The organism is Paenibacillus sp. LC231 (assembly GCF_001860525.1).
GTDB lineage: Bacteria > Bacillota > Bacilli > Paenibacillales > Paenibacillaceae > Paenibacillus_AQ.
Genome location: NZ_JFOM01000058.1, coordinates 230,686 through 288,356, shown reverse-complemented (window position 1 = coordinate 288,356; position 57,671 = coordinate 230,686). Strand labels below are relative to the sequence as shown.

Below are 57,671 nucleotides of genomic sequence, written 5' to 3'. Positions count from 1 at the left end.
TTTTGTATGGCCGATTTAGACCAGGGCTGGACGTAACCGGCCTGGAATTGCGTTTAAATGGAACTACAGGGAAACAGAAGTACACCGTCAATGGCTAAAAAGGAGGAATAAACAATGACCATATTAGTTACAGGTGCGACAGGAAAAGTTGGTCGACAGGTTGTGAATGAGCTGCTTAAGACTGGACATCGCGTCAAAGCGCTCAGCCGCTATCCGGCATCAGCCACATTACCTGCTGGCGTGGAAGTGGTTGCCGGTGATCTGAGTAAGCCCGACACGCTGGTTCCAGCATTACGGGGTGTAACCGGCCTCCATTTAATCACGACAGGAGCAGGCTACGTCCCGCTTACGACAGGGGAGGAGATTATCCGAATCGCGGAGGCTGCCGGAGTAAAGCGCGTCAGCGTATTGTGGGACGGAAAGAAAGGGACGGTGGAGGAAGCACTAGAATCGAGTAATCTGGAATGGACACAGCTGCAGCCGGTCGATTACATGTCCAATGTTATGAACTGGAGAGAATCGATACGAACAGAGGGTGTAGTACGCGATATGTTTGGCGATTCGTTAAATGCTTCGATTCATGAGCAGGATATCGGACGAGTGGCTGCAGCGGTCCTGTCGGAGGACGTTCATGTGGGCAAAATTTATCCCCTAACCGGTCCCGAGGCGCTAACGGTTCCTGACAAGGTGCAGATTCTTAGTCACTATATCGGTAAAGCTGTAAAGTTTATTCAGTTAACCGAAGAGCAGGAGCGTAAACGAATGGCCGAACTTGGAGTCGATGAGGGTGTCATCGATTATGTCATCAACTGGTACAAGAATCCACCGATCGAAGCATATACCGTCAATCAAACGGTTGAACAAATCACAGGACGTCCTGCAAGAACGTTTGCCGAGTGGGCGGAAGAGCACGCAAGATACTTCAAATGATAAGAAAAGAATGAAGGAGGAATGATCATGAATGACGAACGAACTTCACGTGCGGGACCGCGGGAGTGGAACGGACTGATGGTGCTTAGTTTGCCCACATTGCTATTAGCCCTTGATTTCACGATGCTGCATTTGGCTCTTCCGCATTTGGCTGCGGATCTTAAGCCGAGCAGCGCGCAGCAGCTGTGGATTCTTGACATATACGGCTTCATGATTGCCGGGTTTCTGATTACAATGGGGACGCTCGGTGATCGGATCGGAAGGAGAAAACTACTTCTAATTGGCGCCTTTGCATTTGGCGCTGCCTCGATCGTGGCCGCGTTCTCCACCAGTGCTGGCATGCTGATTGTCACCCGTGCACTGCTCGGTGTATCCGGCGCTACCTTGATGCCATCTACGCTTGCACTGATCAGTAATATGTTTAAGGATTCAAAGCAAAGGGCGACAGCTATTAGTGTATGGATGGTTTGCTTCTCAAGCGGGGCTGTGATCGGCCCGGCCGTAGGAGGAATACTGCTTGAATATTTTTGGTGGGGCTCAGTATTTCTCCTTAGCGTTCCCGTCATGCTTCTCCTGCTTGTGACGGGGCCGTGGCTCCTGCCTGAATACCGCAATTCTGAATCCAAGAAGCTGGACCCCATTAGCGTTATATTGTCGTTTGGCTCGCTTCTCCCCTTGATTTACGGTCTTAAGGACATGGCCAAGGAAGGCATCAGTTTCCTAGCAGCGCTATTATCGATCATTGGTCTCAGTATCGGCTATTGGTTTGTCAGACGGCAAAAAAGGCTGAAAGATCCGCTGCTCGACTTGGGATTGTTCGCATACCGTGGGTTTAGCTGGTCGCTAATAATGATGCTGATGGGTTCGTTGATCGGTGGGGGATTTGTCTTTCTGTTTACTCAGTATTTGCAGATGGTGGAAGGACTTCCTCCGGTGGAAGCAGGTCTGTGGATGATGCCTTATGCCGCCGGCAGCATTATTGGTATATTGGCAGCGCCGATGTTAGCACGAAGGTTTCCCTCATCACATCTCATCGCCTCCGGTTTATTGATTTCATCAGTCGGTTATCTCATGGTCATATGGACAGATACGTCATGGGGAATGTTAATCCCCATCCTCGGCAGCGTTCTTCTGCTGATGGGAGTGGGTCCTCTTCAAGTCTTAAGCATGGACCTTATTATCGGATCAGCACCGCCAGAGAAAGCGGGAGCAGCATCTTCCTTGTCGGAAACAAGCGGCGAGCTTGGGATGGCGCTTGGTATCGCTGTGATGGGGAGTATAGGTACAGTCATTTATCGCAATCGGATGAATGTTCCTGACGGTATTCCGAATGAAGCGGCAGAATCGGCCAGTGATACATTGGCTGCTGCTATGAATGCAGCGCAACAGCTACCTGCAGCGCTTGCCGATGAGATCCGAATGTTAGCTCAAGCGGCATTTGCATCCGGATTTCAAGTCGTTGGTATTCTGAGCTCCGTTCTATTGATAGGAATCGCAGTAATTTCAATGGCTTCCCTCCGTGATAAAAGCCCTATCAAGGGAAATGAATAACGTTCAAAATCATCAAAGTATATTCAAAAAGCATGATGATCGAGTATTCAGGATCATCATGCTTTCATTATTTGCCGGAGAGTCCCATCGTTTATGAATGCTGAACATCGCTCCGGTATTGACCAGGTGTGAGTCCTGTATTTCGTTTAAACACGGAGTGAAAAGAATGCATGTCCTTATAACCGACCTTCTCGGCAATCGTACTGATTTTGTCCGAGGTGGTGCGCAGCAGCTCGCGGCTCATTCGAATCCGAACGGTTTGCAAATAATGATGCCAGCTCTGGCCTGTATATCGGCGGAACAGCCGCTGCAAGTGGCGCTCGCTGAATCCGCTGATATGTGCAAGCTGCGTCAAAGTGAGCTCATGCATGTACTGCACTTCCACGTATTGAAGGACATCCTGAAAGGAATGGTGCTGCGGCACCGAAGGCATCGTATGTGGATGTTCAATGACACGGCTGAACTCAATGATCAGCTGCAGCAGCAGCGTGTGCAGATAAACGGCAGAACCGCTGCCGTGCATGGCATTTTGTTCATAGAGGGAGCTAAAGAGCCTCTCGAAGCGATCATGTCGGTCCATAATCGCATGGTACCCTAGGGAGCCATCTTCCATGCCTTTCAAAAAGGCAGCCGTATCCGAACCTGTTGTAAAAGCAATCAGTTTGGGCAGCAGCTGTACAGAGAAAATGCAATTATTCACGATGAGCGGCTTCCCGTTTGCAGAAGTGGGCCGGAAAACATGAGATATTCCGAGTGGGATATAGAACATTTGACCTTTGCGTACGCGCTGTACCGAGTTCTCCAGGTGATGAAAACCTTCACCCTCCGCAATATAAGCAATCTCCAGAAAATCATGGTTATGGTATGAGCCTGTAAAATTCTCCGCGTTTCGATTCACATACATCAAGGTGTCATCCTGGAAAAAGGTATCTCCATAATAGGTTTCCATGGGTCGCTTCATCATTATTCTCCTTGTCGTTAATAGGGAAAGAATGTCCGTTATGCCTCATATTGTTGTCCGATATCCCCATAATTCCACGTTCAGGTTCACTTATAATAATAGTGAAACAGGCACGGTTAGGGAAGTGCACATCCCGAGTTGCGGCCTACAATACTTGATTGTGGTAATTACCTTTAATGAAGGTGAACGGAGGAATAGCCTATGTTCAGCGTTACGGATTTACGATGTGAGTATCAGCATAATCCGATAGGAATCGGCGAGAAGCATCCGCGTTTAAGTTGGAAGCTGGTCTCGGACGAAAGGGCATTCAGGCAAACGGCCTATGAGATTGAGGTTTCGAATGATGATCGTTTTGCTGTGCCCTTTTGGACTTCAGGGATAGTAGCTTCTTCGCAATCGGTTCATGTGGAATTATGCGAATGGAGCGTATCGTCTTGTAAGCGCTATATCTATCGAGTCCGCGTCTGGAATCAAGCCGGGGAGGTATCGGAATGGTCGGATGCAGCCTATTGGGAGACGGGTAAACTGCTGGGAGAGAAATGGATAGGGGAATGGATAACGGCACCTAGATCTTTGCTGCCAGCCGAGTCTGCTCATCTACCGCTCCTTCGCAAGAGCTTCAGCTTGAAGTCGCCCATTGCGAAGGCGAGAATATACGCCTCGGCCTTAGGCCTTTATGAACTGGAACTGAACGGGCAGCGGGTGGGAGATTGTTATTTCACACCCGGATGGACGAGTTATGAACATGCGATACAGACGCAAAGTTATGACGTGACGGATATGCTGAACGCTGGCCTAAACGGAATCGGCGCTTGGCTCGGAAATGGATGGTACAGGGGCCAATTGGGATGGGAAGAACGGAGCGCAATCTATGGGGATCGATTAGCCCTTTTGCTGGAGCTGCATATTACGTATGCAGACGGGAGCGAAGAAGTCATTGCAACCGATTCAAGCTGGCGGTCGGCCAAAGGCCCGATCACGATGTCAGAACTCTATCATGGTGAAACCTACGATGCCCGGTTGGAGATGGAAGGCTTCAGCTCAGGAGATTTTAACTCAAATGATTGGCATGGTGTCGAAACGATCGATCACGGGTTTGACATGCTGAAGCCTCAGATTAACGAGCCCGTAAGAGCCATCCAAAAGGTGCAGCCCGTTGAATGTCTGATTACACCCAAAGGTGAAACCGTCATCGATTTCGGACAGAACCTGGTGGGCTGGGTCCGGTTTAGCGTTTCCGGCGCGAAGGGTGCTATCGTGACGCTGCAGCATGCGGAGATACTGGATGCCGAGGGGAACTTTTATACGGAGAACCTCCGGACCGCTAAACAAACCATTCAGTATACGTTAAAAGGTGGAGGACAAGAAACCTATGAGCCACGGTTTACGTTCCAAGGCTTCCGGTATGTCCGCTTAGACGGTTTCACGGTGGAGCAGCTGAACCGTGGGGTTTTCGAAGCAGTTGTGCTCCATTCGGACTTTGAAGAAACCGGAACTTTTCAATGCTCAGATCCCATGGTTAATCAATTGCAGAGCAATATTCGATGGGGGCTCAAGGGGAATTTCCTGGATGTGCCCACGGATTGTCCCCAGCGTGACGAGCGGCTTGGCTGGACGGGAGATGCACAGATGTTTATTGGGACGGCGGCCTATCTAGCGAACGTGGCTCCTTTCTTCACCAAGTGGTTATCCGATCTGGCTGCAGAGCAGCGTGGCGACGGGGCAGTGCCTTTCGTTGTCCCTCATGTGCTTGGCGATGAAGCCTATGCTTCGGCTGCATGGGGAGATGCAGCGGTCATATGCCCGTGGACGGTATATGTCAGTTATGGCGACAAGCGGATATTGGAACGTCAATATGAGAGCATGAAGAGCTGGGTCTCCTATATTCAGGCTCAGGGAGAGAATGAGTATTTGTGGAATACCGGCTTTCATTTTGGGGACTGGCTGGGACTTGATGCGAAATCCGGCGACTATGTGGGTGCTACAGAGCGGGATATCATAGCGTCGGCATTTTATTGTTATTCGGTAGATCTGCTTAGGAAAACGGCGATCGTATTGGGGCAGGAAAAAGATGCCGCCCTGTATACGGAGCTTAAAGAAAAGGTGGTCGCTGCATTTCGCAACGAATTCGTGACCCCGTCAGGAAGGCTAGCGGCTTCGACTCAGACCGCGCATGTGCTTGCGCTCATGTTTGGGCTGCTGGATGAAGAAGCGGAAAAACGAGCAGCGAAACGTCTCTATTCGCTGCTGGAGGAGAGTAGATTTCATCTAACGACAGGCTTTGTGGGAACACCCTATATTAACCATGTATTGAGTCAGCATGGCATGCATGACGCGGCCTATAAGCTGTTGCTGCAGCGGGATTATCCTTCTTGGCTGTACCCGGTTACGAAAGGCGCCACCACGATATGGGAGCATTGGGACGGTATTAAGGAAGATGGCAGCTTCTGGAGCCGGGATATGAATTCATTTAATCATTATGCTTACGGAGCCATTGGCGAGTGGCTGTATCGTACGGTTGCCGGCATACAAACCGTGGAGGAAGCGCCGGGTTATAAGCATATCGTGATTGCGCCCGTGCCGGGCGAAGGATTGACATGGGCTGAAGGCGTGATCGATACGCTGTACGGATCCGTCCGGTCAAGTTGGAGATTGGAAAGTCGTGGAGAGTTTCAATTAGAGGTAACCATCCCGCCTAATACAACAGCGGAGATCCGACTGCCAGGCGTTTTTAATGCTTCAAGCGTTACAGAAGGAGAGGCGATACCTCTAGACGAAGCGAGAGGGATTCAATCTGCACGTGATGGTGAAGCGGGTGTTGTGATTCAAGCGGGCTCAGGAGAGTATACGTTCAGATATGTTTATTCCGATCATGCTGTGCAGTCATGAATAGAAACAGGAAGCGTAAAGTTCCTTACCGCGATGGATCGCGGTAAGGAACTTTTTTTCTCTTCACATAGTCACATTTATGGGCGAATGCACATACAAATACAAAGTGATCTTAAGGAAGCGAGGGGAACTCTGTGGCAGTCATCAAAGCGAATTCGAATGATGTGGATCTTCTGGCAAGATTGATCCGCGCAGAGGCAGAAGGCGAAGGTGAGCAGGGCATGCTCATGGTCGGGAATGTCGGGGTGAACCGGATATTGGGCAACTGCCTGGATTTTCGAAACATCCGCAACATGAACGATATGGTTTTTCAGAGCCCGGGTGGTTTTGAAGCAACACAGAAAGGCTATTTTTATCAACGAGCCAGGGATCGGGACCGTCAGCTTGCCCGAAGATTGATTAATGGGGAACGCATATGGCCGGCTAGCAACGCGCTGTGGTTTTTCCGCCCGGCAGGAGATTGCCCGGCAACCTGGTACAATCAGCAGAACACAGGCCGATTCAAAGCACACTGTTTCTTCACCCCGACATATGCCGATTGCCCGTCCGTTTTTTGATTCATGTTATACAACCGCTTAGGCGGGAGTTATAAATTAAAGGAGGAAATTACTTATGTACAATCAAGGTGTGCCACCTGTGAACTTCATGAATGGAGTCCGTTATCCGGGAGTGCCGAACCGCGGGACGGCTGGTTATACGGCGAACGTTCCACCGCAGGTGCCTAGCGGAAGCCCAATGACTCCAGGAGGCACCGTTGTTCCCGCCCCGCAATTCGAACAATCCTATGTAGAGAATATTCTACGACTGAATCTGGGCAAACAGGGAACCTTCTACATGACATATGAAAACAATTCGCAATGGAATGCCAAGGTGTTCACAGGTGTGGTCGAAGCTGCTGGACGCGATCATATCATTATCAGCGAACGGTCGACAGGCCGCCGTATCATCCTGCTGATGGTAAACCTGGATTATGTCGTGTTCGACGAGCCGCTTCATTATCAATATCCAGGTGTTATCGGCAATCCGCCACCAACGGCTAGATAATCGATCCGATTGCATAAAAAACCCTCGTTTACTCAGGCGTAAACGAGGGTTATTTCTTTATGTTATACTTTGAAATATTCAATGTCATGCGATTTATTCCATCCAACGCGTGCGGATTCATCGTATTCTATTAACATTTTGAATGTTTATTCATAGAATATATCAATTCATTGAAAAACGAGTGCTAACGGCTGAGAATCAAATTAAAGCTTATAACAACGCTGATTAATGTCATAAGACAACGTTTGACTGTGTATCGTAGTACTATATAATTAATTATATAGCTTGATTAAGTCGGAATAAGACAAGGAGATGAGACCATTGGGAAGTTGATGCGTAGTCCGAACACGCTGTTATGCTTGATGGCACCACACATTTTTAATAACCGAAGGAGGTGTTCCTATTCGTCATAGCATGCTGTATGGCGGATAGGAGATCGATTGAGTGACCCCTTACCGAGCTTGATAAGTTTAACCTTGGTATTGATTCTCGTCCTGTTAAATGGATTTTTTGTATCGGCAGAATTAGCTTTCGTTAAAGTGAAAAGCAGCCGTATTGACGCTCTGGTCGAAGAAGGACATAGACGTGCAAAATTTGCGCAGAACATACTGAAGAACCTGGACGGATATATATCCGCATGCCAGTTTGGTATTACCATCGTGTCCATTGGACTCGGATGGATTGGCGAAAGAACGATATCCGCCATGATTACGCCTTGGTTTCATGGCATAGGCTGGAGCAATACAGCCGTTCATGTCGTGTCCTTGGTAATTGCCTTCATCCTGATTGCACTTATGCACATTGTATTTGGTGCATTGGCGCCCAAGACGGTGGCTGTTCGTAAGGCGGAACAAATTGCGCTGCTATCAGCAGGCCCACTGCGGGTGTTTTACACGATGATGTTCCCGTTTATCTGGTTTGCCAATGGGCTCTCCAATAATGTTCTCCGTCTATTCCAGATGCAACCGGTGGTTGAACGGAATGTTCATACCGAGGAAGAACTGCGGGATATGATGAAAGAGAGCAGTGAGAGTGGCCTGATGGATAGCACGGATATGGTGTTGGTAGATAACATTTTTGAATTTGCTGATACGACAGCAAGGGAGATCATGATCCCAAGAACAGAAATGATCTGCTTATACAACAATCTTTCATTGGAAGAAAATCTAAAGATCGCAAGCGAGGGGATGCGAACCCGTTATCCGATTTGTGACGAAGACAAGGATCATATCATTGGCTTTATTCACATTAAAGATCTGATGCGCGGCTTCGTTCGCGACCAGCTTTCCTTGATTCGCCCGATCATTGCTGTTCCTGAGTCGATCAAGATCAGCGATCTGCTGCGAAGAATGCAGCGGAGCAAGACGCAAATTGCCATTCTAATTGATGAATACGGCGGGACTTCAGGACTCGTAACCCTGGAGGACATCATGGAAGAAATCGTCGGTGAAATTCAAGATGAGTTTGACGAAGAGCGTCCGGGCATTGAAAAGGTGGGGGAGGATGAATACTCCATTGATGGATTGATGCTGATCGATGAAATTAATGACCAATTTGGTCTGAACGTGGATACAGAAGACTATGATACGATCGGTGGATGGCTGTCCTCGCGTCTTGAGGTGCTGCTCCCACACAAAGGTCAATCTGTCATGTATGAGGATTATCGCTTTGTGATTGAGGAGACCGAGAATAAACGGATCTCGCGGATTCGTCTGATCAGGCAGCAGCAGCAGCTGATTCAGGAAGAAGCAGGTGCGTAAACTGGAAATTAGAAGAAGCCTCGACATAATATGTCGAGGCTTCTTTTTATTTGCAGAAAAGTTTCAAAAAATATATCAATCCATGAAGAATTAGATACTTTTGTTCTGTCACTGCGTGTTAAAATATGGATGTTCCTATTACATTGAAAGAAAGGTGATATGATGTCAAAAGTACGCAGTCCTAAACGTATAGCTTCAGCGGTTGCAGTCAGTGTTCTATTAAGCTTATCTCTGGCAGGAGGGGCTTACGCGGATTCGGCTACAGACATTGCACCCGGTGCGTTAACGACTCCGCCTCCGGTGGAAATGAACCTGAATTCTTCTCTCAACACGTTAGCCAATAAATATTTGATGGATTATTTTTCTTCGATAGGGAAAGTAAGCAGTACTCAAGTAGGGATTAGCGCCACTACCAGTGCTTCTCAAGCTGTAGATTCTCTGGGAATCAATTATGTTCTTCAACGCTGGACGGGCTCCGCTTGGGTTGATTCGGGAGCTTCATACGATAACGGAACAAGTAGGGCCTCTCTGAGCGGAAGCAAAACTTTTAGTGTGCAGACGGGTTATTATTATCGGGCCAAGACGATTCACTGGGTCAAAGAAAGCGGTACATATGAAGAAGGAACTTATCACACGAGCTCGATATTGGTGGCACAATAATACGAATATGGATTTATGAAGGGAGTGCCTCGCAAGATCCTAGATCTTGCAGGGCACCCTCTTTTTTTGCGTAGAAAGACGCTCCGTACAGGAATCGTTTCACCCATTGCTGGCCCGTCATCTGCTGATCTGTGTGGCAGCCATGGAACAAAAAGGTCGAAGACCAGCCCTTAAGCCTGTCTTCAACCATTTTATTGGGAACAACCTGTTCTTTTTTAGATCATCTAAAAAATCATTGTATGCTGTTTGCAATTTTTATGAATTCTTCTTCTGTGAAGAAGCCGCTAATGGATACAATCACTTGATCATTATCGTATAAGAAGCGAAGGTTAGTCTCGGTTAAATAGGCTTTTGCTCCGGATTCAAGAATAATCGTCTTCTTAATATCCCCATTGAGATTGATCATTTTACCAAGTGTCATCCCGATAAGATCAATATGGAAAAACTTTTCTTCCGAATTTTTATAATGAAGATGAAGCTCTTCAAAAGCCGGATTTTCATCCGTTATTAATGCTGTAGCCTCATAGAATTTGTAATCTTCCGGAAGATAATTGATTTTTGGTATTTTAAATGGTGCGCGTTTTTGCGATTCTGTCAGAGATTCATCCTTATCTGTGAAAGTAATATATTCGGTTTCCACTAATTGAGCTGGCGGTACATACCCTTCGGGCTCTATTCCCTGCTCCGGTGGGGGAGCCGTTAATGCCTTGCTCTTATCAACAGGCTCTCGCATACCGAAAATTTGGGTCACCACACCATTTCCCCAATCCTTGATCTCCTGATAAACCGGTGTTACCGCTTGAGTTACAGTGGAAGGAGAGAATATCAATGCACCAAAGGCCATCGATGCTGCGATGACTCCGGCTAACTGAAAATTGCGTCGACGCTGTTTCTTTTTGTGTACCTGTTTGATTTGCTGCTGAACCTGCTGCCAGGATTGTCGTTTGGATTCAATGTCAGTAGGGAGTGAGGAACGTGAAGCTGCACGATCAAAGGCTTCGTCAAACGCCTCATCAAACCAATCATCGTATTTTTCGTTGCTCATCCAATTCACCCCACTCTCTATACAGCATTTTCTTTACGGATTCTCTGGCTCGGAACAAGCGCTGCTTCACGATCTCTTCGCGAGTATTCAGCAGCTCCGCGATTTCCTTGTACGTCAGACTATGCTTCCAACGGTACTCAATCAATAGCTTGTATTCAGGCTTCAATTGGTCGAGATAATGCTCGATGGATTCCTCCAGCATATTTGACTCCACCTGATGTTCGACGTTCGTGGAAGAAACTACCACGTCGTCTTCATTAATAAAAACACTCTCGACATCCACTTGGTTACGGTATTTTTTATTTTTTCTTAAATAATTCATGGTTGAGTTTTTGGCGACGACACGGAGCCATCCCCGCATCTTGCTTTCGGTTTCAAAATTCGGCTTACTTGTAATCACTTTTATAAAGGACTCCTGAATGATATCCTCAACAGCAGCATGATCCCGTACGACATACAGTATCTGTCCATAAACGAGGTCATAAAATTCATAATAGACTTCTTCCTGAATAGGTTCGCTCAGATCAGCGAAATCTGCTGCAAGGAGGAGCTGTAATCGGTTGGACACGCGATAATCCCCTCTCTGGTGTAACCATCCTATTTCTCTCATCATTTTACAACATATCGGGTGAAAAAGCCCTATTAATTCTAATAACAGCCGACTCTAAAGACTGTTCCCGGGAACGGGTAGATTCTTATGAAGTCATGTGGTTGAAGCACATTAGCGTATGAGTTTACATGGCAATCTTAGATACGCGTCCATCTCTTCATCATATGCTCGGGATTCTATCGGTATTAATCGAAATAGGGTTGAAGTTGCATCGGGAAGGGAAGGGGCTAGAAGGTCCATTATGAAAAAAACAGAGCAGCCTCTGATTAAAAGACTGCTCTGTTGCATATTTTCGATCTTATTATCGGATGTGCTTATCCAGCAGATAACGAAATTGTAGCGGTTTAGGCCCAATTGCCATCGATGAATACAGGCTCCTCCGTGCCATCATGAGTGATTCCGGTAATATTAAGCTCTTTGGAGCCCATCATGAAGTCAACGTGGGTAATGCTGGTGTTCAGACCGCTAGCTTGAAGCTGTTCGGACGTCATGGTCTTGCCGCCCTCAAGGTTAAAGGCATACGCGCTGCCGATGGCCAGGTGACAGGAGGCATTTTCGTCAAACAGTGTGTTGTAATACAAAATACCGCTTTCCGAGATCGGGGAGCGATAAGGAACAAGGGCAACCTCGCCAAGATAATGCGAGCCTTCATCCATGGAGATCAGGCGGGTTAAGGTATCTTCGCCTTGTTCCGCGGAGAAATCGACGATGCGGCCATTTTCGAACGTGATCGAGAAATTGTCGATGATGTTGCCGCCGTAGCTCAAAGGCTTCGTGCTGCGTACGGTGCCGTTCACACCGGTTTTGAGCGGAGCGGTGAACACTTCCTCCGTCGGAATGTTGGCAACGAAACGCTCGCCCTTCTCGTTGTGACTGCCCGCTTGGGCCCAGATATGTCCCTCCGGAAGCTCGATCGTAAGATCCGTCCCTGGTGAAGTGAAGCGGAGCTTATGATATTTCTTGGCATTGAGCTCATCCGATTTGTGCTGGAGGGTCGTGATATGCTCTTCCCATGCACCAATGGGATCATCGAGATCCGCGCGGACCGCGTGGAATATCGCATCCCACATTTTATCCACCTGCTGCTCGGCCGGAACGTCAGGGAACACCTTGGCAGCCCAATCAGGGGAAGCATAGGCAATTCCGGTCCAGCTCATTTTATCGGCTTGCTGATATTGCCGGTATTTCGCCATAGCGGCGCCATATGTACGCTGATAATTGGAAATACGCTCCGGATCAACGCCTTTAAGCAGATCAGGGTTCGAGGAGAGAATGGTCAAGAAAGCAGCCCCTTGCTCGGCAAGCTCGGTTACTTCCTCCGCATAATGTGTCGGCGGCTCCAGAAAAGCTTCGTCTGGTGCCAGATCGTACCTTATCCGGTTCACAACCTCATCACTATAGTTCACCTTTACTTGCTTGGCACCCGTTTCATAAGCTTTCTTCACGATAAGACGCACCAACGGTGCAGCATCGATCATCGCGTTAACGACGAGCGTTTGTCCCGGCTGCACATTAGCACCCACCTTGACTGCAAGCTCCGCGTAGCGTTCCATTTTTTGTTCAAAGCTGGACATGAGAGCCCCTCCAATTCCTTTATGCTATCAATAAGTAATTTGATGCGCTTTCTTGATTATGACACAATTTTTCCGTTTGTAAATCAACCTCGGGTCAATTAAAGGCCGGAAAAGTTCAAGAAAGCAGCTACTTCATATGAAATAGCTGCTTTATGCTGTCCCGTTTCTTAAAATGCCCAGTTTCCTTTCAGGAATACCGGTTCTTCCTTGCCATCCGCCGTCACTCCGTAAATATCCATGTCGCCGGAGCCGATCATGAAATCAACATGGGTTACACTCGTATTGAGACCGCTTTGAATCAATTGCTCCTGATTCATATCTTTTCCGCCTTCCAAGCAGAAAGCATAAGCGCTGCCGAGTGCAAGGTGGTTGGAGGCATTCTCATCAAACAACGTATTGTAATACAGGATGTTGGACTCCGAGATCGGGGATTGATGCGGCACCAGCGCCACTTCTCCAAGATAACGGGCACCTTCATCCATGTTCAGGAGACGCTCAAGGGTTTCATAACCTTGCTCTGCCGTGAAGCTGACCACTTTACCTTCTTCAAAAGTAAGGGAGAAATTGTTCACGATGTTTCCGGCATAACTCAAAGGCTTCGTACTGTGTACGGTTCCGTTGACGCCTGTTTTGAGCGGAGCGGTAAATACCTCTTCTGTTGGCATGTTAGCCACAAAGGAATGTCCGCGTTCGTTGATGCTGTCGCCTTGCGCCCAAATATGCCCTTCCGGCAGCTCGATGGTAAGATCGGTTCCCGGTGCGATATAGTGGAGTTTCTTGTATTTCTTAGCGTTCAATACGGTGGATTTCGCTTCAAGCACTTCGAGGTGCTTGTTCCAGGCTTCAACCGGGTTATCCTGATCCACACGCACGGTGTGGAAGATGGCATCCCACAATTTGCCGACTTGTTCGGATTCCGGCACATCCGGGAACACCTTGGCTGCCCAAGCTGCTGAAGGCACAGCGATCAGACACCAGCTAAACTTGTCGGACTGCTGATAAGCGCGATAGGTCTTCAATGCTTCACCGCGCGCTTTATAGAAGTTTCCGATACGCTCGGAATCAATGCCGCTGAGCAGGTCGGGATTTTCGGCAAGCACGTGCAGAATGGCTGCGCCGTTCTCCACCAATTCCGTCATTTCGCCGGCATACCATTTCGGCGCCTCGGTAAAGACGTCATCCGCAGCTTTTTCGAATTGAAGTCTTGTTATCGTTTCGTCGGTCCACAGGATCTTAACCAGGCGGGCACCCGCTTCGTATGCCTTTTTGGCAATCAAGCGAGTAAATTCGGCGGAATCCACAGGAGCATGAACCACTAAGGTTTGTCCTTCTTGTATGTTAACTCCAACCTTTACAGCCAACTCGGCATATTTGTCCAAGTATGTATTGAAATCGGACATTTGGTACCCTCCAATGCAATTTAATTTACCAACCCATATTATACTAGATCAAGGCGTATAAGAAAAACAATAATCAGCTGCCACGAAAAGTGATATACTGAGTCTTGTGAGTGCTTTACAACGTAAAGAAGGAGCGTGAAAACGTGTCAGAAGTCCGAATCGAGCGTGCGGATATGAAGCGGGATGATAGCGATCAGTTCGTAGGATATACCGTATTTTCTATAGATGGACATGCATCAGCCTACGAGATCACTTTCCTGAGCAAGAATGGCCGGGACTGGGACTATAGCTTGAACTTCGCTGGCGAGCCTGGAATCGAGGAGCAGTTTCTTCAGATTGACGAGCGGATTGAAGCCGACAACGAATTGTTTGATGACTTGCTGGATGCTGCCATCGATGCCAGTGAGTTCGGTGAATAAGAGACAATTTTAGAAATATATTCCAATGAAACAAACCGTACGCCTCCCATGGAAGGGGGAAGTGTACGGTTTGTTTAAGATTGTATAAGCTTTCAGGTAAGCTGAGCACATTCGATAATCGCAAGAAATGTTCCGACAGGGGAGGAGTACAATTAACCAATCGTAATCCGGCCTTCCGGATGGCGGTACAGTTCTTTATTATTCTTGCGGCTAAGCGCATAAGCAAGGGTTAGCGGACCTAACCGGCCAAGGAACATGAGCAAGGCAATGGTCACCTTGCCAACCCCGGACAGCTCGGTTGTAAGTCCCATGGATAACCCGGCTGTACCGAACGCGGATACGGCTTCGAACAGAATTCTTAAGAATTCGCCAGATTCCGTAATGGACAGAAACATGGAAGCTCCCACCAATAGCAGCAACGAAAGAATCGTTAGTGTAATGGAACGGTAAACCAGTGCTTGGGAGATTCGATTGCGATAGAGAACAACATCCCGTTTTCCCTGGATCATCGTAACGACGGCACCGATGAGTACGGCGAAAGTAGTCACTTTAATTCCGCCTCCCGTTGATCCGGGAGCTGCCCCGATAAACATCAGGAGAATCATGAAGAACTGGGAGGATTGCTCCAGACTCGCGATATCCAAGGTGCTGACGCCACCGGAACGGGGAGTGATCGATTGGAATAAGGAAGCCATGATTTTTACAGGGTATGAAAGCGGCCCTAATGTTTTGGGATTGCCATGCTCCAGAATAAAGATCATGACAGCCCCAATTACGATTAATAGTGACGTTACGGTTAATACAACCTTGGAGTGAAGAGACAGTTTCTTGCATTTCGGATATTCAATAAGATCAAAAATGACGATAAAGCCGACTCCTCCAAGGAAGATCAAAAGCATGAGAATAATATTGACAAAAGGATCCGCTACATAGGTTGCAAATCCTGAGAAGGGTCCGTGAATTTGGCCAAAGAGGTCAAAGCCTGCATTGTTGAAAATGGAAATACTCTGGAATATGCCGAAGTAAGCCGCATCGGAAAGCGGCATGATGGCAGAGAACCTGAGCGTCAGCAATAATGCGCCTGCCCCTTCTATGATCAGCGTATAGACGAGCACTCTTCGGATGAGGTCTACAATCCCTTGAATTTGGTATTGTCCCATTGCTTCCTGAAGGATCATGCGCTCCCGAAGCGAGATTCTGCGGTTGAACATCAATGCAATCCAGGTGGCTGAGGTCATAAAGCCCAATCCGCCAAGCTGAACGAGCATGAGCATGACAATTTGTCCAAATATGGACCAATGGGTACCTGTATCCACAACGGTTAAACCCGTTACACTGATGGCGGAAACCGCTGTGAAGAGAGCATCTACGATTGGGGTAGAAGTTCCGTCCGCCGTAGCAATGGGAAGTTTGAGCAGGAACGTCCCAATCAGTGTAATCGAAGCAAAGCCGATTGCCAGAAATTTGGGAGGGGTCATTTGGTTGCGAAGGTCTTTCTTTTTCATGCCAATTATCCTTTTCCGAAAGTTTAATTTTGAAATCATTCTCTAATATAACACGAAAGGTGAATCATTTAACCATCATGAATTCGAACCGAGCACCGATCCCTGTATTTATCCCTCTGTTTATCGGCATCATCGCTATTTCTTTTTCCTCCATATTCGTCAAATGGTCTACCAGTCCCGTATCCATTCAAGCGATGTACAGACTGGTGATTACGTTCCTGATCATGCTGCCCTTCGCGGGCAAATATGCGCCGGCTATCAAATCGTTGAAGCGTTCTGAACTGCTGCTGCTTCTTCTGTCCGGTTCGATGCTGGCCCTGCACTTTTTGTTATGGATGGGCTCCTTGAAGTGGACGAGTGTAGCCAGCTCCACGATTATCCTTGCTCTTCAGCCGGTGTTTGTGATGATAGGCGCTTACTTCTGGTTTAAGGAGAAAACATCGCTGGCGGCAATCGGCGGCATGGCGATCGCTTTCCTCGGTGTATTCCTTCTCATTGGGAGCAGCGGGCTCAGTGGGAGCAAGGGGCATTTGACTGGTGATATCATGTCTCTGCTGGGGACGGCTGCGGTCGCCGTGCATATGCTGCTGGGTCAATTGCTGCTGCGGCGTCTGCCTTCATTCTTATACAGCTGGCTTGTCTTTGCAGTAGCGGCGTCCGTATTGGCGGTGTATAACATGGGAATGAACATTCCGATGACGGGGTATTCCGGACGAGAGTGGGGAATATTTGCTTTATTGGCTGTCGTGCCAACGGTATTCGGCCATCTATTATTCAATTGGCTGATGAAGTATGCCACAGCCTCCACCGTATCGATGAGCGTTCTTGGAGAGCCGGTTGGAGCGAGTTTACTGGCTTTTCTCCTGCTGAATGAGTCGATGAACTCCCTGCAGGCGGCAGGGGGGGCGCTCGTGCTGTTAGGGCTGGTATTATTCTTGAAAGTCGGGAAATCGAAAAAGCAGCCTGTAGACCTTCAACCCGAAGCGCTGGGGTGAACTTCGCTTTATTTTTGCTTTACCGGAGTAGTTCTGGTTGAAATGGCGCACACTGAACCTAAAAAAGTCAAATCCTTACAAAAATGGATATCGACTCTAGAAGGGGTTTCGAGCGTGAAAGCAGTCACTTATCAAGGCAGACATCGGATCCAAGTAAAGGATATGAAGGACGCCGTTCTACAGCACAGCGACGATGTCCTGATTCGAGTCACCACCACGGCCATCTGCGGATCGGATTTGCATTTATACAACGGAGGATTAAAACAGCTGAACGATGATTACATTATCGGCCATGAGCCGATGGGAATCGTGGTGGACGCAGGTCCTGAAGTAAGCAGGGTCAAAGTGGGAGACCGTGTGATCATTCCTTTTATTGTATCTTGCGGAAAATGCCTGTTTTGTCAGAATCACATGGAGAGCCAATGCGATTATGCGAATGAGGGCAAGAATACCGGCGGTTTTTTTGGATATAGTGACGCGTACGGCGGTTTTCAAGGTGCGCAAGCAGAGCTTTTGCGGGTTCCTTACGGAAATTCCATGCCCTTTGTTATACCTGAGAGCGCCGAGATGGAAGATGAGAAGCTGCTCATGCTCTCCGATGCGCTGCCCACAGCCATCTGGAGCGTGGAGAACGGAGGGGTTAAACCAGGCGATGTCGTGGTTGTTCTGGGCTGTGGTCCCATTGGACTGCTAACGCAAAAGTTTGCCTGGTTAAAGGGCGCGAAGCGGGTGATTGCGATCGATCATGTGGATTACAGGCTCGCGCATGCGAAACGAACCAATCACGTGGAGATTTACAATTTTGAGAAGATCCCCGAAATGGAGAGTTATATCCGAGAGATCACCAAAGGAGGCGCAGATGTTGTCATTGATTGTGTTGGTCTGGATGCCAAACGGACCCCTGCTGAAATGCTGGGCAGCATGCTGAAGCTGCAGGGAGGCTCCTTGGGTGCTTTCCGCATGGCTGTGTCTATGGTTCGCAAATATGGGACCATCCAGCTAACTGGCGTATACGGGCTTGTTTATAATGCCTTTCCGCTTGGAGAACTGTTCGAACGCAACATAACGTTAAAAATGGGGCTGGCACCGGTCATTCATTACATGCCGCGCCTTTATCAAATGTTGAAAGAAGGAACTGTGGACCCTTCGGATATCATCACACACCGGCTTCCGATGGAGAAGGCTGCCCATGGCTACGATATCTTCAATGAGCGGAAGGATGGCTGTATCAAAGTCATCTTAAAGCCTTAAGCAGCTAAATAAACTGAATGAAAAAGCGTTCCTGGCGAATGAGCAGCATTCCTGGGGCGCTTTTTTTGATGAGAAAATGGTGTAACAGCGTTGACAAGGCAGCAGGAAGAATTCATAGTAATTAAAAAATAGAATTGTAGAGTGAGAGAGGAATCGAACACAGATGAGCATCAAGACAGAACGGCTCCCCGCTAGTATGGAGGGGAACCAGGGAAACACCTATCTTCAAGGCTTCAAAGATTGTATTCCAACCCTCCTGGGCTACCTAAGCATCGGCTTTGCGGCAGGTGTTGTCCAGCGCACCGCAGGTTTCACCCTGCTCGAAATCGCGCTCATTTCGCTGCTGCTCTATGCGGGCTCCGGGCAATTTATTGCGGCAGGGATGATAGCGGCTGCTAGCCCGATCCTATCGATCATAGTTACGATATTTTTCGTGAATGCGAGGCATCTGCTGTTAAGCGCAGCGCTTGCTCCTTACTTTAAAGGTCTTTCTTCGGGCAAAAGCTTCTTCATCGGTTCCCTGTTAACCGACGAGACATTTGGTGTAGCGGCAGCCAAGGCCACCGAGCAGAAAAAACTCGGCTATAAATGGATGGTCGGCCTGAATATTACGGCGTATCTGTTCTGGTGCGCAGCCAATGTAGCAGGCGGTTTAGTCGGGGAGTGGATTCCCGAGCCGGAGAAGTTTGGCCTTGATTTTGCATTGCCGGGGATGTTTATCGGATTGCTTGCTCTGCAATGGATCAGCCGCAAGAAGTATAAACTGGATTTCATGGTGGTTATGATTGCCGCCGTTTCCGTGGTAGCTGTCAGTACAATTATGCCGGGAAGCGCGGCGGTCATAGTCGCGATTGTGGTTGCGGCTACTGCAGGGATGGTGATCGAACGATGGAAATAAGATGGCCTATCGCAATATTGATTATCGGTTGTGCTGTCGTAACCCTCATTCCAAGGGTTCTGCCGCTTATGATTCTGAGCAAGCTCCGCATTCCCGAGACGATGATCCGGTGGTTAGATCATGTCCCGATTGCCGTCATGGGAGCACTGCTAGCTCAGGAGCTGCTGTTATCGGATGGACGTGTAGATCCAGGGGGGCATTCACTAGAATTGATTGCAGCCGTGCCCGCTTTCCTAACCGCTTTTCTCACAAAAAGCCTGTTTGCCACCGTCATTGTCGGGATCCTGACTTTGGTGGGGCTCCGCTTGTTTTTCTAATTTAATATCGCATGGTTTCAGAAGCTGTTCTCCCAGCTGACAAGCGGGAGGACAGCTTGTTTTATGTGGTCGACAGCCCTCCCGGCATGCTGGACCATGTACTGTGTGTGCAGTGAGGGGGGCGCACGATGTACAAGAAGCTGTTCCTAACGTTCATCCTATAAAAGCCGTCTGCCTGTTATTTGGTCAAATGTCAGGGGACAGGGGTCCCTTTCGGAATGCGAGTGCACTGCATATGGTGTACTAACCCATGATATGTATTGAGATCATATATCAAGTTAGGCAGAAGGAGGAGACAGGGGATGATGCCGACGGTTACGATAGTCATACCTTTCTATAACTGCCAGTATATACAGCAAGCATTGGAAAGTGCGGTACAACAAACGTACCCTGCCGTAGAAATCATTGTCGTAGATGATGGGTCAACTCAATATTCACATCTGATCGCACCCTACATGAACAGAGTCTACTATATGGGCAAGAGTAACGGCGGAACGGCCAGCGCCTTGAATCATGGCATTTTGCATGCTTCCGGTGATTATATTGCCTGGCTCAGTTCGGATGATCGTTATGTCCCCCAAAAGATTGAGCGGCAGATGTCGTATATGCTGAGCAGCGGACTCGATGTCACGTATACCGGTTTTTGCGTCATTGATGAGCACAACCGGGTGACAACGCCGCACGAAGGGATTCCCATGGCGTCTCATGCAGATTTGGCCCGTCAGCTCACGTATTCCAATCCGATTAACGGCTGCACGGTCATTATGAAGAAAGACTGGCTTCACCGGGTAGGTCTATTTAATCCACAGCTTCCCTACACTCATGATTTCGATCTTTGGATCCGTCTGTTAATGAGCGGAGCTTCTTTTGGATTCATACCGGATATGCTTACGATGTATCGGGTACATTCCCAGATGGGTACGGTCCGTCATCAAGCGAGAATTCTTCCAGAATATGAGATGGTGAAAAACAATTACCGCCATGTACTTGAGCATTTGGCTCAGCTTGGCCGATAATGGGGGATACCATGAAAATACTACTGGCAACCCATTGGCTACTCCCTCATGTTGGCGGAGTATATAACTTCATGCAGGAGCTCAAGAAACGTCTTGAACAGCTGGGTCATGAAGTTGATCTGCTCGGAAACAGTCCGGATTACAAGAAAATCCATATTGTCAACCAAAGGAAGGAACTAGCCAAAGAAGTTTTGCTGCCCATGCTGGAGGCAAAGCTTGATCCGCAGACGGCTCCTGGTTTGAATCAGCATAGTGCGATACGCTTTTATGAGCTAGAGCGTTACTGCATGGAGCTGGCGGCAGCCTATTTCGGGCTGGAGCAATACGATATCATTCATACACAGGATAGTTTTTCGACACGCTCTTTAAGTAGGGTAAAGCCCAAGCGCACGCCACTCGTATCGCATATCCACGGCTCTGTCGCACGTGAGATGAAGGACATATTTCGAAATAATCCTGCACAAGGCGTTAATGAAGGAAGTCCCGCCTGGCGTTATTTTCCAGCCATTGAGTATCATGCGGCCTTGTCCTCTGATTTAACGATTACGGCTAATCAATGGTCCAAGAATGTTCTTATGAGCGATTGCGGGGTACCTGATTATCGGATAACGGTGTTTCAATATGGTCTGGACGCTGAAGCGTTTCAGGCAAAATATAGAGCGGGATCGTCACATCGGCGACCACCTGGGAAAAAGGTCATTATCTGTCCGGCCAGATTGGTGTTCGTGAAGGGGATTCATGTGCTGCTTGAATCCCTTGCTATTCTCAAGCGGATGCGAAACGACTGGGTGTGCTGGATTGTAGGGGATGGCGCCATGCGAGGGCAACTGGAAGAGCAGGCCATAAGGACGGGTCTGCAGCATGAGGTGTTATTCCTTGGACAGCATGACAACGTTCCGGGGCTGCTCAGCCAATCGGATATCTTTGTCCATACTTGCATTCAAGATAACCAGCCGTACTCGGTTATGGAAGCCCAAATGGCAGGCCTCCCGAGCGTCGTATCGACCGCAGGGGGATTGCCCGAAATGGTAACTCACGGTTTCACGGGATTGTTAGCCCCTGTAGGAGATCCGGGAAGCACGGCCGAGCACCTCAATTTGCTGCTCCGAGATGAGGATTATCGAAAATTTCTGGGTGATAACGCCAAGACGTTCGCCTATAAGCATTGGTCCATGGATCTTATGATCGAACGTATGCTGAACATATACTACGGCGCCATCGCCCAGAAATCATCCCAGTAAAAAGGAGTGAGTAGCTTATGAATCAGCAAGCCTTTAACGTAATGAGTGATTTGTACAACAGGATTTTTGTCAATCAAAGATCCACTCCGGAAATATTGGTCGATTATGTTATTTGGAACCGAATATTTCAGTCGCTTCCGAAAGATTACAAGCTCCCGGATGAACCGGTAAACTATGTTTAAGAACCTATGTCAAATGGCAGACCAAGTTTTAATATTGGTCTGCCATTGTCGTATTGAGAAGGGAACATGTGATGATTCGATCCGAATCTCGTGTTATGAAGTTAGATCAAATACATGCCCTGGAACAGAAAACTCCAGCGAAAGCGGTTGCTGAACCAGATATCGACATTCGGCATTTTTACAGCGCAAACGTGCTCTAAGTTCCAATCCAACATTTCTATTTCCTGGACAGGTTCATGATTGACGGCGAGCACATGGAAAGGTCCGTAGCATAGTTGTTTCAAAGAATCTACCAATTCCTTAATATCCTCGCGGCTGGAATCGGTTCGGATAAAGAGAATGCGGCCCCCGCTTCCCAACGTCTGCAGAAATCTGGCAATTCTACGATCATATTTAACCTTAACATCCGGATACCCCAGCAGATCGGGAGGGAAATTGTTATGCACATAAAAATCATGGTTAAGATAGAGGTCGTATTCTTGATCCCAGATATTATACAGCTCTTCACTAGCCTGATTAACCATGAGTAAGTTGGAATACACCAGCATGCCTTCAAACCGATTGCGAAGCATTCTTGATATTTGAGGCAGCACCGGAGTACCCATCCAATCGATAGGTCCGGCAAATCTGCGCAAACCGTGTTCTCTTAGCTCAATACCCGGCAAACAGTTGTTTCCCAAACTGAATATCGCATGGTAGGGGCCTTTGATATCTTGGAGGCTCAACATCCCTTGTCACCGATCCTTTCTTTAGATGTGCTTACATTATATTAAATGCGAATTTGAAAGATTTGGCTTGGACCAGGGATCAAGTAACTCACAATTGGATGATCGTCACTATGGATATGCCCTTACACGCGAAGAGGTAGTTACATAACCTGATATTAATGATGCTGCCATAGCCAGGAGGGAATGAAATGTCCATCTTTCGTTTAGATGCAGTGGAGTATGGTCAAATTGATGCGCGGTATATCCAGTCGGTGGATCTAACGATTACCAATGCAGGAACTGAAGATTTTGATGTCCTCATACATGGATACCACCCCCATGGAGTCTATTATGTCGGACTGACTCATGTCGCAGTTGGAAATACAGTGAATGTTCCCAATATCACGAACCATAATATGGCATTCAGCCTTCTGCTTGTGACCAATATTAACTACGCGTTCACTACGCTGGTTACCTTACATGCCAAGAATGAGGGACAGCTTGTGGCCGTCTACTCACATTCTGATTTTCAAGTGATTGAATAAGGGGAGGGGTGCGACATGAAGGTGCTGTTCGTCTACTATGTGCCGAGCGGGGGGGTCGAGACATTAAACAGACAGCGATGCCGTGCACTGCGACTAGCCGGAATCGAGGCGCATTGCCTGTATTATAACTGGGGGTCCGGCATGCAGAATGCTGCGGACTTCCCCATCTACGTCACCCGCAATGACATCGAGATCAAGCACATCTTGGATTCGAATAATTTTGACGTCATCGTCGTTACGACGGATCACGCCAGTTTCCCGCGCTTTCGAATGCTGGGGTTCAAAGGGAAATTCGTGCTGGAGATTCAAGGGTATGGACCCAAGAGCGTTGCCCATGCGCAGCTTGCACAGGCAGTTCCATATGTGAATGAATATGCTGACGCGCTGCTCAATCCCAATACCCCGCATATTGCCGCTCTGTTCCAGGAGCTGTATCCGCATAAGCCGCAGTTTCATTTCAACAATTGTTTTGATAGTCAACGGTTCACGTACCATTCTTATCCGAGACCCTCAAGCCCTGTAATGGCATGGCTTGGACGGATCGAGGATAACAAGAATTGGCGAGAGTTTCTTCATGTCGGGCATGCGCTTAAGGGGCATGTTCCTGATCTCCAAATGTGGATGTTCGAGGATAGTGAGCTCAGCCAGCCGGCAGAAAGGGAGCAATTCCTATTACTCATTGATGAATTAGGCCTGTCGGATCGTTTAACCCTTCGGTCCAACGTGCCTAATGCCGAGATGCCTTATTACTATTCAATTATTGGAGACTCAGGCGGATTTCTGTGCTGCACTTCCAAGGTAGAGGGAGCACCTTATGCGGTGCTTGAGGCGATGAGCTGCCGCTGCCCGGTGTTGACAACCGATTCGGATGGGGTATCCACCTCCGTTCATCATAACTACACAGGCAAGTTTTATGTGCTCGGAAACATTGACCATGCCGTTACCGAAGCGCTTGAACTCATGAAGGAACCTGTTCTTCGTGAACAGATTCGAGACCAGGCGAAGAGACATGTCGAGCAGCATTTCAATCCGCATATCTATGCGATGAATTTTGCCGGCCTGCTTCAATCGATAGGGTTGTAAACCCCTTGATGTTAAATGTACGCATAAAAGCAGCCTTATGCCTCCGCGGTTTAACGAGGAATAAGGCTGCTTTTATGTTTGGTCGCCTGCCGTTTATTGGCTAAACGAGGATGTGCGAAGCCAGTGGCGGTAGGTTTCTTCCATGCCTTCTTCCAGGCTAAATAACGGACTCCACTGCAGCAATGCCCGGGTCCTCTCATTATTCAGGCAGCTGTGCAGAATATCGCCGTTCTTCGCGGGCAAATAGTGAACATCAATGCGGTCAGAATGCAGTCTGCTGATGTGATCGACGAGTGAATTGACGGTATGGCCGGTTCCGGTGCTAACATGTAGAACACTCTCGTCCCCGTGTTGAATGGAGGCGAGGTTTGCTTCAACCACATCCTTGACATAAATGAAGTCCCGGGTTTGCTCGCCATCGCCGTATATATGAAACGGAGCACCTTGACGCAGGCGGTCACCAAATACCGCCACAACACCGCCTTCCCCCTTCGCAGTCTGACCCGGACCGTAGACATTCCCATAACGAAGAATGGTGTACTGCAGGCCGAAGAAGCGGTGGTATAAGCGGATATATTGCTCGCCTGCCACCTTGGATAGGGCATAGAAGGAGATTGGATTAACCGGATCATCCTCCGTCAGCTGAGATTTCTCCAGATCTCCATATACGCCAGAAGTCGAAGCAAACACAATCTTACGGACTCCAGCCTTGCGGCAAGCTTCAAGTACATTGATGGTGCCCATTACATTCGCATCCGCATCAAGCCGAGGCTCCTTGATCGACCGCTGCACATCGGCCTGTGCGGCCAAGTGGAACACAACGTCCGGCTTCAGCACGGAGATATACGCCGTTGTCTGCTGGCTGTTTACATCGGCAACATGTAAAATCGCCTCGCTGTGAAGGCGACCTGGATCTCCGGTTGTGAGGTTATCAATCACATGGACTTCATAGCCTTGATTCACGAGTCCGTTCACCAGGTGGGAGCCGATAAAGCCTGCTCCTCCGGTTACAACCATCTTCATGTCTTATACCCTCCAGCCTTTTGTTTGGGATGCTTTATCCTACGTGATACGTAAGGATCATGCATTGGACAATTGACAGGGAGGGCGAAGGAATGGGCAGATTAGATTGACGTTTACATTCCTGTTATAATGGAAGCTGCAATTTAACATTATTTTTACACAAAAGAGGGAATGGAAAATGGAACGCTACCTTGAACAAAGGTTGAGATTATGCATACTCGTTTTTTTGACGCTCTTATTGAAGCTGATCCTTCTAAGAGTGTTTCTGTTTAATGGCGTCGCATGGGGTAAGGTGCTTACCGACGCGTTATCCCTGTTGGCGCTGATTAGCTTTCTGGAGCTGCTCCTGCCGGTAAGAGGCAAAAAGATGGTCTATGTGATCCTAAATGTCGTATTATCGTTCATCATGTTTGCGTCCGCTGTTTATAACGTTCATTTCGGGTCCATACCGACATATACCGCGCTTGCGGGGATCGGGCAAGTAAACCAGGTGAGAGCCAGCATTACGGCTTTGTTAGAGCCGGAGCACTTTCTCTTCTTCCTGGACCTGCTGGTCCTAGTGATCATATGGGCGGTTCGAAAAATTCGTTCCCGCACCCGAGGAGGATTGCATTTTGGCGGAGTCCGTTCCAGTTATTCCGTTTCCTATTCGCGCAGGCCTGGCATGAAGTGGCGCATATCCATGATGGTTGTGCTGGTCATTGCGGGTGTTCTGTCCGGACTTATCATCCGTAAAGAATGGGGAATCGAGAATGAAATCGTGCGAGCGGAGCAAATGGGATTCATGAATTACCAGGTTTCCTCCGTGATCCGGATATCGCAGGAGAACCGTGCGCTGGCCGAAGGGAGTCTGCAAGACACGATTCTGCGCTCCCAGCAGCTCCTGGCGACGTATCCTTACGTTAAGGAAGCAAAGGACAAGCCGGACTACTACGGTGCTGCCAAAGGCAAAAATCTGATCATCGTTCAGATGGAATCGCTGCAGAATTTTCCGGTTGGTCAGTCCCTGAATGGCCAGGAGCTGACACCGGTGATGAACCAGCTCGCAGATGGCGGCCTGTATTTCCCGCATGTCTTCCAACAGATCGGGCAAGGCAACACTTCGGATGCCGAATTTGCGGTCAATACATCGATTTATCCAACCGGAACGGTGGCGATGTCCACCGGATTCGGGAATAAAGAGCTGCCAGGTCTGCCGCGTCTCTTGAACAAGCACGGTTATGTTACGACGACATTCCACGTGAATGACGTGAAGTTCTGGGATCGAAGCAAAATGTACCCGGCGCTTGATTTTCAGCATTATTACGACAAGCCCTACTTCACGAATGATAACTTCAATGAGTTTGGACCTTCCGATGAAGAGCTGTTCCGTGTCGGCGTGGATAAGCTGCTGGAGAATCAACAGCAGAACAAGCCTACCTATGCCCATTACATCACGGTATCCAACCATTCGCCATATCATGTGAAGGATGAATTTGCGAAGATCACTCTGCCGGCTGAACTGGAAGGGACCCATCTGGGGAATTACCTGAAGTCGGTGAATTATTCGGATTATGCACTCGGTACTCTGGTTGACCGTCTGAAGCAGAACGGATTGTGGGATGATACCGTATTGGTGGTGTACGGGGATCACTTCGGCATCAATCCGGCAGAAGCCGACGCCGAGATGATCTCGTCAACGCTGGGCATTCCTTACCATGAGCGGGTCAGCCGATTTAATATCCCGCTTGTCATTCATGTACCCGGCATGAAGGAAGGAAAGGTCATCGAGCAGGTGGGGGGTCAGGTCGATATTCTGCCAACCGTCGCTAACCTTTTAGGCGTATCGCTTGACGATGAAGGCTTTAACGCATTTGGGCATGACCTGCTGAATGTGGACCGCAATGTAATCGGGATGAGATATTATTTACCGACAGGCTCTTTCTTTAATAATGACATTCTGTTCGTTCCCGGTGACGGATTTGAGGATGGCACGGCGGTTTCACTGGAGACGCTCGAGCCCGTCACGGACATCACGCCGTATCGCGGCGATTATGACTATATTCTGCAGTTAATGAAGCTGTCCGATGAATATGTGAAAATGCTGCCCAAGCGAGCGCCATAAAGCCCAATGAATAATTAACGAGGAAGAGGATTGTTTCATCAAGCCGAGCTGGCATGGATGAAGCAATCCTTTTTTTTGTAAAAGCTGCCATGAAGGATTGTCACTGTTTTGTCATCTATGCTATTATTACCCTTATTGTTAACCTAATCATTATTTAAAATGGTTTACATTTAAACAGAGAGGGAGAATGAAGATATGACGACTCAAATTCATTATGATTGGGCGAAGCTGGCTGATCACGTTGTGCGAGGGCATGAAATAACGCCGATTGAGGCTTTGGCCATTCTGAACAGCGAGGATCAGGAACTGCTGACTGTTATGCAAGCTGCATATCGAATCCGCCGCGAGTATTATGGGAACAAGGTTAAGCTGAACATGATCGTTAACGCAAAATCCGGTCTGTGTCCTGAAGATTGCGGATACTGCTCCCAGTCCATCGTGTCGGAAGCGCCTATTGATAAATACGCATGGCTTACCAAAGACAAAATTCTCGAAGGCGCGCGTGAGTCGATTCGCCGAAAGGCGGGAACCTATTGCATCGTTGCTTCCGGTCGTCGTCCTTCCAATCGGGAGATAGATCATGTAGTCGCAGCAGTGAAGGAGATTACACAGACGACTCAGCTGAAGGTGTGCTGTTGTCTGGGCTTTTTGAATGAGGATCATGCGCGCAAGCTCGCTGATGCCGGCGTGCATCGATATAACCATAATCTGAATACTTCCAAAGATAACTATGAACAGATTACGACCACGCATACATACGATGACCGCTTAGATACCGTGAAGCAGGCAAGCTCTTCCGGAATGTCCCCTTGTTCCGGAGCCATTTTCGGAATGGGCGAGAGCCTGGAAGAACGGGTGGAGATTGCGTTTGCTCTGAAGTCGCTTGGAGCCGATTCGATTCCTTGCAATTTTCTGAATGCGATTGAAGGGACTCCTCTTGAAGGACGTAAAGAATTGACCCCGATGATGTGCTTGAAGATTCTTGCCATGATGCGGTTTGTTAACCCTGCGAAGGAGATTCGGATTGCAGGGGGACGTGAAGTGAATCTGCGCTCCTTGCAGCCGTTGGGATTATATGCGGCCAATTCGATCTTCATCGGCGATTATTTAACAACAGAAGGCCAGGCCCATAACGCAGACTGGGAATTGATTGAAGACCTAGGGTTTGAAATTGAGGAATGCGCTCTGTCATGATGTATTGACATTTAGGCATGAAGCACATACTATATACCCGTAGGGGTAGGGTTGGAAGTTGAAAGTTCCATGCTCACCAAGCATCAAGTCGATGCACATGACAATGATGGGGGAATGCTTTGTGCTGATTGCATCTGCCGTTCTGATTATAATTATACTCAGTTTATATTACCGAAGGTATGTACCTATATCTGGCTTGCGGTTCATGAAGTGCAGTGATCTTCGACAGGCCCAGAAGGAATGTCCGAATCTGAAAGTGCTCGATGTACGTGATGTGTCCGATTATATGGCTTGTCCGCGGAAAGAGACGATTAACATCTCTCTTGGAAGGTTGCCTTATGTGTGGGAGCAGGAGCTGAAACCCGACGACTCCGTGGTCATTGTAACGCCCAAGCGTTCGGATGGAATCCTGGCTGCGCGCAAGCTGAAGAAGGCCGGCTTTACTTCGCTTTTTTATTTACAGGAGGATTGCACAGCTTGCAATTCCATGCAGCACATTTCATTGAATTAATGACGATCTGATCAGCAGACTGATGCTGGTCAGATTTTTTTTGTTTTTCGGGTAAGGGGGATCAAATTTGACAATGATAATCGTTATCATTTAGAATAAAAGAATATCGTTCATATTACGGTTATTTTCGCTAAGGGAGTGTTCGTTGAATATGTTGATCGAGACGAAAACGATTATTGTTAAGGCAGGCACATCCAATCTGGTTGTAGAGCGTTTCAGCAAGCCCGGACCCATAGAAGAAATTGAAGGTTTCATTGATCTGAATGTCCTTGTCAAGAATGCAAAGCGTACTGACGAAACGGAAGAGGTCATCGTCATGATTCGCTGGGAATCCAAAGAGGCGTGGAAACGCTGGGAGACCAGTCCCGCGCATATTCAAGGACATCGTGATAACCGCGGCAAGCCGCAGCCTGAGCATGTAATTAGCTCCAGTCACGGCATGTATGAGGTTATGGCAACCAAAGGACCGAGACCTGTTCAACAGGCATAATAATTTAAATTATCCAAAAAGAAGCGGCTGTTAAAGCAGCTTCTTTTTTTTGCTGCATTGTACCGTCGGGTGGGCTCGCAGGGGTTAAAACGGCAGATTTTAGGGAACCGTAAAGGGATGAAAGACAGGATCAGCTCATCATTCAACCTACTGTTTGGAGGAAGTCACCTATGTATCATCTGTACAGCCATAATGATCTGGATGGTGTCGGTTGCGGCATTATCGCCAAATGCGCTTTCGGCGAAGGAATTGATGTCCGTTACAACTCCATTCACGGATTGAATCAACAAGTCGCAAGGTATCTGAACCGGACTTCCTTGCAGGATAATCCGTATGATGTGTTGTTTATTACGGATTTGTCGGTCGCTCCGGATATGGAGAAGGAACTGAACGTGTTTGTCGAAGAGGGAGGGCAGGTGCAGCTTATCGATCACCATAAAACGGCTCTTCACTTGAATGAATATAGCTGGGGGCAAGTGGACGTCACGCATCGGGACGGCCGCTTGGCATCGGCAACCTCGTTATTCTATGAATATTTAATCGAGCATGGACATCTTGGCAGAAGTGAAGCGCTGGATGAGTTTGTAGAGCTGGTTCGCCTCTATGATACGTGGGAATGGGAAGAGAACCAGAAGGTTGAGGCTAAACGCCTGAACGATTTGTTCTATATGTTGTCCCTTGACGAGTTTGAGAGCAAGATGACGCAGCGTCTGCGGGAGCAAGGTGGCTTCTTCTTTGATGAGTTTGAAGAAAAAATATTGGACATGGAAGAGAATAAAATCGATCGCTACATCCGCCGCAAACAGCGAGAGCTCATTCAGACCTTCGTGGGGGAGCATTGCATAGGCATCGTATATGCCGAATCCTATCACTCTGAACTTGCCAGTGAGCTGGGAACGACGTATCCCCACCTGGATTACATTGCTATCTTGAACATGGGGGGGAGGAAAATGAGCCTTCGCACGATTCATGATCACGTGGACGTGTCCGATGTGGCGATGCGGTACGGGGGAGGCGGTCATCCCAAAGCAGCGGGGTGCACGATCACAGAGGAAGTGTATCAGTTATTTGCTGCTGAACCGTTCGAGCTGGAACCGATCCGGTTCGATGCTTCGCGGAATCAGTTCAACATTAAGGGGGCGGAGTCCGGCGTTCTATACGAAAGCTGGGGCGAGGATCTGCTATTTGTTTATGCCAACGCCGGGGAATGGATTGTCGAGTGGAACGGGGAACCCCTCCCATTCCGGTTCAGATCGTTCGAGGAGGCGGAGCGGCACATGAAGCGGCAGTATGGCGTCTGGCTGTCCCGGGATGACGTGTTTGTGAAGATGCTGAAGGAGCAATGGGTGCGAAACCGAACCAATGATCGTCCAGGCCTGCCGCTGGATATGGACGAGGAGAAGTTAATGGAAGATCTGTAGATGTAACAGCATCAAGAGTGGAGTAGATCAATCCTAGAGACGCTTCATTGTTAGACAGGAGGAATATACGGTGAAAAAAATGATCGCTGGCTGGGCTCTTGCCCTGTTAACGGCAGGGATCCTCGCATGGAGTCAGACCCAAAGTCATTCCGAACCCTCCATCCCCTCGGCTGTTCACAGCAAAGAGCTGCTGAAGGATGTTCCTGTACCATGGTCCGCTACGAAGAACACCATTCGATTGAATACATCGGATCCTGTAAATGCGGCCGTACTGACCTCCAAGACGCTGTGGCAGTCCACGAATGAGCACAGTCGACCGCAGACGGTGATTCTGGTGGATGCGGCTCAATGGTCCATAGCGGCCGTGAGCGTCGATCTGACGCAGCTTAGCGAAGGGTCGCTGCTGTTTGTGGAAGAAGAGGGGATTCCCAAGGAAACGCTGGAAGAGCTGCGGCGGTTGAAGCCAAGGGGAGCGGAGCATAACAAGGGCATTGAGATTATCACCGTCGGACCAATCTCGGATCAGGTGATGAAGGAGTTGAACGGGCTTGAATACAAGCTTGATCACATTGCTGCCGGGGAACCTGAAGCAGCAGCAGCCGCGATTGATGAATATGCAGCTAAGGTATCCGGATCTGTACCTACCTCGGTTATTGTCGGATCGATGGACCGTCCGGATTATACGCTCCCCGCGGTGAGCTGGATTGCCCATATGCCGGAAACGATGCTGTATGTTGGCGAGAAGAATGTCCCTGATGAGACAGCACAGGCGCTTCATAAGCGGAAAGGGAAAGCGAATATCTATATCATCGGCCCGGAAAAGGTGGTATCCCGGGCAGTAGAGGACGAGCTGCGGCAATATGGTAAGGTGACGCGAATATCCGGGGATGACCCATTCGAGAATGCCGTTCAATTCGCGCAGTTCAATGATCCTGTAACAGGCTTTGGTTGGGGCGTTCAATCACCGGGGTACAGTCTCTCGTTCTCGACACCAGAGTCCCCCGTATTGTCCATTGCAGCCGCTCCATTGTCCCATATGGGCAAGCATGCCCCTTTATTGTTTACGGAGCGCGACGGGGTGCCACGCTCCATTACGAAGTATGTTGAATCGATCCGCCGTCAAAGTGCTGCGTCCAGGGGGGATGCTCCGTACAATCACGCCTGGATCATTGGAGACGAACAGACTCTGACCATGAAGCTCCAGGGCGAGATTGATGAGATTTTGGATATGGAGTCTGGACATAACTAATGGATCCTCATATTGTCATCGGCAGATGAAGTTGGATATTGAATGTAGAAAGAAACCGTTTCTCGTAATTGGCAGCGGCACTGCCAGGTTACCGAGAATCGGTTTTCTTTTTGTGTGTCGGAAGAGTGGAAGGATCGATTCGTGCTCGTTGCGTCGCAAAACAGAAAAAGAGGGCATCCCGCCAGATCTAACATCTTTTGGGACACCCTCTTTGATATTGGATGATACATGTTCAGGATGCGAACATATATCGTTACATTGCAAATTCAGAGATATTCGCAGGATTAAGCATACCAGCCCCATACGAAGATGAACAGCGTTCCGAAAATCGTGACAAGGCCAACGAACAGAGCGAAGGCAATGTTGATGTAAACGGATTTTTTGTCATCACTTTCCCCGACGTGCATGAACAGCATGAGCTGAACGGCTGCCTGCAGGATCGCGGTGATCAGCAGAACGGCCAATTTCGAAGCTGCCGGCATATCAAGCAGAACGACAAGTGCAACTGCTGAAAGGACGAGAGACGATATATAACCCGCTACATGCTTAATTGGAAACAGCTGTTTTATCATGTCACATCAGTCCTTTCAAGTATACAAAGCTGAAAATGAAGATCCACACAACGTCCAGGAAGTGCCAGTAGAGCGAGAAGATGAAGGACTTGTTGGCTGTGGAATGATCCAGTCCATGCTTTTTAAGTTGAATCAGAATGGCAGTTCCCCACAGGAGACCGAAGGTAACGTGAGCTCCGTGCGTGCCAAGCAATGTGAACAGGCTGGAGGAGAAGGCGCTGGTTGAGAGCGTTACTCCTTCATGCACATAGGTGAAGAATTCGAAGATCTCGATCCCGAGGAATCCCGCACCTAGCAGCAGGGTGATGATCATAAAGATCATCATCTGCTTTTTCAGGCCCAGACGCATCGCATGAACAGCCAAACCGATGGTGAAGCTGCTCGTTAAGAGCAGGAACGTCTCAAGCAGGACCGGCGTAATTTCAAAGATTTCCGCTCCGCTCGGACCGCTGGCAAAGCGGTTCACGAGAACGAAGTAGACGGTAAACAAGGTGGCAAAGAGCGCAATTTCAGCTCCGAGGAACAGCCAGAAGCCAAATATTCGATTACGGTTTTCCTCTGTTCCATATTCCAGCGGCTGAGTGGCATCTATTTTCATACCGTTTCACCCCGCAGTTTCTGTTCGGTTTGAACAATCTCTTCAACCGGAATGTAGTATCCGTGATCACGGTCGAAGGACATGGTTGCCATAATAATCAATACCGCGATACCGGCAACGATGGATGGAATCCACCAGCTGAATACCAGGAAGAAGCCAAGGAAGAAGAAGGCGATACCCAGTATAAACGGTTTTCCGGTGTTGCTTGGCATATGAATCTTCGTGATTTTCTCATCCGAAAGCGGCTCATTGTTTTTCTTCGAGAACCAGAAGGCGTCGCGGCCCTTGACTTTCGGCGTTACCGCAAAGTTGTACACAGGAACCGGACTTGGCGTTGACCATTCCAGTGCGCGTGCATCCCATGGATCTCCTGTTTTGTCGCGCGGCTCGTACCGTGTACTCCAGTAGATGTTGTATACCAGAAGGATGAATCCGATCGCCAGTCCAATTGCGCCGACCATCGACAGCATATTCAGCGGGCCAAAGCCGGTTTCGGCTGAATAGGTGTACGTACGGCGGGTCATCCCCATCAATCCCAGGAAGAACATCGGGAAGAACGTAACATTAAATGAGATGGCAATGAACCAGAATGCGATTTTGCCCAGCTTTTCATTCAGACGGAAGCCGAACACTTTAGGGAACCAGTAATGGAAACCGGCAATGACGGCGAATACGGCGCCTGGAATGAGCACATAGTGGAAGTGGGCAACCAGGAACATCGTATTATGATACTGATAGTCGGCACTGGCCATCGCCAGCATAACGCCGGTTACGCCGCCGATCGTGAAGATCGGAATAAAGGCAAGCGAGTAGAGCATCGGCGTCGTAAAGCTGATTCGACCCTTGCGAAGCGTAAAGAGCCAGTTGAATATTTTGATCCCGGTCGGTACGGCAATCGCCATCGTTGTGATGGAGAAGAAACCGTTGACCATGGCCCCTTGACCCATCGTGTAGAAATGGTGGGCCCATACCAGGAAGGACAATCCGGAAATAATCGCCATGCTTAATACCATGGAGCTATAACCGTACAAGTTCTTTTTGGAGAAGGTCGAGATAATCTCACTGAAAATACCGAATGCCGGCAGAATAACGATATACACCTCAGGGTGACCCCATACCCAGAACAGGTTGGCCCATAGCATATCCATACCGCCGTTCGCCATCGTGAAGAATTGGGAACCAAAGATGCGGTCGAACATCATAAGCAGGAGCGCAATCGTAAGTACAGGGAAAGCAAAGATAATGATGACACAAGTGATCAGTACAGACCACGTAAACATCGGCATGCGCATCAAGGTCATGCCCGGGGCACGCATCTTCAGTATCGTTACGATAAAGTTAAGACCTGTAAGCAAAGTACCAATCCCTGAGATCTGAAGTGACAGAGAGTAGTAGTTATTGCCGACCGTCGGGCTGAATTCGATACTGGCCAGCGGGAAGTAAGCGGACCAGCCGGCATCCGGCGAACCTCCGATAACGAAGGAAATGTTGAACAGCATCGCGCCGGCAAAAAACAACCAGAAGCTGATTGCGTTCAGTTTAGGGAATGCTACGTCACGGGCGCCGATCTGGAGCGGAATGATGACGTTCATCAGACCGAAAATAAACGGCATGGCCATAAAGAGGATCATGATGACCCCGTGAGTCGTGAATACTTCATTGTAATGCTGCCCGGTCAGAAACTTCATCTCCGGTGCGGCGGTTTGCGCACGCATCATGATCGCGTCCACGCCTCCGCGGAACAGCATGATCAATGCACAGATGATGTACATGACACCAATTCTTTTGTGATCCACGGTCGTCAGCCATTCCCGCCACATGTAACCCCACTTCTTGTAATAGGTCAAACCGAAGAGGATTGCGAGCGAGACGAGCACGATACTCACCATGGCGCCGTAAATTAACGGATCACCGGTAACGAAAAATTCGTCCCATTTCATAAAGGCCTAGCTCCTTTCTGGATGTATGAAGTAGATCGGGTGAACAACGTTTCACGCACCGATTTAATGTCCTTCATGTTGATGATTTGGGCTTTCTTCAGCCGGGAAGTTCGGAAGCGGTTCGTTCGGATCCACGTTCGTTTCGCTGTCAAATTCCGTTTCTTCCGTTGTTGCAGGATCCGGGTGGACGTCTTTATGGTCCTGATGCTCCTCATTGCCGTTGACATCGCCGCCATGGTGATGATCTTCGGATGGCGGCGGACTGAATTCCAGATGCGTATTGGAGAAAGTCATCCGACCGACATGCGCGGTATCCAGAAGCTTCTTGAACTCATCTTCCTTCAGTTCAGGCGCGGTGTCCTTTACATCCTTAACCCACTCATCGTACTCGGCAGAGGTCATGGCAAGAGCTTCGAACTCCATATGGGCAAAGCCTTCGCCGTTGAAGTTCGCGTTACGGCCCATCATCGAACCCGGTACGTCGGCAACCATGTTCAGCTTGGTGATCATGTCGCTCATCGCGTACTTCTGTCCGTGAAGCTGAGGAATCCAGAAGCTTGTGATCGGACCGAATGAATACAGCCTGAACTCGATCGGACGATTGGTCGGAATGTTCACGTAATTGACAGTCTCGATTCCTTCTTCCGGATAACTGAAGTGCCATTTCCAGTTCGAGGAGGAAGCGTAAATAACCAGAGGCTCTTGGTTCTCGTAGCCTTCAGGCACATTCTCGACGGCCACCGTCGTTTTGACTGTTACGACCGAGAGCACGGCAACGATCAGAATCGGAATGGCAGTCCACAGAATTTCCAGCCATTTGTTGCCCTCTTCATGAGGCGGCTCGTAACCTTCGTTGGATTTCTTGGCTCGATATTTGGTAAGCATGTAGATATAGAGCGCGTAAACTACCGCTAGAATTCCGACCATCATGAGAATGGAGAATATGATTGTATCGGATAGGGTTCTGGCAGCCGGTCCTTTCGGATCTAATACCGTGAGCGAGCTGCATCCCGATAAGAGCAAGGTAAAGCATAATAACAATGCAAATAACGGCCCTCTTTTGTTCATGATGTACCCCTTTCCTTGAAACGTTCGTTCGATTCAATGTTACTGACACATCTATAGTAGAAAGTTCCGCTCGGCTTTGCAAAACACATAAACTTGTATAATTAACAAATTAATCCACATTCGTGTCAATGTATGTAATTTTATGTGTTCAATTTGTTACAAAAGGGTACGGTTGTGAGCGAAATCATTGTAGTGGCGCGGTTTTGAGGCAGTTCATACTTTGTTCAAACATTCACGAGAGTTACCAGTTTCGTCACAATTCCGGGCCTGTTTTTCGCCGCAATCGACCCCTAAGCCTGCCGAATAAATCCCTGTATTGGTAAGGGTTTAAAGGTGTATGTATATTTTTTCACAATAAACTCGAAGCGTTTTTTTATTTCCAGTTTACTTATTTCCCCAGTAGGCGCGATGAGGCATGTGATATGATATAACTAAAAATTGGAACGGGATTTTTGTCTGGGAATTGTGAAACTCTTGATAGGAAAGAGAGGAGAGCAAGTGCGGTCGTTCTGGATATGGTTTTTATTTCTTGTTTTGAGCTGGCTGGGCGCCTTCGCTCCTGTGCTCCAGCATGTTAATCCGGATCAGTTGCCTTGGAGGCTGGGGAGCAGCGCCATTTTTTTCATGGCCTTTTTTTTGGCGCCATTATTCCGTGCCAGGCCTGCAATGCTATTTGTCACACTGCTCGTAGCGTCGGTATTTTCCGTTATTTCCTTATGGCCGACCAATACGACTGCAACGAACCCGTACATTTTGCTGGTTTATTCCATCCTGGCGGGAAAAGCCGTGTATCGGCTCCCATTCGTTCATGCTGCCTGCATTGGTCTTGTTCTGGCTGCAGGTGCCATGGTGCCGGGTTTGTTCGGATACCCCGAGTTTCCGTGGTTCTTCCTCGTTTTATACTCGGTTATGCTTGCGATGGGGCTGGCCTTATTTCGCACCGTCTTCTCCCGTAATGAAGAGTCAAGAGTGCGATATGAAACGCTGCTCAGTGAGTATCGTAATATGAAGCGTCGCCTGATTACGGATGAGCAGCATGCCAGGCAGGAGGAGCGGGCTCAGGTCGGCCGCGATATCCATGACTCCGTTGGGCATAAATTGACGGCACTGCTCATGCAGCTTGAGATGCACCGGATGCAGGCAGAGGGGGAAACTGCCGAGGTTCTGAAGGGGCTCAAAGCCCTTGCCAAGGAAAGTCTGGAGGAGACCAGGAACGCGGTGAAATCCATGAAGCAGCAGGAGACCAGCGGATTGCCCGCGATCATCGGACTTCTCCGGCGGTTGGAATCCGAGAGCTTTATGCGCGTAACGCTAACGGCGCGGCATGGAGCCTTAACCGTACCTTTAAACAATATCCAATCCATTGCGGTATACCGTGCGGTTCAGGAAGCCATGACCAATGCGATGAAGCATGGGAGCACGCGAGAAGTGCATATCATTTTTGAAGCGCCGGGAGGCGGCATATTCCGTTTTGAGGTAAGCAATCCGTATCACCGGAAACGCGATACATACCGGGAGGGCTATGGTTTAAAAGCGATGCAAGAGCGAATGGAAGAGGCTGGGGGCGAGCTTCAAATCTCCCAGTACGATAACCAATTTATCGTTCGCGGAACGTTGTTCATGTCCAAGTTAATAGAGGAGGGAGTCCGCTGATACGTATATTATTGGCAGAGGATCAGGCCATGGTTCGTCAAGGTCTGAAGATGATGATCGAAAGCGATTCGGATATGCTGGTTGCCGGCGAAGCTGGTAACGGCAAAGAGGCTGTGGCTTTATGCGAAAACCATATCTTTGATGTCGTCGTGCTCGATATCCGAATGCCGGAGATGAACGGATTGGAGGCTGCCCGCATCATACGTTCACGCTGGCCGAAGACAAAAGTGCTGATGCTGACGACGTTTAACGACGATCAGTATGCGGTCGAGGCGCTAAAGAGTGGGGCAAGCGGATACATGCTGAAGGAGGCGGAGCCGGAGGCTTTGATCCGCTCGATTCGAAGCTGCTTGAGCGGTGGATTGTCGCTCCAGGAGGATGTGGCGGCCAAGGTGATCCCCAAACTGCTGGGAGAGAAGAAAGCACCCGTCGTTGATGCTTCGATTACCCCGCGGGAGCTGTCCATCATGCGTCTGGTAGGGGAAGGGCGCAGCAACCGCGAAATCGCAGATGAGCTGGGTTTGTCAATCGGAACGATCAAGAATCACGTCAGCCAGATTATGGACAAACTTGATCTAAGAGACCGGACACAGCTGGCGATTTATGCTATACGGCACAATGTGGTTTGATTCGCGAGAGAGGATGATATCCCGTTAAATCCGAACCTGACATGACTGAAGTCATGGTTCGGAATCAAAGCAATGACCGAGGGCAGTGATGGCACTGCCTTTTTGCATATACACTTGTAGCAGTGGAGGACAGATATGAACGAAGAGCAACAAGGCACGTTAGGGTTCATATCGAGAATGGGGGGACATGATGCTGGAAACCGTAGAACTTCGAAAAGTGTTTAAGGGCAAGACTGCTGTGGAGGAAGTCAGCCTGTATCTGAACCGGGGAGAATCCGTCGGATTGATCGGACCGAACGGCGCCGGGAAATCGACAACAATCTCCATGATATCATCCTTGCTGAAACCGACGGGCGGCGATGTGCGCCTGAACGGCAAAAGCGTGCTCAAGCATCCGCAGGACATTCGCACCGTATTAGGCGTGGTGCCTCAGGAAATTGCCTTGTATGAGGAACTAACCTCGTATGAAAACCTTAAATTCTTCGGGCGCGTATATGGATTGAACGGAAAGGAACTGGAGATCAAAATTCAGGAGCTGCTTGAGACGGTCGGTCTTCGGGATCGCCAGAAGGAGTTAATTCGAACCTATTCCGGAGGCATGAAGAGAAGGATCAATATCGCAGCTGCTCTGCTGCATGATCCGCAAATCGTCATCATGGATGAACCGACCGTGGGCATTGATCCGCAGTCCCGCAATCATATCCTTGAAACCGTGCGGCGCTTAAATCGGGACAAAGGGACAACGGTACTGTACACGAGCCATTACATGGAAGAGGTGGAGCAGCTGTGCAGCCGGATGTACATTATGGATCACGGGCGGATTATCGCATCGGGTACCAAGGAGGAGCTGCAGCACATCTTGTCCGGTGAGGATACGCTGGTCATCCAGCTGAATCGCCCGAATCCGGAGCTGGCCGAGGAGCTTCGCTCCTTAGAAAGCGTCAGGCAGGTTGAGGAGACGGATCATGGGCTGAAGCTCATTGTCATGAAGAACAGTTACATTCTATCCGGTATTGTGCAGGCTGCCGAACGCCATGAAGTGCAGATTCAGAATATCCATATCCAGTCGCCAAGTCTCGAGGATGTATTTCTTCATTTGACCGGCCGCAAACTTCGGGATTGAAGGGAGGGACAGCCGCTTGGGCGTATTTTTCAAAAAAGACTTTCTTGTCTATTGGAGAGACCGGAAAGAGATGCTGATTGCTTTGTTTATGCCATTAGTGCTAATCCTGATTCTTGGATTTGCCTTGCCGAATTGGGTAGAGAATTCGAATGAATCCCTTGAGATGAGAGTTGCATTGGTCGTGAAGGACCGGCATGAAGAGGGAGTCCATGCCTTTCAGGAAACCCTAAAGAGGATGTCGATCAGCCAGGAAGAGAAGAACGAACTGAGTAAAGCAGCCGCGAGTTTCCAACCGGAAGCCCTGTTAATGAATATGTTCGGCAACGATGAGGTTGAGGAATTTCTTCAAGTTGCTGCATTGGATGACAAGACCGCCCATGTGCAGTTGGAGGAAGAGAAAGTGGAGGCCGTCATCACAGTTCCTGAGGGGTACACACTGGCTGCGCTTAACAAGCTGCTCCTGCATGAGGGGGACGGTGCGGTGCTGACTTTGACGGCGCTAGAGAATTCAATGAAAGTGAATGTTCTGCAAAATATGCTGGATGGGTTTTTGGGTGCCGTTAATTATCAAGCTGCACTGGACAGCGGAATGGAAGAACAGGAAAGCAAGGGTGAGGGCGAGCTTGCGCTGGCGAACAGCCCTGTCGGCGGGTTGGAACAAATTGAAGGTGTGGACATGATCACCTCGTTTCAATATTACGCCCTGGCGGTCAGTATATTCTTTGCGCTGTCCGTTTCCACAACGACGGCGTCCAAATCGATCACGGAAAAGCGAGAGATGGTGTTCATGCGTCTCCTTCTCGCCGGAACCCATCCATTTCGCTACTTGTCCGGTAAGGTTGGGTCGACCTTCTGCATGTCTCTGCTGCAATCTGCGGTCCTGCTGATCGTCTCGCATTTTCTGTTTCAGCTTTTTCCGGGGAAATCCCTGATCTTCTGGATCGGTTTGACCTTCATTATCTTCATGATGTGTCTAACGGTTGCGGCGTTATCTGCGCTTTATACGGCCATGCTCTTCCGAATGAAGGACACGGATGTCGCAACCGGCATATCATTCATACTGCTTCTTGTGCTTGGCGTCATCGGAGGGAATCTGGTGCCGATCTATATTTTGCCGGATTGGCTGATGAGCATCGGCAGCGTAACCCCCAACGGCTTGGCCTTAATGTCCATGATTCAGTGGATACAGGGCAGTCCGTTTCAAGAACTATGGCTGCCGATCCTGTATCAAGGGGTGTTCTTCATCGTTATTCTAGCTGCGAGTTTATGGATCTTTCCAAGAAGGGGGCGGATCTGATGGCGCCCATCTTATTATCGCAATGGATGAAAGAAAAGCGAAATCCATGGATGATCATCATGTTCATCGGTCTAAGCATATTGGCCACGCTGATGTTCGGAGGGAAGGCTGACAGCAAGATCAAGATTGACATCTTCACCGCAGACGGGGCGGTTGATGAGTCCGAAGCCAAGTGGATCGAATGGCTGAATCAAAACGATACGTTCGAATTTCGAATGGAGGATGAACAGACGGCAAGAAAGAAAGTGCGCGAGGGGCGCGCAGATCTCGCCGTGAAGCTGGTCTCGGATGATTATCGCATCATAGCCGCAATGGATAACCCATACGCCCAGTTAGCTGATCAGCATCTCCGTACGGTTTATGAACGAGAGCTGCAGCTTCGGGCCGCAGCGGCGAACCTGCAAGATGAAACGAAATTTCGCGAGCATGTGCATGCTTATATGGAGAAACCACCCTTGCGTCTCCAATCCGAGTCGCAGGGTGGGGGAGAACTCGTTTCTCATGATATGGGACTTCAGCTGATGTTCGGATTTTCGTTATTCCTCGTCATGTTTACCATTGGTTTCAAGGTAAATACGATTACGAAGGATAAAGCCTCCGGCGTATGGAATCGGCTGATACTGTCTCCTGTCCGAAAAACAGAGATGTATATGGGTCATCTGCTATACAGCTCTGTGATCGGCATCGTGCAGATCATCCTGGTGATGCTCATCTTTCGGTATGGTTTCGGCTTCGACCTCGGCGACCAATACGGCTTGCTGCTGCTAGTCACTGTGATCTACACACTGACCATCGTCGCTTTATGTATGCTCTTTGTGGGCATATTGCAGTCGCCTGAGCAATTTGGAACGCTGTTTCCGTCCATCATTCCGATCCTGCCGCTCATCAGTGGGGTATATATGCCGCCGGGTACGATCACGAATCCGATTTTGCTTGGTATCGCTGAGGTCATTCCGCTGACCCATGCCATGAAAGCATTGACGGGAATCGCTGTGTATGGCTACGGCTTCGCGGATCTCTGGATCCCGATTTCCAAAATGCTGCTCATCGGGGTGCTGTGCATGGGCATAGGCATTAATCTGATGGAACGGCGTCATGTGTAGGTTACAGGTATGGATTAGCGAAATGAAGCAGGCATACTGACATAAGGCAAGGGCCTTCCCTGTGGATCAAAGTCCTCGGGAATGCCCTTTTTTTCATGACAACGCATGGAGGCGGATAAGCTCCGCAAGCCGGATAAGTCCGCTCTCCAACTGATCGTACGAGGCGTAAGCATAGGATAGGCGCAGATGCTGCTGGTCGTTACGATCATATATATTTCCGGGATTAAGCAAAATGCTCTCCTTCAGCGCTTGCTCGAATAAAGGACGAATGGAGAGGGGGTTCTTGAAACGAAGCCAAATATAGAATCCGCCCTGAGGGATATTCCAGTGTGCGATATCGTGGAAATATTGCTCCAGTAACGATAGGGTAAAATCTCGACGTTTCCTCAGCTCTGACCGGATATGATCGAGATGATTCTCATATAACCCGCTGGAGAGCCATTCTGCGACGGCATGCTGGGAAAGTGAGCTGGAGCCGTAGTCGGTTTGCATTTTGATGTCGGACAGCCGGTCGATGACCGGCGCAGGCCCGACGATCCATCCGATACGCAGTCCGGGACCCAGGGTCTTGGACATGCTGCCCATATAGAGCACCAGACCTTGTTTATCCGAAGCTTTCAGCGGAGGTGGCGAGGGGCTATCGTGCCATAAATCCCCATACACGTCATCCTCGATTAAGGGCAGCCTTTCCTGAGCGCATATCCGAAGCAGCTCTGCCCGCCTGTCAGAAGACATCAGGGTGCCGGTTGGGTTATGAAAGGCAGGGATGGTATACAGCAGGGCAGCCCTGTGTTGGCGCTTGAGTCTTCCGATGGCTTCCGTTCGGATCCCGTTCTCATCCATAGGGATGCCGTGCAAATGCATGCCGGCGGATTGAAACACATGGATCGAGTTCAGGTAAGAGGGATTCTCCACCAACATGGAGGAGCCGTGATGCAGCAGTCCCAGCGAGATCAGCTGTAAGCCTTGCAGCCCGCCGGAGACGATGAGTATGGAAGCAGGGGAGGCTATAATCCCTTTCTTTTCCAAATGCTCACTGATGATTTCTCTTAGATATAGGCTCCCTTTCGGTTCCGAGTAGCCCAAGGTGAAACGGCTGGACATCCTGCCGTTCAACGTCTCCCGCATTTGGTCGGTCGGGAGGAGATCGGGCGAGAGCTCGCCTGTTCCAAGACGGATCATGTTCGAATCGGTTTCCGCACGATTGATTTGCTGGATCATCTGGATGTTGGGCTGATAGGATCCGGATTTTACATATTGATTCCAATCAGGCGGAGGCGTGGCCGCAAGTAAACTCCAAGTATTGTTGATAATCACCGTCCCTTGTCCCACGCGGGATTCAATTAAACCGTCTGCAGCGAGCTCCCCGAGCGCATACACAATGGTGCTGCGGTTAACTTGATATTTGGCAGCTAGCTCTCGCTGCGTGGGAATTCGGGTTCCGACCGGCCATTCCCCGTTCATGATTCTGCTCTTGATATCATCATAAATTTGCTGATGAAGCGGCACATCGGAGTACTTATTTAATTTCCATTCTTCAGCCATAAGTATAAGTAAACCCGCCTTCATGTAGGAATATGCCTCAGTATACCTCATTGGTTGGTTCAAGCGCCAACCAATTGGTTGGAGACGCAGCCGACATCCTCCTTTACAATGGTGAAAATATTCACTGGAGGTTTGGTTTTATATGATCAGTGTCTTACTTCATGGCTTCATCCTGGCATTAGGCCTTATTCTTCCTTTGGGCGTCCAGAACGTGTTTGTATTTAATCAGGGAGCGGTACAATCCCGCTTCGTCAAGGCACTCCCCGCCATAATTACGGCATCGCTCTGTGATACGCTGCTGATCTCACTAGCGGTTCTGGGGGTATCCGTTGTTGTACTAGAATATGAGTGGATCCGAACGGTGCTGTTTTCACTGGGGATCTGTTTCCTGGTCTATATGGGAATGGTGACCTGGAAGAGCAAACCTTCGGGTCAAGCGTTGGAAGAGGCTCGTTCGTTTACACCGAAGAGGCAAATTGTTTTTGCCATGTCCGTATCCTTGTTAAATCCGCATGCTGTCCTGGACACGATGGGGGTCATTGGCACAAGCTCTCTTCAATATTCAGGGATGGACAAAGTGACCTTTGCCGTCGTATGCATCGCAGTTTCATGGCTGTGGTTCTTGGGTCTAGGAATAGCGGGCAGGGCAGCGGGAAGGATGGATGCATCAGGGAAATGGTTGTCTACGTTGAACCGAATATCAGCGTTGATTATGTGGGGAACAGCGGGGTATCTGGGGGTTAGCCTGATATAATGAGCCTAATTGAAAAGGGGATAAGGAGGGGGAGTTATGGAATACAGATTAGTAAAGGCGGATCACAAGATGTACTCGAAATATTTTGCTACCTATTATAAGAATAATTGGTTTAGACCGAGCTGGGGTGATTTAACCAAGGTTCTATCGGCTTCGGACGATGGTTACTGGGTTGTCGCAGGCGAAGATAAAGCGGTTGGGGTTTATTTGTCTGACCATTCCATCGGACTTGTATTTGGCATCCCCCCATACTCCATAACCACCAAGATGATTGATGAGATGAAGAGCTATGCCTTAAAATCTTGGGAATTGACAGAGGATCTGCATGCATATCACGTTCTAGCTGAGCAGGAGATCGCTTTTCGTGAAACTGGTCTCGTTCGGGTTGAAATCCAGGCGATGCATGATGCGGCCTACCGAGCAGCTGGAAACATCGATGGATCTCAATTATATGCATAGAATACCGACGATTGATAATAAGTCTAAGATTGTAGAGGTGTTTAGGGAAGCCTATGCTAATGGACCGGATGAGCGGGAAGCCCAGGTTTATGCTGAGGATGCGGAACGATATTTTGACGTCGTGGACCCCAAGTTGTTGGCTGCATCTTCTGTTGTACATGACCGAATAACGGGAGAAATCGTCGGTGTATGTATGATCTCTTTATGGGAGGGCTTGCCACTCGTCTATAGTATCGCCGTATTACCCCAACATCGAGGAATGGGGTTGGCAACCGCGATGTTGGATAGGGCGTTAACCGTCTTGGAGTCTGACTATCCTGTGCTGCGTCTTTTTGTAACGACGGGAAATCAGGCGGAGCAGCTGCATAGGAAGAGAGGCTTTCTCTCCGGCGGGGAATATCATCATCTTACATACATCATCGAGTAAGATATGATGCGTAGGTCTTCTGGAAGTGCGATAAACGGAAGCTAGTTCTTTCATTCATTCTCTGAGGAGGTATTCAGTTGAACATTTCGATTGGCTGTTATTCTTTTTATAATACGTTTCAAGAAGGAAAAATGGATGTGTTCGGTTATTTGGAGACGGTGAAGTACCGGTACCGAATGGATGCGGTTGATTTGTGGAACGGTTTTTTCATCGATCGGAGCGACAGCGTATATAAGCTTGCTGATAAGAGCTACATCCGGAAAATCAGAGAGGCACTGGATGAGAAAGAGATGAGGGTGGTCAACTTTGCTGTGGACGGGGCGCATCTATGGGATCCTGACCCGGATCTTCGGCAGAGGCTGTATGAGAATGCGCTGGTTCATCTGGATGCCGCTGAAATCCTGGGCGCCGAAACCGTGAGGATCGACACCGGCGGCAGTTATAAGGGATCGGAGCCGATGACTGATGAACAGTTCGAGTATACGGTTAAACGTTATCGGGAATATGCGGATCGTGCAGCGGATGGCGGTTATACCATTGGTCCGGAAAATCATATGGGCGCGTCGCTGCTTCCGCGTGAAATGAAACGGCTTGCAGAGGAAGTCCATCATGCGGCTTTTGGTTTTCTGCTTCATCTTGGCAGATGGAAGGCCGATGAGGCTGAAGGGGATGCGATGGTTGCCCCGTGGACGGTACATACTCATTTTGACGCGAAAACAGCGGTCCATCCCGGTGCGGAGGAGAAGGTACGAAGCCTGCTCGCAGGCGGTTACCAGGGCTATTGGGGCGTCGAATACAATGCGCCGAACAATCAATATGTGGAGATGGAATGGATGATCGGGGCTGTAAAACGGATCGTGAGTAATGCCAGTCGAGCTGTGTTGGAATAATGAGATCGTACGAGATGGTGGCCTTGTAGTGCCTTTGCGTGGCATTGGAAGTGCGTTTGATGGGGATTTGTGTTGCATCAGAAGTAAGTTTGAATGGCATTAGAAGTGCGTTTGTATTGCATCGGAAGTGCGTTTGAAAGGCATCGAAAGTACGCTTGATTGGCATTTGTATGGCATCAAATGTACGATTGAATGGTATTTGTATGGCATCGCATTGTATTTGTTTTGTTAACGGACTGAGCATCCGTTATTTAGTTAAAAAAGACGAAATTAACTAGTTTAGCGGACATGAGGTACGTTATTCCCCGTAAAAGTGTGATTTTCGCCCTATGCTAACTAAAATAACGGATCTGGTGTCCGTTCGATTCGCGAATTGAGCTGTTTTGATGGAAATAACGGATCTGGTGTCCGCTCGATTTGTAGATTGAGCTGGTTTGATCGAAATGATGGATCTGGTGTCCGTTCGATTCGCGAATTGAGCTGTTTTGATGGAAATAACGGACCTGGTGTCCGCTCGATTTGTAGATTGAGCTGGTTTGATGGAATTGAAGGCCCGGGTGCCCCGTTCGATTCGCGAATTGAGCTGGTTTGATCGAAATGAAGGACCTGATGTCCGTTCTATTCGCGAATTGAGCTGTTTTGATGGAAATAACGGATCTGGTGTCCGCTCGATTTGTAGATTGAACTGGTTTGATGGAAATGAAGGACCTGATGTCCGTTCGATTTGCGAATCGAGCTGGTTCGATCGAATTAAAGGCGCTCAGGTCCGGTTGTGTCATTCCCGATAGTCTTAAGCAGATACAGATTCTGCTCTGCAGTAATAAGGAGAAGGTAGTGGATACGCAACACCCAACACGCAACACCCATTACTAAAGACACTTATCCTTATAGCAGACAAACAAGAGAGCCGTTCCATGGAACCGGCTCTCTTAATTGTTGTCAGCGGCTTGTAAGAAAATTACCTAACCCATCTTCAACCGCTTAACATAAACTGGCTGTTATATAACTCGTAATAAAAGCCGCGTTTGGACAGCAGCTCTTCGTGTGTGCCGCGCTCCGCGATACCCCCTTGATTCATGACGAGAATCTGGTCAGCCTCCCGGATTGTGCTTAGACGATGAGCGATGACGAAGCTGGTTCGGCCCTTCATCAGGGTGCGCATGGCGGTCTGAATGTGCATCTCCGTCCGCGTATCAATGCTGCTGGTAGCTTCGTCCAGAATCAGAATGACCGGATCGGCAAGCACCGCGCGGGCGATCGTCAAGAGCTGCCGCTGGCCTTGGCTCAGGTTGCCTCCGCCCGACAGAAGCAGCGTATCATAGCCTTCGGGCAGCTTCATGATAAAGTCATGTGCATTGGCAAGCTTGGCGGCAGTTTCGATCTCTTCGTCCGAGGCATCAAGCCGGCCGTAGCGGATGTTCTCCCGAATCGATGCTGAGAATACATAGGCATCCTGCAGCACGATTCCCAGCTTGCTACGCAGGTGATCCTTATCAAGCTGTCGGATGTCGACTCCATCAATGGTGATCTTGCCAGAATCGATCTCATAGAAACGGGTCAGCAGATTGATGATGGTGGTTTTGCCGGCACCTGTCGGGCCGACGAGCGCAATCGTCTCGCCCGGCCGAGCGGTAAGGGAAACATCCTTCAGAATCGGGACGCCCTCCTTATAACTGAAGGAAACCCGGTCAAAGTGCACCTCGCCATACATGTGATCTGTTGTATTCTCGTCTGGATTGTCCTGGTACTCGGACTCGGTATCAATCACCTCAAAGACCCGTTCAGCACCCGCCACAGCAGATTGCACGAGATTGAATTGATTCGCCAGGTCGTTCAGCGGCCGTTGAAACTGCTTCGAGTAGTTCAGAAATGCAACGACAACCCCCACGGTAGTAAAATCCTTGAATGACATATACCCGCCGACCGCCGCAATTAAAGCAAAGCTGACGTTATTCAGCACGTTCATAACCGGACCGACGGTACCCGAATAAATCTGAGCTTGAATGCTGGCATCGGTCAGCTTCTTGTTCATGACATCGAACTGCGCAGCGGCATGACGCTCCCGGCGATATACCTGAACGACCTTCTGACCCGAGACGGTTTCCTCGATAAAGCCATTAAGCTCACCCAGCGTGCTCTGCTGCTTGGAGAAATGCTTCCTTGTCCGGCTTGCTACGATCTTCGTGAACAGCATGACAAGCGGAATGGTCACCATGCTGAGCAGCGTCAGCCATACGTTCAGGTACAGCATGATGGCAAGCGATCCAACCAGGGACAGCACGCTTGAAATGAGCTGGGTTACGCTCTGATTCAATGTCCCGGAGACGTTCTCGATATCGTTGGTCGTGCGGCTCATTAATTCGCCGTGCGTCTGTCTGTCGAAGAATCGCAGCGGGAGGACTTGAAGTCTTGCAAAAATATCCCTCCGCATGGCCTGGATAGACAGCTGGGAGACCTTAACCATGACATGCTGCTGCAGCCACGCTGTGAGTGCGGTACCCGCGTAAACCGCTAGAAGCACCACGCACAGCCCCATGAGTCCCTTAAAATCTCCCGGAATGACATAATGATCCACCGCATTTCCCAGCAGGTAAGGAGCAATCAGGGACAGAATCGTCGTGATGAGCGTGAATGAGAAAACAGCGATCATGCCGCCCTTAAATGGTCGAATGTAACCCCAGATCCGGCGTATCGTTCCCATCGTATTTTTGGGCTTCGCCTTGGCCATCGTCATTCCGCGCATGGGGCTGCCGCCGCGCAAACTCAGATCCAAAGCTTCTGTATTACCTTGCTTGGATCCCTGATCGGGTTTAGCCATGGGAAGACACCTCCTTGCCGAATTGCGATTGATAAATATCCTGGTACAGCTCACAGGAAGCAAGCAACTCGCTATGCGTACCTTCCGCTACTAATTCTCCATCGTCCAGCACCAGAATGCGATCGGCATCAATTACGGAAGAGATCCGCTGGGCAATCATGAGGCAGGTACGACCGTTCATCAGCCGGGCCAGCTCTTTCTGAAGCCTGGACTCCGTTCCCATATCGATGGCACTGGTGCTGTCATCCAGAATCAGAATGGCGGGGCGGAGCAGTAATGCCCGTGCAATGGATATCCGCTGCTTCTGGCCGCCGGAGAGGTTCACGCCTCTTTGTCCAAGCATCGTATCGTATCCTTCCGGCATGGATGAAATGAATTCATGCGCCTGTGCAGCTTTGGCCGCTGCAATCACTTCTTCATCGGAAGCATCCGCTTTCCCATAGCGGATATTGTCGCGAATGGTGCCTGTGAAGAGGATGGATTCCTGCAGGACGATGCCGATGCGTTCGCGTAACGCCGATAAGTCGAATTGTCGCACATCGGTTCCATCGATGAAGATCCTTCCGGAAGTTACATCATATAGGCGGGGAAGCAAGGATACTAGAGAGGTTTTTCCCGATCCGGTTGCTCCCATAATCGCGACGGTCTGCCCCGGCCGAACCTTGAAACTGACATGATGTAAAACAGGCTTCTGAATCCCCGGTTTATAGGAAAAAGTCACCTGGTCAAATTCGATTTCTCCCTGCTTGTATGCATTTATCGCCGGATGAGCAGCGTTTGTAATCTCGGATTCCGTATGCATGACTTCCTGGATACGATCAGCGGAAACCTTGGCCGTCGAGATTCGAACCAGCATCATCGCCACGGAGGAAACGGAGAACAGCACCTGCGTCACATAGTTGATGAAGGCAACCAGGCTTCCCACCTCGAACGAGCCATCAATCGCGTTCTTCCCGCCGAGCCAGAGGACAACGACGATGCTGACGTTCAGTATCATGGTCAAGATGGGCATATTGAGCGCAACGATGCGTTGTGTTTTAACCGAAACTTGCGTGAAATCGGTATTCGCTTGATGGAACCGATCCTTCTCATACCCTGCTCGCACGAATGCTTTTGAAACCCGGATGCCGGCGAAATTCTCCTTCAGGACCGTATTCACTTTATCGAGTTTCTTCTGAACGGTGGCGAATAAAGGGAGGGTGGCCCGGATCAGGAAGAACATCACAACGAACAACAATGGAACGGCAATGGCCAGAATGATGGCGAGCTTCGGGCTAATGATCACTGCCATGATCATGCTTCCAATCGCGAGCAACGGAGAGCGTACGAAGATGCGCAGCAGCATCTGGACCATGGTCTGAATCTGTAGGATGTCGCTCGTAAGCCGTGTGATCAGCGAACCCGTTGAGATATCGTCCAGATTACGAAAGGAGAGGGTTTGAACCTTAAGGAACAAATCCCGGCGCAGGTCGGCACCGAAACGCTGCGAGGCAATGGAAGAATAGATCGTACAACCGAGACCTCCAAGCAGCCCGATGGCAGCCGCACCCAGCATGATGAGACCTGTATGGAGAATGTGGGCCGTATCGTTCTGCATGACGCCTTGATCAATAATGCTGGCCATGAGAATGGGCTGGAGCAAATCCATGGCGACCTCCAGCAGCATAAGCAGCGGCGCAAGCAGGGCCGCAGCCCAGTGGGGACGTAAATAACGGAATAATTTGAGCAAGAATAATGGCACCTTCTTTATTCTTTTTAGTCTAAATACCAAGTTAAGCCATTGGCTTCAATCTTGTCAAAGGGAAAAGGAATAGGCGAGAATCATCTCTCTTAAGAAAAACTTTAACTTTTTCCTACTTTTCCTTAAACTCTATTCATTAATCTGGATAGACCAAGCTAGAGGGAGTTGTTGAAGTTGAAAAAGGGTTTGATCATGCTCGTTATATTTCTGTTGGTCGGATGTGAGTCCATTCTGACGGAGACGCCTAACGTGAACGATAGGGTGGACAGCAGAGATGGACAGGAAGTGAAGACGGATTCCGGCACGCAATCGAATCAGACATCCGCTACGCAGACGATCCGTGTAACGGATGAACAAGTGACACGTGGAAATTTGGTTCTGGTCAATAAGGATCATCCGCTTGATCCGGAAGCTGTGCCGAAGGATATCGTAACATTGTTTGAAAATCAAGACTTAATGCATGGTTATGTGGTTCTGGATAACACGATCCGGTTATCGCGCAGTGTGGCGGAGAATTTCCGTAATATGATTGAAGCCGCCGGAGAAGATGGAGTCAATCGCTTCATGATCAGCAGCGGGTATCGGGATGAAGACGAGCAAGAACAACTTTATCGTGAAAAAGGTTCCGATTACGCCTTGCCTCCAGGCTACAGCGAGCATAATCTCGGGCTCTCGATGGATATCGGATCGACTCAGCAGTCGATTGATCGATCGCCCGAAGGGAAATGGCTGAAGGAGCATGCATGGGCGCACGGATTCATTTTGCGCTATCCTCAGGACAAGACAGAGATTACAGGTATTCAGTATGAACCGTGGCATTTTCGTTATGTCGGGCAGCCGCACAGCATGATCATGAATGAACTGAATCTTACCTTGGAGGAATATCTGGATTACCTAAAGGATCAATCCAGCTACAGAACAACCGTAGAGGGGAAGGTATACGAAATTAAGTATGTACCCGTGACATCCAAAGACATGGAGATTGAGATACCGGCAGGAAGCGAGTATGAGATATCTGGAAACAATATCGACGGAATCATAGTGACGGTACTGCTAAGCAAGGATGATGCGGAATGAAAATATCGAATAAATGGTTACTATTATTGCCGTATTCATTGTATCTCTACGTCTTACTCAAGGTGATTCTATTCAAGTTCGGTTCCGTAGATATATCGGTTCTGTGGCAGCAGCTGCATCGAGCCACCGAGATCCCTGAATATGCACAGAATCGATTGCAATTTGCCAATTTCACGCCTTTTGAATCCATTCGAATGAATATGAGGCATCTTTCGAGTCCACATGACGTGATCAATCTCTTCGGGAATATCGCCATATTCATGCCTAATGGCATATTCGTCGGTCTTATGCTTAGGAGCAAGTTCCTCGGGTTCATTGGCTCCTTTACGACATCCCTGGGGTTGAGTCTCACGCTGGAATGCTCCCAGCTCGTTTTTTCAATGGGAAGTTTTGATGTGGATGATTTAATTCTGAATACAGCCGGCGGTGTGCTTGGATACGGCGTGTTTCTCATGTTGAAGCTAATCTTTTCAGGAACAACGCTGCCTATTGACGAGAGACGAGAAAGAACGGGTAAGCCTTTAACTGGGAACGAACGAGTAAGGAACTGAAGTGGATTGGATAGAAGGGGATTGAAAAAACACAGGTACAAAGCATAACCAATACCCGGTTTAATACCGGGTATTGGTCTCTTCATCAACATGTTCTTAACATTTGTATTCGTTTGACGAGGTTATAACCTGAGCGACTTTCATTTATAGCTTGGCCGAACCCGCCTGCGGACCTGATGACACACTGCGAAGCCAGCTTCTCCGCCATTTCAGCTGCATCACGACTGTAAGGGTCAGCGAAGCGGCAGCTATGAAACTTAAAATAATGAAGCCCGCTGTGTATGAGCCTGTCGCCTGGTATAATCGGCCGAGAATAAGCGGCAGAGCATAGCCTCCAAGCCCTCCGGCAGCTCCGACAATACCGGTAACCAACCCGATTTCGCCGCCAAACCGCTGAGGGACGAGCTGAAATACCGAACCGTTTCCCGCACCCAGGCACATCATGCCAATAAACAGCAGCGTGACAACAAGCCAAAGGGGAGGCAAGAAGGAGACGCCGATGAGCATGACGGACGCACCGGTATAGAGAAACATGAGCATCCGCGAGCCTCCGATTCGATCGGCCAGAAACCCGCCTACAGGGCGGAAGAAGCTCCCTGCTATGACACAGATCGTGGTAATGTCCGCGGCCTGGACCGCGGAGAGACCGTACTGGGTGTTGAAGAAGATCGTCAAATAGTTAGCGAGTCCCACAAAGCCGCCGAACGTCACGCAGTACAGGGCACAGAATACCCAGGCATCACGCTGCTTAAGGACATTTCCATATTCGGACCATCTTTTGGGAGCGGGACGATTCGGACTGTTGCGTGCAAACAGCGAGAAGTAAATGAAGACCAGCACGATGGGGATAATGGCGAGTCCGAACACAATCTCCCAGCTTCCGAAATGTTGGGCAAGCCGATTGGCGAAGAGGGTTGCGAGGACCGTGCCGCTGTTACCGGCACCGGCAATTCCCATCGCCAAACCTTGATGTTCCTTGGGATACCACTGTCCCGCCAGTGGCAGAGCTGCAGCGAACGAAGCTCCAGCCACCCCTAGCAGAATAGCGACGACATACAATTGATCCAGGGAATCTACCCACAACCATCCTAATAATAAAGGGATCAGCGTAACGATCATTCCAATCTGAGCTGTTAGTTTGGGACCCAGGCGATCCGCCAGGAATCCTAATACGAGTCGGAGGATGGAGCCGCCCAGAACGGGAAGCGCCACCAGATTTGCCTTCTGCACCGGGTCCATCGGATAATCCGCGGCAATGACCACCGCAAGGGGGCCAAGCATGCCCCATATCATAAAGCTGATGTCAAAATACAGAAAAGCACCGAACAGCGAGGGCTTATGCCCGCTTTGCCAAAATCCTTTCCTCTCCATCGTTATCGCTCCTTATCCAAAATGTGTACTTTCTCTATTCGTGTCGACTCCCAGCTGCAGGCATAAAAAGGCCGCAATCGTCCTTTACCAAGACGATTTGCGGCCTCATTGCCCAAAGACTAAAGACACATCATTGTGTCCCCGTCCGTAAAATAACATTTGATTATGATGATTCACATTATAGAGAAGCGGTCAAATGAATGTCAATATACTTTACATAATTTTGCTGAATATTTATTTATTCAGCAGTGAAATGAATTTGGTGTTATGTATATTGACATTTTTTTGTGCATCAACTAATCTGAATGTATGATTTTTATTGAAAATCGGCACAATGGTGTGCCGAATTCGAGGCAATGACGCCCTTCCCCTCATTATGGGAAAGGGCGTTTTCTATTTTCTTACATGAAGATGACATGGCGGGAGTGGAGGTGTTTCATGAGGAGAAAGAAGCTACTTGTCGTTGGCAATGGGATGGCGGGAATACGATGTGTTGAGGAAATCCTCAAGCTGGACCCAGAGCTCTTCGATATTACGATATTCGGTGCCGAACCTCGCCCCAACTACAATCGGATCCTCCTATCCAAAGTGCTTCAAGGTGAACATTCTCTCCAGGATATCATTCTGAACGATTGGTCCTGGTATGAGCTGCATGGCATTCGGCTGTTGGCAGGGGAGACCGTTTGTCATATCGATATCAAATCCCGCGCTGTCGAGACAGTCTCCGGTATACGGGAAACGTATGATGCGTTAATTCTGGCAACAGGCTCATCTCCCTACATTCCTCCTATAACCGGAGCGGATAAGGAAGGAGTCATTTCGTTTCGGACCGTGGATGACTGTACGAAAATGACCGAAATGTCCAAGATGTACACGAAGGCGGCAGTCATTGGCGGAGGCTTACTGGGATTGGAGGCTGCCCGCGGGCTTCTCCATCTCGGGATGGATACCCAAGTGGTTCATAATGCTCCTTATATCATGAACCGGCAGCTGGATCGAACGGCTTCGATGATGCTGCAGCGGGAACTTGAAGCTCAAGGGATGCAATTTAACTTGGCGAAGGACACCACGCGAATTGTTGGCCGCACGAGGGCGCAAGGTCTTCGGTTTATGGACGGGACGCGTCTAGATGCGGATGTAGTCGTTCTCGCTGTTGGGATCAAGCCTAATGTGCAGCTTGCCCAAAGAAGCGGCATTCGAACGCAGCGGGCAATTCTGGTGGATGACTTCATGAGAACGAGCGAGCCGAACATTTATGCCGTGGGAGAGTGCGCGGAACACCGAGGCGTTAGTTATGGTCTGGTCGCTCCTCTGTATGAGCAGGGGAAGGTGCTGGCCCGTGTCATCTGCGGCCGGGAGGCGGAGCCTTATGGCGGGTCGATTCCCTACTCCAAGCTAAAAGTATCGGGCGTGGATGTATTCTCCGCCGGTGTGATATCAGGGGAAGGGGCTGAAACGGCCATTCAGCATTACGATGCCGTATGCGGCACATACAAAAAAGTGACCATGCGCAAAGGCAGGGTTACGGGTGCGGTTCTGTTCGGAAATACGAATGAGGGGTCCTCGCTCCTGGCATTGGTGCAGCAGGGTGCGGCTGTGTCAGAGCTTATACCTTCTGAAAGCAGCGGCCTCAGCGCAGCTGAATCCGCTGCAGAGGCGCTCCCGGAACATGAAACGGTTTGCGCTTGCAACGGCGTCAGCAAAGTGGCGATCATGGCGGCCATTACCGAACATCATCTGGAAAGCTCGGATGAAGTGAAGGAGCATACCAGGGCATCCGGTTCCTGCGGCGGCTGCCGGCCTATGGTGGACGCTCTTGTCAAATATATGCGAAGCGGCAAGAGGAAAGAGGGTTTGCTTACGGAAGCCAGAACGCCAATCGAGGTTCCTGTATGTGAATGCACGGTGCTTGGTCCATCTTCATTGAAGCAAGCGGTGGTTCATGCCGTGGATCAAGGCTGTCATTCCGTTCAGGATTTCATGTTACGACAAGGTTGGAAGAAACTGGACGGTTGTGAGGTGTGCCGTCCAGCCTTACGATTTTATTTTCACATTGAAATGACGGGTGCAGTTCACCTTGATGAGCGGAGGCAGTCCATTAAAGCAAGTGACGACGACGTTTTTTATAAGGGATCAGCGTCCTTTCAGGGGGTCAAGGTATGGGTGGGAGACACGGAAGGATCTAAGCCAGAGGCGGCAAGCATTCGTAGAATTGGAGAATGGCTTCGCACCGGCTGGCGAGAGGTGTCCCTTCCTTCCCCGGTTAGTGCAGGGGTGTCTGATTGCACAGCGTCATCCGTCAGCATCCTGGTTCAGGGGATCGGAATTTCCGCTTCTCCTGCGGGCTGGGAGGTTTATCTCGGCGGACATGCGGCGCATCCTGTCCGTGAAGGGCAGTTGATCGGTGTTGCGGAGAGTGAAGAAGATGTCGTTCAGCTCGCAGCTGCTTGCTTGCAGTGGTACCGTCAGAACAGTATGTATGAGGAACCGCTGTGGAGGTGGGTGGAACGTACAGGCGTGACGGCGATCCGGGAGAATGTTCTTGACGATGATCTGCAAAGAGAACTTGCAGAAAAGCTGACTCGCTATGCATGGGAGGCGCAGGTCCGTTAAAGCAGAAGAATAATAGAAAGAGGTGGTCTCGTTATGCTTCAATCGGATCGTGCTGAATCGACAGTAGCTGCTGCCGTGATCGAGACGCAATGTCCGTTCTGCAGTGTGCAGTGCAAGATGACGGTAACCGAGGGTGGGAACGGCATTCCGGGTCAGCGCAGGGCCGAATATAGGGTGGAAGGGGTTCCGAACTCCGCATCGGAGGGCAGGGTATGCGTCAAAGGCATGCATGCGCATCAGCATGCAGTCCATTCGCAGCGTCTCACACATCCATTAATCCGCTCAAATGGTGAACTTATCCCATGTTCGTGGGATGAAGCATTTGCTGTGGCCAGTCAACATATGCAGGGGATATCAGAGCAGTATGGCGCTGATGCCAATGCCGTTTACGGCGGTGGATCTTTGACCAATGAAACGGCATATTTGCTCGGGAAATTTGCCCGGGTGGCACTGGGAACCCGATATATCGATTATAACGGCCGCTTCTGTATGTCTGCCGCAGCTTCTGCAGGGAGCAAAACCTTCGGGATTGACCGGGGGTTGACCTTCAGATTGGCTGATATTCCTCTGGCCCGCTGCATCGTGCTGGCCGGCACCAATATAGCGGAATGTCAGCCTACGCTGCTGACTTACTTCAACCGGGCTAAGGAGAATGGGGCCAGGATCATTGTCATCGACCCGCGAAAAACAGCCACCGCCGCCATGGCCGATATGCATTTGCCGATCAGACCGGGAACGGATACCATACTGGCGGATGCGATGCTTAAGATCATCATGGATGAAGGCTTGATCGATGAGACCTTTATTCAAGCAAGGACGAACGGTTACGACGAGCTGAGCGTTTATTTGAACAGCCTCGATCTCTCG

The 57,671-nt window shown here is 49.3% G+C and carries 52 protein-coding genes (1 of these 52 running past the window's edge); 36 read left to right on the top strand and 16 right to left on the bottom strand.

Annotated elements, in window-relative coordinates:
• The first annotated feature begins 114 nt into the window (after positions 1-114).
• Both AK95_RS33195 and AK95_RS33190 read left to right on the top strand, forming a co-directional pair.
• Complete coding sequence (locus AK95_RS33195) at positions 115-930, top strand: NmrA family NAD(P)-binding protein (protein WP_071224362.1); 816 nt, start codon at positions 115-117, stop codon at positions 928-930.
• A gap of 27 nt (positions 931-957) precedes the next feature.
• Positions 958-2,481, top strand: a complete 1,524-nt coding sequence (locus tag AK95_RS33190) for an MFS transporter (protein ID WP_162487687.1) — start codon at positions 958-960, stop codon at positions 2,479-2,481.
• Positions 2,482-2,572: 91 nt separating this feature from the next.
• Here the strand turns inward: AK95_RS33190 and AK95_RS33185 are convergent, their stop codons facing one another.
• Entirely contained in the window at positions 2,573-3,442 is an 870-nt protein-coding gene (locus tag AK95_RS33185) for an AraC family transcriptional regulator (protein ID WP_071224360.1), read from the bottom strand.
• 201 nt (positions 3,443-3,643) lie between these two features.
• Here AK95_RS33185 and AK95_RS33180 point away from each other — a divergent pair, with 201 nt between their 5' ends.
• The 5 genes from AK95_RS33180 to AK95_RS33160 all read left to right on the top strand — a co-directional run bounded on the left by AK95_RS33180 (position 3,644) and on the right by AK95_RS33160 (position 9,795).
• Complete coding sequence (locus AK95_RS33180) at positions 3,644-6,331, top strand: glycoside hydrolase family 78 protein (RefSeq protein WP_071224359.1); 2,688 nt, start codon at positions 3,644-3,646, stop codon at positions 6,329-6,331.
• Positions 6,332-6,465: 134 nt separating this feature from the next.
• Positions 6,466-6,888 carry a cell wall hydrolase gene (locus AK95_RS33175; protein WP_071224358.1) on the top strand — a complete coding sequence of 141 codons (423 nt, stop codon included), beginning with the start codon at positions 6,466-6,468 and terminating at the stop codon, positions 6,886-6,888.
• Between the two features lie 88 nt (positions 6,889-6,976).
• Positions 6,977-7,375 carry a spore coat protein GerQ gene (gene gerQ / locus AK95_RS33170; RefSeq protein WP_397376706.1) on the top strand — a complete coding sequence of 133 codons (399 nt, stop codon included), beginning with the start codon at positions 6,977-6,979 and terminating at the stop codon, positions 7,373-7,375.
• Between the two features lie 440 nt (positions 7,376-7,815).
• Complete coding sequence (locus AK95_RS33165; RefSeq protein ID WP_071224356.1) at positions 7,816-9,135, top strand: hemolysin family protein; 1,320 nt, start codon at positions 7,816-7,818, stop codon at positions 9,133-9,135.
• A gap of 159 nt (positions 9,136-9,294) precedes the next feature.
• The gene (locus tag AK95_RS33160; RefSeq protein ID WP_235613281.1) at positions 9,295-9,795 is read left to right on the top strand and encodes a hypothetical protein; all 501 of its coding nucleotides are present in this window, start codon (positions 9,295-9,297) and stop codon (positions 9,793-9,795) included.
• 232 nt (positions 9,796-10,027) lie between these two features.
• Here the strand turns inward: AK95_RS33160 and AK95_RS33155 are convergent, their stop codons facing one another.
• From AK95_RS33155 to AK95_RS33140, 4 genes are all read right to left on the bottom strand, one after another.
• Positions 10,028-10,840, bottom strand: a complete 813-nt coding sequence (locus AK95_RS33155) for a DUF4367 domain-containing protein (RefSeq protein ID WP_071224354.1) — start codon at positions 10,838-10,840, stop codon at positions 10,028-10,030.
• Positions 10,818-11,408, bottom strand: coding sequence for an RNA polymerase sigma factor (locus AK95_RS33150; RefSeq protein ID WP_071224353.1), 591 nt, complete (start codon positions 11,406-11,408; stop codon positions 10,818-10,820). The genes AK95_RS33155 and AK95_RS33150 overlap by 23 nt, the downstream gene beginning before the upstream one ends.
• 386 nt (positions 11,409-11,794) lie before the next feature.
• Entirely contained in the window at positions 11,795-13,024 is a 1,230-nt protein-coding gene (locus AK95_RS33145; protein WP_071224352.1) for an aminopeptidase, read from the bottom strand.
• Positions 13,025-13,191: 167 nt separating this feature from the next.
• Positions 13,192-14,424: an aminopeptidase gene (locus AK95_RS33140; RefSeq protein WP_071224351.1), complete on the bottom strand. Its 1,233-nt coding sequence runs from the start codon at positions 14,422-14,424 to the stop codon at positions 13,192-13,194.
• A gap of 143 nt (positions 14,425-14,567) precedes the next feature.
• Here AK95_RS33140 and AK95_RS33135 point away from each other — a divergent pair, with 143 nt between their 5' ends.
• Entirely contained in the window at positions 14,568-14,843 is a 276-nt protein-coding gene (locus AK95_RS33135) for a hypothetical protein (protein ID WP_071224350.1), read from the top strand.
• Positions 14,844-14,995: 152 nt separating this feature from the next.
• Here the strand turns inward: AK95_RS33135 and AK95_RS33130 are convergent, their stop codons facing one another.
• Positions 14,996-16,348 carry a TrkH family potassium uptake protein gene (locus AK95_RS33130; RefSeq protein WP_071224349.1) on the bottom strand — a complete coding sequence of 451 codons (1,353 nt, stop codon included), beginning with the start codon at positions 16,346-16,348 and terminating at the stop codon, positions 14,996-14,998.
• Between the two features lie 77 nt (positions 16,349-16,425).
• Between AK95_RS33130 and AK95_RS33125 the strand changes: the two genes are divergently transcribed.
• The 7 genes from AK95_RS33125 to AK95_RS34675 all read left to right on the top strand — a co-directional run bounded on the left by AK95_RS33125 (position 16,426) and on the right by AK95_RS34675 (position 22,248).
• Positions 16,426-17,343, top strand: coding sequence for a DMT family transporter (locus AK95_RS33125; RefSeq protein WP_071224348.1), 918 nt, complete (start codon positions 16,426-16,428; stop codon positions 17,341-17,343).
• A gap of 114 nt (positions 17,344-17,457) precedes the next feature.
• Positions 17,458-18,594: a zinc-dependent alcohol dehydrogenase gene (locus AK95_RS33120; protein WP_071224347.1), complete on the top strand. Its 1,137-nt coding sequence runs from the start codon at positions 17,458-17,460 to the stop codon at positions 18,592-18,594.
• Positions 18,595-18,757: 163 nt separating this feature from the next.
• Positions 18,758-19,492 (top strand): AzlC family ABC transporter permease, encoded by a 735-nt coding sequence (locus tag AK95_RS33115; RefSeq protein WP_071224346.1) that lies wholly within the window; start codon positions 18,758-18,760, stop codon positions 19,490-19,492.
• Positions 19,483-19,809 carry an AzlD domain-containing protein gene (locus AK95_RS33110; protein WP_071224345.1) on the top strand — a complete coding sequence of 109 codons (327 nt, stop codon included), beginning with the start codon at positions 19,483-19,485 and terminating at the stop codon, positions 19,807-19,809. The genes AK95_RS33115 and AK95_RS33110 overlap by 10 nt, the downstream gene beginning before the upstream one ends.
• Before the next feature lie 302 nt (positions 19,810-20,111).
• Positions 20,112-20,825 carry a glycosyltransferase gene (locus AK95_RS33105; RefSeq protein WP_071224344.1) on the top strand — a complete coding sequence of 238 codons (714 nt, stop codon included), beginning with the start codon at positions 20,112-20,114 and terminating at the stop codon, positions 20,823-20,825.
• 11 nt (positions 20,826-20,836) lie between these two features.
• Positions 20,837-22,066, top strand: a complete 1,230-nt coding sequence (locus AK95_RS33100; protein ID WP_071224343.1) for a glycosyltransferase family 4 protein — start codon at positions 20,837-20,839, stop codon at positions 22,064-22,066.
• A gap of 17 nt (positions 22,067-22,083) precedes the next feature.
• The gene (locus AK95_RS34675; RefSeq protein ID WP_201259465.1) at positions 22,084-22,248 is read left to right on the top strand and encodes a hypothetical protein; all 165 of its coding nucleotides are present in this window, start codon (positions 22,084-22,086) and stop codon (positions 22,246-22,248) included.
• Positions 22,249-22,349: 101 nt separating this feature from the next.
• On the opposite strand, the gene AK95_RS33095 is transcribed toward AK95_RS34675, so the two are convergent.
• Positions 22,350-22,976: a DUF1796 family putative cysteine peptidase gene (locus AK95_RS33095; protein ID WP_071224342.1), complete on the bottom strand. Its 627-nt coding sequence runs from the start codon at positions 22,974-22,976 to the stop codon at positions 22,350-22,352.
• A 188-nt stretch (positions 22,977-23,164) separates the two neighbouring features.
• Here AK95_RS33095 and AK95_RS33090 point away from each other — a divergent pair, with 188 nt between their 5' ends.
• Both AK95_RS33090 and AK95_RS33085 read left to right on the top strand, forming a co-directional pair.
• On the top strand, positions 23,165-23,500 hold the full coding sequence (locus AK95_RS33090; RefSeq protein ID WP_071224341.1) for a hypothetical protein: 336 nt from the start codon (positions 23,165-23,167) through the stop codon (positions 23,498-23,500).
• A gap of 15 nt (positions 23,501-23,515) precedes the next feature.
• Entirely contained in the window at positions 23,516-24,583 is a 1,068-nt protein-coding gene (locus tag AK95_RS33085; RefSeq protein ID WP_071224340.1) for a glycosyltransferase family 4 protein, read from the top strand.
• A 93-nt stretch (positions 24,584-24,676) separates the two neighbouring features.
• On the opposite strand, the gene AK95_RS33080 is transcribed toward AK95_RS33085, so the two are convergent.
• Positions 24,677-25,606, bottom strand: coding sequence for an NAD-dependent epimerase/dehydratase family protein (locus AK95_RS33080; RefSeq protein ID WP_071224339.1), 930 nt, complete (start codon positions 25,604-25,606; stop codon positions 24,677-24,679).
• Positions 25,607-25,784: 178 nt separating this feature from the next.
• Here AK95_RS33080 and AK95_RS33075 point away from each other — a divergent pair, with 178 nt between their 5' ends.
• The 6 genes from AK95_RS33075 to AK95_RS33050 all read left to right on the top strand — a co-directional run bounded on the left by AK95_RS33075 (position 25,785) and on the right by AK95_RS33050 (position 32,575).
• On the top strand, positions 25,785-27,710 hold the full coding sequence (locus AK95_RS33075) for an LTA synthase family protein (RefSeq protein WP_071224338.1): 1,926 nt from the start codon (positions 25,785-25,787) through the stop codon (positions 27,708-27,710).
• 195 nt (positions 27,711-27,905) lie between these two features.
• Positions 27,906-28,904, top strand: a complete 999-nt coding sequence (gene bioB / locus AK95_RS33070) for a biotin synthase BioB (RefSeq protein WP_071224337.1) — start codon at positions 27,906-27,908, stop codon at positions 28,902-28,904.
• A gap of 205 nt (positions 28,905-29,109) precedes the next feature.
• Positions 29,110-29,415 (top strand): rhodanese-like domain-containing protein, encoded by a 306-nt coding sequence (locus AK95_RS33065; RefSeq protein WP_235613279.1) that lies wholly within the window; start codon positions 29,110-29,112, stop codon positions 29,413-29,415.
• A gap of 151 nt (positions 29,416-29,566) precedes the next feature.
• Positions 29,567-29,905 carry an antibiotic biosynthesis monooxygenase gene (locus AK95_RS33060; RefSeq protein ID WP_071224335.1) on the top strand — a complete coding sequence of 113 codons (339 nt, stop codon included), beginning with the start codon at positions 29,567-29,569 and terminating at the stop codon, positions 29,903-29,905.
• Between the two features lie 170 nt (positions 29,906-30,075).
• Positions 30,076-31,326: a DHH family phosphoesterase gene (locus AK95_RS33055; RefSeq protein ID WP_071224334.1), complete on the top strand. Its 1,251-nt coding sequence runs from the start codon at positions 30,076-30,078 to the stop codon at positions 31,324-31,326.
• Positions 31,327-31,405: 79 nt separating this feature from the next.
• The gene (locus AK95_RS33050; protein ID WP_235613282.1) at positions 31,406-32,575 is read left to right on the top strand and encodes a cell wall-binding repeat-containing protein; all 1,170 of its coding nucleotides are present in this window, start codon (positions 31,406-31,408) and stop codon (positions 32,573-32,575) included.
• Between the two features lie 284 nt (positions 32,576-32,859).
• On the opposite strand, the gene qoxD is transcribed toward AK95_RS33050, so the two are convergent.
• The 4 genes from qoxD to qoxA form a co-directional block, all read right to left on the bottom strand.
• A complete protein-coding gene (gene qoxD / locus AK95_RS33045) occupies positions 32,860-33,147 on the bottom strand; it encodes a cytochrome aa3 quinol oxidase subunit IV (RefSeq protein WP_071224332.1) in 288 nt (95 codons plus the stop codon).
• Position 33,148: 1 nt separating this feature from the next.
• A complete protein-coding gene (gene qoxC / locus AK95_RS33040; protein ID WP_071224331.1) occupies positions 33,149-33,745 on the bottom strand; it encodes a cytochrome aa3 quinol oxidase subunit III in 597 nt (198 codons plus the stop codon).
• Entirely contained in the window at positions 33,742-35,685 is a 1,944-nt protein-coding gene (gene qoxB, locus AK95_RS33035; RefSeq protein ID WP_071224330.1) for a cytochrome aa3 quinol oxidase subunit I, read from the bottom strand. The genes qoxC and qoxB overlap by 4 nt, the downstream gene beginning before the upstream one ends.
• Positions 35,686-35,748: 63 nt before the next feature.
• Complete coding sequence (gene qoxA, locus AK95_RS33030) at positions 35,749-36,753, bottom strand: cytochrome aa3 quinol oxidase subunit II (protein WP_071224329.1); 1,005 nt, start codon at positions 36,751-36,753, stop codon at positions 35,749-35,751.
• Between the two features lie 498 nt (positions 36,754-37,251).
• Between qoxA and AK95_RS33025 the strand changes: the two genes are divergently transcribed.
• The 5 genes from AK95_RS33025 to AK95_RS33005 all read left to right on the top strand — a co-directional run bounded on the left by AK95_RS33025 (position 37,252) and on the right by AK95_RS33005 (position 42,558).
• Entirely contained in the window at positions 37,252-38,406 is a 1,155-nt protein-coding gene (locus AK95_RS33025) for a sensor histidine kinase (RefSeq protein ID WP_071224328.1), read from the top strand.
• Complete coding sequence (locus AK95_RS33020; protein ID WP_071224327.1) at positions 38,403-39,035, top strand: response regulator; 633 nt, start codon at positions 38,403-38,405, stop codon at positions 39,033-39,035. Before AK95_RS33025 ends, AK95_RS33020 begins: the two co-directional genes overlap by 4 nt.
• A gap of 190 nt (positions 39,036-39,225) precedes the next feature.
• Positions 39,226-40,158 carry an ABC transporter ATP-binding protein gene (locus tag AK95_RS33015; RefSeq protein ID WP_071224326.1) on the top strand — a complete coding sequence of 311 codons (933 nt, stop codon included), beginning with the start codon at positions 39,226-39,228 and terminating at the stop codon, positions 40,156-40,158.
• A 16-nt stretch (positions 40,159-40,174) separates the two neighbouring features.
• A complete protein-coding gene (locus AK95_RS33010) occupies positions 40,175-41,455 on the top strand; it encodes an ABC transporter permease (RefSeq protein ID WP_071224325.1) in 1,281 nt (426 codons plus the stop codon).
• On the top strand, positions 41,455-42,558 hold the full coding sequence (locus AK95_RS33005) for an ABC transporter permease (protein WP_071224324.1): 1,104 nt from the start codon (positions 41,455-41,457) through the stop codon (positions 42,556-42,558). Before AK95_RS33010 ends, AK95_RS33005 begins: the two co-directional genes overlap by 1 nt.
• Before the next feature lie 93 nt (positions 42,559-42,651).
• On the opposite strand, the gene pdxR is transcribed toward AK95_RS33005, so the two are convergent.
• Positions 42,652-44,103, bottom strand: a complete 1,452-nt coding sequence (gene pdxR, locus AK95_RS33000; RefSeq protein WP_071224323.1) for a MocR-like pyridoxine biosynthesis transcription factor PdxR — start codon at positions 44,101-44,103, stop codon at positions 42,652-42,654.
• Between the two features lie 142 nt (positions 44,104-44,245).
• On the opposite strand from pdxR, the gene AK95_RS32995 reads away from it, so the two are divergent.
• The 4 genes from AK95_RS32995 (at position 44,246) to AK95_RS32980 (ending at position 46,633) form a co-directional block, all read left to right on the top strand.
• The gene (locus tag AK95_RS32995) at positions 44,246-44,857 is read left to right on the top strand and encodes a LysE/ArgO family amino acid transporter (RefSeq protein WP_071224322.1); all 612 of its coding nucleotides are present in this window, start codon (positions 44,246-44,248) and stop codon (positions 44,855-44,857) included.
• A gap of 36 nt (positions 44,858-44,893) precedes the next feature.
• Positions 44,894-45,316: a hypothetical protein gene (locus AK95_RS32990; RefSeq protein ID WP_071224321.1), complete on the top strand. Its 423-nt coding sequence runs from the start codon at positions 44,894-44,896 to the stop codon at positions 45,314-45,316.
• Positions 45,309-45,743 (top strand): GNAT family N-acetyltransferase, encoded by a 435-nt coding sequence (locus AK95_RS32985; RefSeq protein WP_071224320.1) that lies wholly within the window; start codon positions 45,309-45,311, stop codon positions 45,741-45,743. Before AK95_RS32990 ends, AK95_RS32985 begins: the two co-directional genes overlap by 8 nt.
• Positions 45,744-45,820: 77 nt before the next feature.
• Positions 45,821-46,633 (top strand): sugar phosphate isomerase/epimerase family protein, encoded by an 813-nt coding sequence (locus tag AK95_RS32980; protein ID WP_071224319.1) that lies wholly within the window; start codon positions 45,821-45,823, stop codon positions 46,631-46,633.
• A gap of 973 nt (positions 46,634-47,606) precedes the next feature.
• Here AK95_RS32980 and AK95_RS32970 read toward each other — a convergent pair.
• Both AK95_RS32970 and AK95_RS32965 read right to left on the bottom strand, forming a co-directional pair.
• On the bottom strand, positions 47,607-49,451 hold the full coding sequence (locus AK95_RS32970) for an ABC transporter ATP-binding protein (protein WP_071224317.1): 1,845 nt from the start codon (positions 49,449-49,451) through the stop codon (positions 47,607-47,609).
• Positions 49,444-51,180: an ABC transporter ATP-binding protein gene (locus tag AK95_RS32965; protein ID WP_071224316.1), complete on the bottom strand. Its 1,737-nt coding sequence runs from the start codon at positions 51,178-51,180 to the stop codon at positions 49,444-49,446. Before AK95_RS32965 ends, AK95_RS32970 begins: the two co-directional genes overlap by 8 nt.
• A gap of 186 nt (positions 51,181-51,366) precedes the next feature.
• Between AK95_RS32965 and AK95_RS32960 the strand changes: the two genes are divergently transcribed.
• Both AK95_RS32960 and AK95_RS32955 read left to right on the top strand, forming a co-directional pair.
• On the top strand, positions 51,367-52,269 hold the full coding sequence (locus tag AK95_RS32960) for a M15 family metallopeptidase (RefSeq protein ID WP_071224315.1): 903 nt from the start codon (positions 51,367-51,369) through the stop codon (positions 52,267-52,269).
• On the top strand, positions 52,266-52,820 hold the full coding sequence (locus tag AK95_RS32955; RefSeq protein ID WP_071224314.1) for a VanZ family protein: 555 nt from the start codon (positions 52,266-52,268) through the stop codon (positions 52,818-52,820). The genes AK95_RS32960 and AK95_RS32955 overlap by 4 nt, the downstream gene beginning before the upstream one ends.
• Before the next feature lie 144 nt (positions 52,821-52,964).
• Here AK95_RS32955 and AK95_RS32950 read toward each other — a convergent pair whose 3' ends face one another.
• On the bottom strand, positions 52,965-54,191 hold the full coding sequence (locus tag AK95_RS32950; RefSeq protein ID WP_071224313.1) for a nitrate/nitrite transporter: 1,227 nt from the start codon (positions 54,189-54,191) through the stop codon (positions 52,965-52,967).
• Between the two features lie 438 nt (positions 54,192-54,629).
• On the opposite strand from AK95_RS32950, the gene nirB reads away from it, so the two are divergent.
• Together nirB and nasC are read left to right on the top strand one after the other, a co-directional pair.
• Positions 54,630-56,804: a nitrite reductase large subunit NirB gene (nirB, locus tag AK95_RS32945; protein WP_071224312.1), complete on the top strand. Its 2,175-nt coding sequence runs from the start codon at positions 54,630-54,632 to the stop codon at positions 56,802-56,804.
• Between the two features lie 33 nt (positions 56,805-56,837).
• Positions 56,838-57,671, top strand: partial view of an assimilatory nitrate reductase catalytic subunit NasC gene (nasC, locus tag AK95_RS32940; RefSeq protein ID WP_071224311.1) — the beginning only. The gene runs 1,293 nt beyond the window's last position; the window shows 834 of its 2,127 coding nt (coding positions 1-834); it begins with the start codon at positions 56,838-56,840; its stop codon lies off the right edge, out of view.

Bases quoted from the DNA above. Each gene is read 5' to 3' on its own strand.
- AK95_RS32950 (WP_071224313.1), bottom strand. From the start codon at position 54,191: ATGGAGAGGAAAGGATTTTGGCAAAGCGGGCATAAGCCCTCGCTGTTC.
- bioB (WP_071224337.1), top strand. From the start codon at position 27,906: ATGACGACTCAAATTCATTATGATTGGGCGAAGCTGGCTGATCACGTT.
- AK95_RS32995 (WP_071224322.1), top strand. From the start codon at position 44,246: ATGATCAGTGTCTTACTTCATGGCTTCATCCTGGCATTAGGCCTTATT.
- AK95_RS33050 (WP_235613282.1), top strand. From the start codon at position 31,406: ATGATCGCTGGCTGGGCTCTTGCCCTGTTAACGGCAGGGATCCTCGCA.
- qoxA (WP_071224329.1), bottom strand. From the start codon at position 36,753: ATGAACAAAAGAGGGCCGTTATTTGCATTGTTATTATGCTTTACCTTG.
- AK95_RS33100 (WP_071224343.1), top strand. From the start codon at position 20,837: ATGAAAATACTACTGGCAACCCATTGGCTACTCCCTCATGTTGGCGGA.
- qoxD (WP_071224332.1), bottom strand. From the start codon at position 33,147: ATGATAAAACAGCTGTTTCCAATTAAGCATGTAGCGGGTTATATATCG.
- qoxC (WP_071224331.1), bottom strand. From the start codon at position 33,745: ATGAAAATAGATGCCACTCAGCCGCTGGAATATGGAACAGAGGAAAAC.
- pdxR (WP_071224323.1), bottom strand. From the start codon at position 44,103: ATGGCTGAAGAATGGAAATTAAATAAGTACTCCGATGTGCCGCTTCAT.
- AK95_RS33130 (WP_071224349.1), bottom strand. From the start codon at position 16,348: ATGAAAAAGAAAGACCTTCGCAACCAAATGACCCCTCCCAAATTTCTG.
- nirB (WP_071224312.1), top strand. From the start codon at position 54,630: ATGAGGAGAAAGAAGCTACTTGTCGTTGGCAATGGGATGGCGGGAATA.
- AK95_RS33160 (WP_235613281.1), top strand. From the start codon at position 9,295: ATGATGTCAAAAGTACGCAGTCCTAAACGTATAGCTTCAGCGGTTGCA.
- AK95_RS33015 (WP_071224326.1), top strand. From the start codon at position 39,226: ATGCTGGAAACCGTAGAACTTCGAAAAGTGTTTAAGGGCAAGACTGCT.
- AK95_RS33185 (WP_071224360.1), bottom strand. From the start codon at position 3,442: ATGAAGCGACCCATGGAAACCTATTATGGAGATACCTTTTTCCAGGAT.
- AK95_RS33090 (WP_071224341.1), top strand. From the start codon at position 23,165: ATGTCCATCTTTCGTTTAGATGCAGTGGAGTATGGTCAAATTGATGCG.
- qoxB (WP_071224330.1), bottom strand. From the start codon at position 35,685: ATGAAATGGGACGAATTTTTCGTTACCGGTGATCCGTTAATTTACGGC.
- AK95_RS33005 (WP_071224324.1), top strand. From the start codon at position 41,455: ATGGCGCCCATCTTATTATCGCAATGGATGAAAGAAAAGCGAAATCCA.
- AK95_RS33060 (WP_071224335.1), top strand. From the start codon at position 29,567: ATGTTGATCGAGACGAAAACGATTATTGTTAAGGCAGGCACATCCAAT.
- AK95_RS33195 (WP_071224362.1), top strand. From the start codon at position 115: ATGACCATATTAGTTACAGGTGCGACAGGAAAAGTTGGTCGACAGGTT.
- AK95_RS33085 (WP_071224340.1), top strand. From the start codon at position 23,516: ATGAAGGTGCTGTTCGTCTACTATGTGCCGAGCGGGGGGGTCGAGACA.
- AK95_RS32955 (WP_071224314.1), top strand. From the start codon at position 52,266: ATGAAAATATCGAATAAATGGTTACTATTATTGCCGTATTCATTGTAT.
- AK95_RS32970 (WP_071224317.1), bottom strand. From the start codon at position 49,451: ATGGCTAAACCCGATCAGGGATCCAAGCAAGGTAATACAGAAGCTTTG.
- AK95_RS33080 (WP_071224339.1), bottom strand. From the start codon at position 25,606: ATGAAGATGGTTGTAACCGGAGGAGCAGGCTTTATCGGCTCCCACCTG.
- AK95_RS32985 (WP_071224320.1), top strand. From the start codon at position 45,309: ATGCATAGAATACCGACGATTGATAATAAGTCTAAGATTGTAGAGGTG.
- AK95_RS33110 (WP_071224345.1), top strand. From the start codon at position 19,483: ATGGAAATAAGATGGCCTATCGCAATATTGATTATCGGTTGTGCTGTC.
- AK95_RS33115 (WP_071224346.1), top strand. From the start codon at position 18,758: ATGAGCATCAAGACAGAACGGCTCCCCGCTAGTATGGAGGGGAACCAG.
- AK95_RS33075 (WP_071224338.1), top strand. From the start codon at position 25,785: ATGGAACGCTACCTTGAACAAAGGTTGAGATTATGCATACTCGTTTTT.
- AK95_RS33105 (WP_071224344.1), top strand. From the start codon at position 20,112: ATGATGCCGACGGTTACGATAGTCATACCTTTCTATAACTGCCAGTAT.
- AK95_RS33145 (WP_071224352.1), bottom strand. From the start codon at position 13,024: ATGTCCAGCTTTGAACAAAAAATGGAACGCTACGCGGAGCTTGCAGTC.
- AK95_RS34675 (WP_201259465.1), top strand. From the start codon at position 22,084: ATGAATCAGCAAGCCTTTAACGTAATGAGTGATTTGTACAACAGGATT.
- gerQ (WP_397376706.1), top strand. From the start codon at position 6,977: ATGAATGGAGTCCGTTATCCGGGAGTGCCGAACCGCGGGACGGCTGGT.
- AK95_RS33055 (WP_071224334.1), top strand. From the start codon at position 30,076: ATGTATCATCTGTACAGCCATAATGATCTGGATGGTGTCGGTTGCGGC.
- AK95_RS33065 (WP_235613279.1), top strand. From the start codon at position 29,110: ATGAAGTGCAGTGATCTTCGACAGGCCCAGAAGGAATGTCCGAATCTG.
- AK95_RS33180 (WP_071224359.1), top strand. From the start codon at position 3,644: ATGTTCAGCGTTACGGATTTACGATGTGAGTATCAGCATAATCCGATA.
- AK95_RS32990 (WP_071224321.1), top strand. From the start codon at position 44,894: ATGGAATACAGATTAGTAAAGGCGGATCACAAGATGTACTCGAAATAT.
- AK95_RS33140 (WP_071224351.1), bottom strand. From the start codon at position 14,424: ATGTCCGATTTCAATACATACTTGGACAAATATGCCGAGTTGGCTGTA.
- AK95_RS33095 (WP_071224342.1), bottom strand. From the start codon at position 22,976: ATGTTGAGCCTCCAAGATATCAAAGGCCCCTACCATGCGATATTCAGT.
- AK95_RS33190 (WP_162487687.1), top strand. From the start codon at position 958: ATGAATGACGAACGAACTTCACGTGCGGGACCGCGGGAGTGGAACGGA.
- AK95_RS33155 (WP_071224354.1), bottom strand. From the start codon at position 10,840: ATGAGCAACGAAAAATACGATGATTGGTTTGATGAGGCGTTTGACGAA.
- AK95_RS33125 (WP_071224348.1), top strand. From the start codon at position 16,426: ATGAATTCGAACCGAGCACCGATCCCTGTATTTATCCCTCTGTTTATC.